At 63.1% G+C, this 56532-nt stretch carries 55 protein-coding genes, 1 tRNA gene and 1 pseudogene (1 of these 57 cut by a window edge); 28 read left to right on the top strand and 29 right to left on the bottom strand.

What is annotated here, in order from left to right:
• Positions 1-227: 227 nt before the first annotated feature.
• The 7 genes from EHH60_RS00895 to EHH60_RS00865 all read left to right on the top strand — a co-directional run bounded on the left by EHH60_RS00895 (position 228) and on the right by EHH60_RS00865 (position 7987).
• Positions 228-2156 (top strand): hypothetical protein, encoded by a 1929-nt coding sequence (locus EHH60_RS00895; protein WP_124157655.1) that lies wholly within the window; start codon positions 228-230, stop codon positions 2154-2156.
• A gap of 243 nt (positions 2157-2399) precedes the next feature.
• Positions 2400-3617: a class I SAM-dependent methyltransferase gene (locus tag EHH60_RS00890; RefSeq protein WP_124157654.1), complete on the top strand. Its 1218-nt coding sequence runs from the start codon at positions 2400-2402 to the stop codon at positions 3615-3617.
• The gene (locus EHH60_RS00885; protein WP_124157653.1) at positions 3610-4815 is read left to right on the top strand and encodes a class I SAM-dependent methyltransferase; all 1206 of its coding nucleotides are present in this window, start codon (positions 3610-3612) and stop codon (positions 4813-4815) included. The genes EHH60_RS00890 and EHH60_RS00885 overlap by 8 nt, the downstream gene beginning before the upstream one ends.
• A gap of 3 nt (positions 4816-4818) precedes the next feature.
• Complete coding sequence (locus EHH60_RS00880; RefSeq protein ID WP_124157652.1) at positions 4819-5847, top strand: Gfo/Idh/MocA family oxidoreductase; 1029 nt, start codon at positions 4819-4821, stop codon at positions 5845-5847.
• Between the two features lie 215 nt (positions 5848-6062).
• The gene (locus tag EHH60_RS00875; protein WP_124157651.1) at positions 6063-6569 is read left to right on the top strand and encodes a hypothetical protein; all 507 of its coding nucleotides are present in this window, start codon (positions 6063-6065) and stop codon (positions 6567-6569) included.
• An 8-nt stretch (positions 6570-6577) separates the two neighbouring features.
• Complete coding sequence (locus EHH60_RS00870; RefSeq protein ID WP_124157650.1) at positions 6578-7084, top strand: hypothetical protein; 507 nt, start codon at positions 6578-6580, stop codon at positions 7082-7084.
• A 141-nt stretch (positions 7085-7225) separates the two neighbouring features.
• The gene (locus EHH60_RS00865; RefSeq protein ID WP_124157649.1) at positions 7226-7987 is read left to right on the top strand and encodes a glycosyltransferase family 2 protein; all 762 of its coding nucleotides are present in this window, start codon (positions 7226-7228) and stop codon (positions 7985-7987) included.
• A 118-nt stretch (positions 7988-8105) separates the two neighbouring features.
• On the opposite strand, the gene EHH60_RS00860 is transcribed toward EHH60_RS00865, so the two are convergent.
• Positions 8106-8181 (bottom strand) — tRNA-Trp (locus EHH60_RS00860).
• Positions 8182-8329: 148 nt separating this feature from the next.
• On the opposite strand from EHH60_RS00860, the gene EHH60_RS00855 reads away from it, so the two are divergent.
• On the top strand, positions 8330-9565 hold the full coding sequence (locus EHH60_RS00855; RefSeq protein WP_124157648.1) for a serine hydrolase domain-containing protein: 1236 nt from the start codon (positions 8330-8332) through the stop codon (positions 9563-9565).
• 178 nt (positions 9566-9743) lie between these two features.
• On the opposite strand, the gene EHH60_RS00850 is transcribed toward EHH60_RS00855, so the two are convergent.
• Positions 9744-10511, bottom strand: coding sequence for an SDR family NAD(P)-dependent oxidoreductase (locus tag EHH60_RS00850; RefSeq protein WP_124157647.1), 768 nt, complete (start codon positions 10509-10511; stop codon positions 9744-9746).
• Between the two features lie 121 nt (positions 10512-10632).
• A complete protein-coding gene (locus tag EHH60_RS00845) occupies positions 10633-11331 on the bottom strand; it encodes a histidine phosphatase family protein (protein ID WP_199751246.1) in 699 nt (232 codons plus the stop codon).
• A gap of 133 nt (positions 11332-11464) precedes the next feature.
• On the opposite strand from EHH60_RS00845, the gene EHH60_RS00840 reads away from it, so the two are divergent.
• Positions 11465-12250: an SDR family NAD(P)-dependent oxidoreductase gene (locus EHH60_RS00840; protein WP_124157646.1), complete on the top strand. Its 786-nt coding sequence runs from the start codon at positions 11465-11467 to the stop codon at positions 12248-12250.
• A gap of 1024 nt (positions 12251-13274) precedes the next feature.
• The gene (gene argE, locus EHH60_RS00830) at positions 13275-14447 is read left to right on the top strand and encodes an acetylornithine deacetylase (protein WP_124157645.1); all 1173 of its coding nucleotides are present in this window, start codon (positions 13275-13277) and stop codon (positions 14445-14447) included.
• 163 nt (positions 14448-14610) lie between these two features.
• Here argE and EHH60_RS00825 read toward each other — a convergent pair whose 3' ends face one another.
• Both EHH60_RS00825 and EHH60_RS00820 read right to left on the bottom strand, forming a co-directional pair.
• Positions 14611-15669: a phosphotransferase family protein gene (locus EHH60_RS00825; protein WP_124157644.1), complete on the bottom strand. Its 1059-nt coding sequence runs from the start codon at positions 15667-15669 to the stop codon at positions 14611-14613.
• A gap of 130 nt (positions 15670-15799) precedes the next feature.
• The gene (locus EHH60_RS00820; RefSeq protein ID WP_124157643.1) at positions 15800-17035 is read right to left on the bottom strand and encodes an acyl-CoA dehydrogenase family protein; all 1236 of its coding nucleotides are present in this window, start codon (positions 17033-17035) and stop codon (positions 15800-15802) included.
• 313 nt (positions 17036-17348) lie between these two features.
• Between EHH60_RS00820 and EHH60_RS00815 the strand changes: the two genes are divergently transcribed.
• A complete protein-coding gene (locus tag EHH60_RS00815; RefSeq protein ID WP_124157642.1) occupies positions 17349-18020 on the top strand; it encodes a TetR/AcrR family transcriptional regulator in 672 nt (223 codons plus the stop codon).
• Positions 18021-18102: 82 nt separating this feature from the next.
• Here the strand turns inward: EHH60_RS00815 and EHH60_RS00810 are convergent, their stop codons facing one another.
• The 11 genes and pseudogenes from EHH60_RS00810 to EHH60_RS00765 all read right to left on the bottom strand — a co-directional run bounded on the left by EHH60_RS00810 (position 18103) and on the right by EHH60_RS00765 (position 27867).
• Complete coding sequence (locus EHH60_RS00810; RefSeq protein WP_124157641.1) at positions 18103-18318, bottom strand: hypothetical protein; 216 nt, start codon at positions 18316-18318, stop codon at positions 18103-18105.
• Positions 18319-18496: 178 nt separating this feature from the next.
• Positions 18497-19726, bottom strand: a complete 1230-nt coding sequence (locus tag EHH60_RS00805) for a CaiB/BaiF CoA transferase family protein (RefSeq protein WP_124157640.1) — start codon at positions 19724-19726, stop codon at positions 18497-18499.
• Positions 19727-19918: 192 nt separating this feature from the next.
• The gene (locus EHH60_RS00800; protein WP_124157639.1) at positions 19919-21124 is read right to left on the bottom strand and encodes an MFS transporter; all 1206 of its coding nucleotides are present in this window, start codon (positions 21122-21124) and stop codon (positions 19919-19921) included.
• A 122-nt stretch (positions 21125-21246) separates the two neighbouring features.
• Positions 21247-21417: a hypothetical protein gene (locus tag EHH60_RS37365; RefSeq protein ID WP_199751245.1), complete on the bottom strand. Its 171-nt coding sequence runs from the start codon at positions 21415-21417 to the stop codon at positions 21247-21249.
• 42 nt (positions 21418-21459) lie between these two features.
• A complete protein-coding gene (locus EHH60_RS00795; RefSeq protein ID WP_061030115.1) occupies positions 21460-21663 on the bottom strand; it encodes a hypothetical protein in 204 nt (67 codons plus the stop codon).
• A gap of 26 nt (positions 21664-21689) precedes the next feature.
• The gene (locus EHH60_RS00790) at positions 21690-23024 is read right to left on the bottom strand and encodes a PQQ-dependent sugar dehydrogenase (protein WP_124157638.1); all 1335 of its coding nucleotides are present in this window, start codon (positions 23022-23024) and stop codon (positions 21690-21692) included.
• On the bottom strand, positions 23021-23473 hold the full coding sequence (locus tag EHH60_RS00785) for a DUF2231 domain-containing protein (protein ID WP_124157637.1): 453 nt from the start codon (positions 23471-23473) through the stop codon (positions 23021-23023). Before EHH60_RS00785 ends, EHH60_RS00790 begins: the two co-directional genes overlap by 4 nt.
• Positions 23474-23727: 254 nt before the next feature.
• Positions 23728-23913 (bottom strand): hypothetical protein, encoded by a 186-nt coding sequence (locus tag EHH60_RS00780; protein ID WP_245454363.1) that lies wholly within the window; start codon positions 23911-23913, stop codon positions 23728-23730.
• A 116-nt stretch (positions 23914-24029) separates the two neighbouring features.
• On the bottom strand, positions 24030-25742 hold the full coding sequence (gene polX / locus EHH60_RS00775) for a DNA polymerase/3'-5' exonuclease PolX (protein ID WP_124157636.1): 1713 nt from the start codon (positions 25740-25742) through the stop codon (positions 24030-24032).
• Between the two features lie 81 nt (positions 25743-25823).
• A pseudogene (locus EHH60_RS00770) lies at positions 25824-27113 on the bottom strand (nicotinate phosphoribosyltransferase).
• 88 nt (positions 27114-27201) lie between these two features.
• Positions 27202-27867, bottom strand: coding sequence for a phosphoribosyltransferase (locus EHH60_RS00765; protein ID WP_124157635.1), 666 nt, complete (start codon positions 27865-27867; stop codon positions 27202-27204).
• Positions 27868-28124: 257 nt separating this feature from the next.
• Between EHH60_RS00765 and EHH60_RS00760 the strand changes: the two genes are divergently transcribed.
• Positions 28125-29036 carry a hypothetical protein gene (locus EHH60_RS00760; RefSeq protein ID WP_124157634.1) on the top strand — a complete coding sequence of 304 codons (912 nt, stop codon included), beginning with the start codon at positions 28125-28127 and terminating at the stop codon, positions 29034-29036.
• A gap of 16 nt (positions 29037-29052) precedes the next feature.
• Here EHH60_RS00760 and EHH60_RS00755 read toward each other — a convergent pair whose 3' ends face one another.
• Both EHH60_RS00755 and EHH60_RS00750 read right to left on the bottom strand, forming a co-directional pair.
• Positions 29053-30081, bottom strand: coding sequence for a ribose-phosphate diphosphokinase (locus EHH60_RS00755; protein WP_245454387.1), 1029 nt, complete (start codon positions 30079-30081; stop codon positions 29053-29055).
• A 29-nt stretch (positions 30082-30110) separates the two neighbouring features.
• Positions 30111-30677 carry an HPF/RaiA family ribosome-associated protein gene (locus EHH60_RS00750; RefSeq protein WP_124157633.1) on the bottom strand — a complete coding sequence of 189 codons (567 nt, stop codon included), beginning with the start codon at positions 30675-30677 and terminating at the stop codon, positions 30111-30113.
• A gap of 174 nt (positions 30678-30851) precedes the next feature.
• On the opposite strand from EHH60_RS00750, the gene EHH60_RS00745 reads away from it, so the two are divergent.
• The 4 genes from EHH60_RS00745 (at position 30852) to EHH60_RS00730 (ending at position 33229) form a co-directional block, all read left to right on the top strand.
• Positions 30852-31280, top strand: a complete 429-nt coding sequence (locus tag EHH60_RS00745; protein ID WP_124157632.1) for a DUF2267 domain-containing protein — start codon at positions 30852-30854, stop codon at positions 31278-31280.
• Between the two features lie 18 nt (positions 31281-31298).
• Positions 31299-31964 carry a dienelactone hydrolase family protein gene (locus tag EHH60_RS00740; RefSeq protein WP_124157631.1) on the top strand — a complete coding sequence of 222 codons (666 nt, stop codon included), beginning with the start codon at positions 31299-31301 and terminating at the stop codon, positions 31962-31964.
• Positions 31965-32102: 138 nt separating this feature from the next.
• Positions 32103-32531: a universal stress protein gene (locus tag EHH60_RS00735; protein ID WP_124157630.1), complete on the top strand. Its 429-nt coding sequence runs from the start codon at positions 32103-32105 to the stop codon at positions 32529-32531.
• 161 nt (positions 32532-32692) lie between these two features.
• Positions 32693-33229: a flavin reductase family protein gene (locus EHH60_RS00730; protein ID WP_124157629.1), complete on the top strand. Its 537-nt coding sequence runs from the start codon at positions 32693-32695 to the stop codon at positions 33227-33229.
• Positions 33230-33277: 48 nt separating this feature from the next.
• Here the strand turns inward: EHH60_RS00730 and EHH60_RS00725 are convergent, their stop codons facing one another.
• The 10 genes from EHH60_RS00725 to EHH60_RS00680 all read right to left on the bottom strand — a co-directional run bounded on the left by EHH60_RS00725 (position 33278) and on the right by EHH60_RS00680 (position 45492).
• Positions 33278-33469 carry a hypothetical protein gene (locus EHH60_RS00725; protein ID WP_124157628.1) on the bottom strand — a complete coding sequence of 64 codons (192 nt, stop codon included), beginning with the start codon at positions 33467-33469 and terminating at the stop codon, positions 33278-33280.
• A gap of 769 nt (positions 33470-34238) precedes the next feature.
• Positions 34239-34874, bottom strand: a complete 636-nt coding sequence (locus EHH60_RS00720; RefSeq protein ID WP_124157627.1) for a response regulator — start codon at positions 34872-34874, stop codon at positions 34239-34241.
• Positions 34875-35036: 162 nt separating this feature from the next.
• Entirely contained in the window at positions 35037-35666 is a 630-nt protein-coding gene (locus EHH60_RS00715) for a response regulator (RefSeq protein ID WP_124157626.1), read from the bottom strand.
• Positions 35667-35726: 60 nt separating this feature from the next.
• On the bottom strand, positions 35727-36932 hold the full coding sequence (locus EHH60_RS00710) for a sensor histidine kinase (protein ID WP_245454362.1): 1206 nt from the start codon (positions 36930-36932) through the stop codon (positions 35727-35729).
• A gap of 334 nt (positions 36933-37266) precedes the next feature.
• Positions 37267-37494 carry a hypothetical protein gene (locus EHH60_RS00705; RefSeq protein WP_124157625.1) on the bottom strand — a complete coding sequence of 76 codons (228 nt, stop codon included), beginning with the start codon at positions 37492-37494 and terminating at the stop codon, positions 37267-37269.
• A 35-nt stretch (positions 37495-37529) separates the two neighbouring features.
• Positions 37530-38327, bottom strand: a complete 798-nt coding sequence (locus EHH60_RS00700) for an outer membrane beta-barrel protein (RefSeq protein WP_245454361.1) — start codon at positions 38325-38327, stop codon at positions 37530-37532.
• 145 nt (positions 38328-38472) lie between these two features.
• Positions 38473-39735, bottom strand: coding sequence for an arginine deiminase (gene arcA / locus EHH60_RS00695; protein ID WP_124157623.1), 1263 nt, complete (start codon positions 39733-39735; stop codon positions 38473-38475).
• Positions 39736-39760: 25 nt separating this feature from the next.
• A complete protein-coding gene (locus EHH60_RS00690) occupies positions 39761-41194 on the bottom strand; it encodes a basic amino acid/polyamine antiporter (RefSeq protein ID WP_124157622.1) in 1434 nt (477 codons plus the stop codon).
• A 144-nt stretch (positions 41195-41338) separates the two neighbouring features.
• Positions 41339-44407 carry an efflux RND transporter permease subunit gene (locus EHH60_RS00685; RefSeq protein ID WP_124157621.1) on the bottom strand — a complete coding sequence of 1023 codons (3069 nt, stop codon included), beginning with the start codon at positions 44405-44407 and terminating at the stop codon, positions 41339-41341.
• Positions 44404-45492 (bottom strand): efflux RND transporter periplasmic adaptor subunit, encoded by a 1089-nt coding sequence (locus EHH60_RS00680; RefSeq protein ID WP_245454360.1) that lies wholly within the window; start codon positions 45490-45492, stop codon positions 44404-44406. The genes EHH60_RS00685 and EHH60_RS00680 overlap by 4 nt, the downstream gene beginning before the upstream one ends.
• Positions 45493-45783: 291 nt before the next feature.
• Between EHH60_RS00680 and EHH60_RS38750 the strand changes: the two genes are divergently transcribed.
• Complete coding sequence (locus tag EHH60_RS38750; RefSeq protein WP_124157619.1) at positions 45784-45984, top strand: DUF3551 domain-containing protein; 201 nt, start codon at positions 45784-45786, stop codon at positions 45982-45984.
• Between the two features lie 204 nt (positions 45985-46188).
• Complete coding sequence (locus EHH60_RS00670) at positions 46189-46692, top strand: DUF1269 domain-containing protein (protein WP_124157618.1); 504 nt, start codon at positions 46189-46191, stop codon at positions 46690-46692.
• Between the two features lie 13 nt (positions 46693-46705).
• On the opposite strand, the gene EHH60_RS00665 is transcribed toward EHH60_RS00670, so the two are convergent.
• On the bottom strand, positions 46706-47416 hold the full coding sequence (locus EHH60_RS00665; RefSeq protein ID WP_124157617.1) for a Bax inhibitor-1/YccA family protein: 711 nt from the start codon (positions 47414-47416) through the stop codon (positions 46706-46708).
• A 221-nt stretch (positions 47417-47637) separates the two neighbouring features.
• On the opposite strand from EHH60_RS00665, the gene EHH60_RS00660 reads away from it, so the two are divergent.
• From EHH60_RS00660 to EHH60_RS00615, 10 genes are all read left to right on the top strand, one after another.
• Positions 47638-47868: a DUF6894 family protein gene (locus EHH60_RS00660; RefSeq protein WP_124157616.1), complete on the top strand. Its 231-nt coding sequence runs from the start codon at positions 47638-47640 to the stop codon at positions 47866-47868.
• Positions 47869-47996: 128 nt separating this feature from the next.
• The gene (locus EHH60_RS00655; protein WP_124157615.1) at positions 47997-49436 is read left to right on the top strand and encodes a basic amino acid/polyamine antiporter; all 1440 of its coding nucleotides are present in this window, start codon (positions 47997-47999) and stop codon (positions 49434-49436) included.
• Between the two features lie 30 nt (positions 49437-49466).
• On the top strand, positions 49467-49706 hold the full coding sequence (locus EHH60_RS00650) for a hypothetical protein (protein ID WP_124157614.1): 240 nt from the start codon (positions 49467-49469) through the stop codon (positions 49704-49706).
• A gap of 29 nt (positions 49707-49735) precedes the next feature.
• Positions 49736-50875 (top strand): AI-2E family transporter, encoded by a 1140-nt coding sequence (locus EHH60_RS00645; protein ID WP_199751243.1) that lies wholly within the window; start codon positions 49736-49738, stop codon positions 50873-50875.
• A complete protein-coding gene (locus tag EHH60_RS00640; RefSeq protein ID WP_124157612.1) occupies positions 50872-51471 on the top strand; it encodes a hypothetical protein in 600 nt (199 codons plus the stop codon). The genes EHH60_RS00645 and EHH60_RS00640 overlap by 4 nt, the downstream gene beginning before the upstream one ends.
• A complete protein-coding gene (locus EHH60_RS00635) occupies positions 51472-51957 on the top strand; it encodes a DUF992 domain-containing protein (protein ID WP_124157611.1) in 486 nt (161 codons plus the stop codon).
• A gap of 147 nt (positions 51958-52104) precedes the next feature.
• Entirely contained in the window at positions 52105-52662 is a 558-nt protein-coding gene (locus EHH60_RS00630) for an HdeD family acid-resistance protein (protein WP_199751242.1), read from the top strand.
• Positions 52663-53000: 338 nt separating this feature from the next.
• On the top strand, positions 53001-53240 hold the full coding sequence (locus tag EHH60_RS00625; RefSeq protein WP_245454359.1) for a hypothetical protein: 240 nt from the start codon (positions 53001-53003) through the stop codon (positions 53238-53240).
• A 64-nt stretch (positions 53241-53304) separates the two neighbouring features.
• Positions 53305-54534: an efflux RND transporter periplasmic adaptor subunit gene (locus EHH60_RS00620; protein ID WP_124157608.1), complete on the top strand. Its 1230-nt coding sequence runs from the start codon at positions 53305-53307 to the stop codon at positions 54532-54534.
• Positions 54531-56532, top strand: partial view of an efflux RND transporter permease subunit gene (locus EHH60_RS00615; RefSeq protein WP_124157607.1) — the 5' portion only. Its footprint extends 1151 nt past the window's final position; only the first 2002 of its 3153 coding nucleotides appear in the window; its start codon is at positions 54531-54533; the stop codon falls past the right edge of the window. Before EHH60_RS00620 ends, EHH60_RS00615 begins: the two co-directional genes overlap by 4 nt.

Below are 56532 nucleotides of genomic sequence, written 5' to 3'. Positions count from 1 at the left end.
CATGGCGGAAACAACCACGGGCTTCGCGGGATTGTTCAAGGAACGCTGCGGTGGTAGAAGCGCGGCGCAAGGGGAAGTTGCGGCAATTGGGGACTGGACGTGATTTCAGTGAGAGTTAGATTTTCCGCTGTGTTCGACGCAGCCTTCTCCCCGACTTCCATCGTAGCAAGCCTCGAGACCTCCTAGTGCAATACACAAGGGAATACTCGATCGCTGCCAGAGCCGTCGTGGCCGCCCTGCTGGGATGCGCCGTCGCCTACGTGCTGCTGCTGCTGTTGAAAAGTCACCTTCCGTCGTTTCAATCGAATTTCGTCGAAGGCTTCGATATGGCCTTGGCAGATAGGAATTGCGACTTCTGCAAGAAGGCGTTCTACGGCTCGTTCTTCCTGTCCGGGCCGATTGCGGCCGCAGCTGCATTGTATGCGACGCATCGATCATCGGGCTCGCTCACACTGAGCGCCATCACGGCGAGCCTCGTCTACCTCGCACTCCACACCGCCAACGATGCGGGCAGGACCGGGATCGCGATCGCCTTGCTGGCGGCCGCAGCCATCACCGTCAGCCTCAATCGAGGCGCCAACAATTACTTTCCTCCCGCGAAACCATCGACCGACACCCCGTTCAGCGTGGGGGCGGCCGATCTGCTCGTGATCGTATTCCTTACCCTGCTGCTGATCCCCTCCGATCTTGAAGCCGTAACGGCGGCCGTGAGGGACGAAGCGCATAAGGTAAGTTACTTCATCGGCCCGGCGCTCTATGGCTATGCCCCCGGTCTCGTTCCGGGACTGGACTTCCATTCGCATTATGGCCCCGCGCTCGGCTGGTTCTTTCATCTCATCATGGGAGATGGCTGGAAATCGGCGGCGATGCGAGCGGTCGGATTGAACATAGCGATCACGCTCGCGACGTACGTGCAGGCCTACTTTCTTCTGAGCTACTTGATCCGGTCGAAACTTGCCGCGATCGCCATCATCACCGCTCTCGCGGTACTGGCCTTCTCCACAACCGGCCAGTTCTACTCGCCGTCTGCCTACCCGACGCGATTTCCTCTCTTAATCGTCTTTGCACTCGCGATCAGTCTGCATTGCACCGCTCCCGGGCGCCTCATGTGGCTGATCGTATCGGCCATCATGTGCGCCATCTCGCTGCTCTGGCAGACCGAGATCGGACTGTTCTTCCTTGTGACGGGTACCTTCGTTGCCGCGATCGCCGGAGGCTTTCCGAACTATCGGAATGCGCTCGTGTTCGCAGTCACGTCGATCGGTGCCGCAATCCTGATGTGCCTGGTGCTGTTCGGCTCGAGAGCCTTCTCCCTGGAGTTTCTGATCGAATGCTTCCGCCCGCTCGTACTCTACGGGACGGGGTGGGGAAGCACGCCCATCAAATGGGACTTGGGCTGGGGCATCATCTACAATCTGCCACTCCAGATCGTCGGATGCATCACCGTCGGCTGGGCCGCGATCCGGCTGTCACGGCCCTCCGATTCCTGGCATGACCGGTTCGTGACCGGACTTCTGCTGACGCTGTCGATGATCGGCATGGCCCTGATGATCAAATGGGTCAATCGAACGCTGGACGCCGTCTGGCACCAGAACGCGTTGCCGCTGGTGATCGTCTCGGCCTGGTGGATCCGTCAGTTTTCAGCCGGGTGGCAACCGTCGTTCCGGAAAGCCGCCGGCGCCATAGCGGCCGCGGCGACCATTCTTGCGCTGCTGTTCGTGCAGGACAAGAATAATCCACACCTCTACGGGCTGAGATCGTATGCGACTTATCCCAGCCTTCTCAGGTGGCCGTTCGTCTCGAATCCACCAGTCACGTGGCAGGAGGACCTTGACCTGATCACCGAGGCTGATGCGAAGTTCATCCGGGATAAAACCAGGCCAGACGAGAGGGTCCTGGTGATAGCCCTCAGGGATTGGGCCTATCTGGCGCAGGCCCACCGGGCGCCAATGGCCTATTTCATGCCGTTCTTGGTTTCCTTTGACGCGCGGTTCCTGGATCGCTCGATGAACCCGGCGGACCGGCTGTTTTATGATAGCATGGTTGAGCGCAGGCCGGAGTACCACCATGTCCAAGAGGTCATGAGACGGGTCAAGCGAGATTTCGTGGCCGTGGAGACCAGGGGTAATTTGACACTCTATGAGCGGCGGCATTGACCTCGGCCGTGCTCGCGGCCGTTGAGAGCGCACTTAGCTGGCCGTATCCACCTCCGACTGATGGGCGGCGGCACGTCTTGCAAGACCTATCGACGGCTGCTACCTGCTTTGGCCGAGAATGCATCGGCCGGAGGAATGCTCCGCGCAACCGGATATGATGTATCCGGGACCGGCTCGTTGCCGGCCGCGCCGGTTTTCATTGAAGGTCGCCTCGTCAGACCTGCCCAAATGCGAGAATAATCAGTGACCGATCATTGCCGCCTCTGCCATTCGACCAACCTGCGACCGGTGATCGACCTCGGCCTGATGCCGATTGCACATCGGCTTCGGCACAGTCGGAACGAGCAGGAGGAGCGGTATCCGTTCGAGGTGCTGGCGTGCGGCGAGTGCGGCCTGCCTCAGATCGTCAGGCCGATCGATCCCGACATTCTGTATCGACAGTTCAACTACAATTTCAGCAGCTGGAAGCCGGAGCCGCACCAGGTCGACGAACTCGATACCATCGCGAAATTCTCGACGCCCCAGTCCGTGTTCGAGATCGGATGCAACGATGGCCTGTTCATGGACAAGCTGCGCGAGCGCGGCGCGAAGGTCTTGGTGGGCGTGGAGCCGAACCCCGTGTCGGGCAAGATCGCCAGCGAGCGCGGCATCAAGGTCTATTCCGACATGATCAGCCCGGAGCTGTGTCACGACGCCGTTGCCCAGGCTGGCAAGTTCGATCTCGTGGTCTCGCGTCAGGTGCTGGAGCACATCGTCGATTTCGAGAACTTCTTCGACTGCGTGAAGATCGCGCTGCGCGACGATGGGCTGCTATTCATCGACGTGCCTGATTTCGCGCCGGGGTCGACGGCAGGCGATCTTTCCGTCCTCTGGGAGGAGCACGTCAGCTATTTCACCGAACCGACCCTGCTCGCTCTACTGGCGCGCCACGGCTTCGAGGCGGTTTCCGTGAAGAAGTACAATTTCAGCGGCGGCAGCCTCGCGGTCGCAGCCCGTCGAGCCGCGGGCCGCGTGACGCCGCCGCCTGCGCCGTCCGGCGTCGGCGAGAAATTCGGTCAGCGCGCACGGGAATATGGCGCGCGCCTTCGTCCGATTCTCGCCAAGGCCCGGGCCAACGGTGCCGAGATCGCCATCTATGGCGCCGGCTGCCGCGCCTGCACCTTCACCAATGCCCACGAGCTGGCCGATCTCGTCGACCTCTCGGTCGACGACCAGAAAGAGCGCCAGGGCTTGTTCCTGCCCGGCACCGGCATTCCGATCCGCTCGCCGGAGGATCTCGCCGGCAAGTCGGATCCGCTCGTCTGTCTTCTCGCCGTGAACCAGGAGAACGAAGTCAAGGTCAGTAGCCGGCTGCGCGAGAACGTGAAGCGGCCGCTGCACATCGTTTCGATCTTCGCACCCTCCGACATCTGGAGCGAGCTCGATCGTCTCGAGGCGGCGCTAAGGTCGCGGCATGGCTGAGGAAAAGCTCTTCAACTACTACGAACGTCAGGACGTTCTGCCGACGTTCGGAAATTTCAAGTCGTCCGCCGAGCTCGAAGCCTACGCCAGACAGCGGCGCGAACTGTTCTCGGACAAGCTGGTGCTACCGCCGCGGCTGTTCCGCAATGCCGAGGTGCTCGAATTCGGTCCTGATTCCGGCGAGAACGCCCTGGTGTTTGCTGGCTGGGGCGCAAATATGACGCTGGCCGAGCCGAACCGGCATGCACACCCGAAGATCCAGGCCTATTTCGCGCATTTTGGCCTGGCCGAACGTCTCCGCGAGCTCGCACTGGCCGATGTCGAGGGATTCCGCAGTGATCGCGGGTTCGACATCATCGATGCCGAAGGATTCATCTATACGGTGCAGCCGACCGAAAATTGGCTTGGCATCTTCCACCGGCTGCTCAACCCCGACGGTTACGCCGTCGTGTCCTATTACGAGCGCCATGGCGGCTTCTTCGAGCTCGCGCTCAAGGCGATCCACGCCGCCGGCAAGGATCTGACAGACCGTCCCGCGCTGGAGACGGCGAAGCTGCTGTTCGAGCCCAAGTGGAACAGCATTCCGCACACCCGCAGCTTCGAATCCTGGCTGATGGACGTTCTCGAGAATCCCTTCGTCCGGTACCGGTATTTTCTCGATGCGGCAGCCCTCTGCACGGCGGCGCATGAGCAAGGCTTCGACGTCCATTCGGCATGGCCGGCCTATCGCGACAGCCTGGACATCTATTGGCACAAGAAAGTCTTGCCCGGCGACGAGAAGCTGCGGCGCACGGCGCGCCATCTCGACCGCAGTCGCCTGAGCTTCCTTGGCGGACGAAAGCTCTACCTGGTCGGCAAGGCGGATACGGTGGAGGCGATCGCGGCGTCGATCGAGGCGCTGGTTCTCGACGTCGACGCGCTGATCGACGACCCCTTCGGCGCGAGCCTGCCGCGCGTGGTCGCGAACCTTGCTTCGCTGCGCGAGACGATCCGGACGACGGACATTCTCGCCGACGATGTTGCCGACATCGAAGCCATCACGGCAACGCTCGACAGTTTTCATCGCATCTTTGGCGCGATCGGGCGACGGGATGCATCTGCGATCACTGCCCTCACCCAGACAGATCCAGCGTTCATCAACACCTGGGGACAGCCGGCGCATTTCCTCGTTATTCGAAAGCGCTCCAAGGGATCGTAGCCAGTGAAGCCAGGCATTGGCATCATCGGGACGGGCATGGTCGGCCAGATGTGCCACCTCGCCAATTTCGCTGCCAATCCCGCCTGCCGCGTCGTCGCAATCGCCGATCTCCGGCCGGATCTCGCTGCCGCCGCGGCGCAGAAGTTCGGCATCTCGCGGGTCTACGGCACGCACCGGGAGCTGCTTGCGGACAGCGAGGTGTCCGCCGTGGTCGTCGTGACGAAGCGGCGCGCGACCGGGCCGATCGTCCTGGACGCGTTGAACAGCGGCCGCCACGTGCTGTCGGAAAAACCGATGGCCTACACGACGGCTCAGGCCGAGTCGCTGGCCGAAGCGGCGCGGCGACAGGACCTTGTCTATAGCATCGGCTATATGAAACGACACGATGCCGGCGTGGCACGTGCGCTGGCCGAGTTGGCGCGTATTCGCGCGGACCGGTCGCTCGGGCGCATCGTCGCCGCGCGAGGCTGGTGCTTCGGCGGCGACACGGGCCGGGCGCAGGATAATTTCGTGATGACCGGCGAAGCACGACCGGACGGGCTCGAACTCTGGGAGGATGGTCCCGACTGGATGCCGCGCGCGATGCGCCCCGGCTACGACAATTTTCTGAACGTCTTCAGCCATATCATCAATCTGGCGCGCTACCTGCTCGGACCATCGCCGACGCTCGCTGAAAGCTCGATCGAGACCTCCGGAGCCGCGCGCCTGACCCTCGACTTCGACGGCATCGCTTGCACGCTGGATCTCGTGAACGGGTCCGAAGGTGCCTGGCGCGAGGGACTCACGATCGATTTCGAGCGCGGTGCGGTGACCTTGAAATTGCCCCCGCCCTTCGCCGAACAAGCGGCGGAGGTCATTGTCGAGCACGACGGTCAAAGCACGTGGCTGACGGGAGAAGCGAGCTGGGCATTTCGGCGCCAAGCCGACGCCTTCGTCACTGATATCGTCGAGCGAAGAATACCCTTGGCCTCCGGCACGGATTCAGTGACCGACATCTCACTTGCAGAGACGGTCTGGAAGCGCACGGGCTAGTGGCAAAGCATGATCGCGCTTTAGCCGCGGCACCCTTGCTCGCGCTGTCGAGCGGATGGCCGCCGTCATTCAAAGGGAAATCAGGGTCAAGACTCTCGGACGGAGGAGAGGCATCGCGGCATGCGGAGCGCTGGGCTCTCTTGACCGGAAAAATACGACCTCCTATAGACTTTTGCTCTGGCTGGGCCTGAGAGGCGTCCGGGGCGATTGACGCAATGAACATGCTACCGGGCCCGGCGCAGGCAGCCGCGATTGGTCTCAGCATCGTCTTTCCACTGCTGTTGCTGAGTTACGCGCGCATCGCCGCCACCGGCGGATCAGGCCGCCGCTTCCGGCTGGCCTGCGTCAGCGTCGTCGTGCTATTCGCGATCGCCTGTATCGCGCTTCCAGGTCGACGCCACCTCGACGACGTGCTTGGCGGTCTGCTCCTGTTGGCGACGGCAATGATGTTCTGCTACATCCTGTTCAGCCTGCTGGCCTGGGGTTTTACGCTGACGCTGCTCACGGCACTGGTCAAGTCCGGACGTCCCCTCACCTTGGACCAATGGGCTGCGGCCTACATGCAGGGCGGCGATCTCGACACCTTCACGCACAACCGCCTGAAACTCCTGATCAGCTCGGGGCTGGTGGTGACGGCAGACGGCCGACTGGCCCCGACGGCCAAGGGGGTAGCGGTCGCACATCTCGTCAAGCTTGTTCGTCTGTCGACGGGCCTTGGGTGAGCGGCACAATGTCCTTCGCTGTCGGACTCGTCGCCGCCGTCGTCTTCGCCCTGCTGGCGCCTGCCTTGCAGCTCGCGGCCCGCGCTCGCGCATGGTCGCTCGGACCCGTGATCCTGCTCGCGATCGCCGCGGTCGTCGCTCATGGTCTCGGCGTGATGCTCGGAATTTTAGCCCTCCCGCAATTTCAGTATTGGGACGCGGCGTCGATATTCGGATTTTGCGTCATAGCTTACGTTTTCGCCTTTGGCGCAGTCTATAAATCGGTTTCTCTGGACATCCTGCGCGGCCTCGTCGACCGGCCCGACCGGAGGGCCCCGGTTTTGGAGATCGCTGAAAGGCAGGTTCCAGATCTGTTCCGGGGACGAATTGGGAACTTGGTCGATGGCGGCTTGGTCGAACCGGTCGATTCGCACTTCAGGGCGACCGCGGAGGGCCGGAACATGGCAGGCCGCATCGGACGGCTGCGTCGCGCCTTCGGCATAGGCGATACCGGTCTCTACGATTTTTCCGACTAGTTGCGCGAAACACACAGATCCCGGGTTTCGTGTCCGGCTGTGTGGACGATGTCCGGCAGCCACATTGTTCGCCCGGCTCAGATGACCTAGAGTTGCCCCGGGGTTCTACCAGTCAAGGGTAGCCGGCAACGGCGGCATAAGATGACACCTTCCAGGGCGGCAAAAAAGCTTACGATCGTCATCCCTGCACTGAACGAGCAGGACAAGATCGCCGACACCATCGACGGCGTGCTGCCGCTCGCCCGCGAGTTGCTTGATGATTTCGAGATCTTCCTGATCGACGACGGCAGCACCGACGCCACCGGCGCAATCATGGACGGGTTCGCGGCCGGCGAGCCGCGCATCATCGTGCATCACAACGCCGAACGGCGGGGTGTCGGTGCCGGCTTCGAATTCGCACTGTCGCGCGCGAAGTTCGATGCCATCACGCTCATCCCCGGCGATCACGCCTTTCAAAACGAAGGGATCGCCCGGATGTTCAAGGCGGCGGGCGCCGCCGACATCGTCATCACCTACCGTGACAACCAGTCGGATCGCTCCATCAACCGCTCCCTCCAGTCGCATTCGCTGCGGTTCATCCTGAACTGCCTGTTCGGCTTCTGGCTGTCCGACTACCACAGCATGATCGTCTACCCCGTGAAATGGCTGCGCCAAATCGCGGTCAAGGCCGACGGCTATGGCTATCAGATCTGTGCGCTGATCTCGCTGCTCCAGCTCGGCCTCACCTACGTCCAGGTCCCCGTGAGCCTGAATGCGGAGCTGAAGGGATCGTCCCGCGCACTGCGCCTGCGCACCTATTTCGAGCTCGGTGGAACCATCGTCTCGCTGCTGCGCCGTGTTCCCATCCGGAACGTCGATTTCAGTCAGCTCCCGCTCGACGGGGAACGGACCCCCGCACGTTAAGCGACGCCTCGCTGACCTCGGCGCGGGACTGCGAACATTTGGGCCGGATTTTGGCTGTTCGTACGTGGGACGCCGTGTCCCTATCCCGCCAGCATCTAATCTAAGTGACTGATTTTACTGGCAGGAGTGGCAGGGCTCGAACCTGCGACCCCCGGTTTTGGAGACCGGTGCTCTACCAATTGAGCTACACTCCTACGAACCCACGTCACCGCGGATCAGGGGCGCTTTCAAGCACAGGGGACGGCCGGTTTGCAAGGGTGAACCGCGCCGGCTTCGCTTGTTTGTGCCGGGGCTTCTGGGCCACAGTCCGTTGACGATAACGAAAAGCAACCGGGAGTGCCCATGACCGCCGCAGCGACCGCCACAGCCGCCCCTCAGGCCACAACCGCGCCCCAGACCCCGCCCTTGCCGGAAGCCCGCCCCGAGACGCTCGGGCTGTCGCGGCCCCGTCTCCAGGCCATGTCGGACGCGTTCAAGCGCGAGATCGACAAGGGAACCGTTCCCGGCATCACCGTGCTGGTAGCGAGGCGAGGCCAAATCGGCTGGTTCGAGGCGCTCGGCCAGCAGAGCCCGCTTGGTGCCACACCGATGGCGCGCGATTCGATCTTCCGCATCTTCTCGATGACCAAGCCGATCGTCTCGGTCGCCATCATGGCGCTGGTCGAGGACGGCCACCTGCTTCTCGGTGACGCGGTCGCCAAGTTCATTCCCGAGTTCGCCGAGCAAAAGGTCGGCGTCGTCAGTGGCGGGCAACTGGAGTTGGTGCTCCCGACGCGGCCGATGACCGTGCAGGACCTGCTCCGCCACACCTCGGGCCTCACCTACGAGCACCAGGGCGACGGCCCCGTGCACAAGCTCTACCAGGAGTCCCGCGTCCGCAGCCGCAAGATCAGCAACGCCGAGCACGCAGCATTGGTGGCGAGCTTTCCGCTGGTCTGCCAGCCCGGCGCGGAGTTCAACTACAGCCGCTCCACCGACATCCTCGGCCGCATCATCGAGGTCGTCAGCGGCAAGTCGCTCGGCGCGTTCCTAACCGAGCGCGTGCTCGTGCCGCTCCAGATGGCCGAGACCGGCTTCTCGACTAGCGAGGCCAATGCCGGCCGGCTCGCCGAGCCGTTCGCGGCCGATCCCTGGACCGGCGACAAGGTCGCGCTGTTCAACATGCTCGAGCAGCCGGTGATGGAGTCCGGCGGCGGCGGCCTGGTCTCGACCACGATGGACTATGCCCGCTTCTGCCTGATGCTGCGCAACGGCGGCACGCTCGACGGCAACAGGATCATCGGCCGCAAGACGCTGGAGCTGATGGCATCCGATCACCTCGCCCCAAGCGTCGCCATCAACGGCACGCTGCTGTCGCCCGGCCACGGCTTCGGCCTCGGCTTCGCCGTGCGCAAGGAGGCCGGCATCGCGCCCTTCCCCGGCAGCGTCGGCCAGTATTTCTGGAGCGGCATTGCCGGCACGTTCTTCTGGATCGATCCGAAGGAGGATCTGTTCGCGGTGTTCATGAGCCAGGGCCCCGGCCAGCGCGACTACACGCGGACACTGGTGCGGGATCTGGTGTACGCGGCGATGGACTGAGGTCTCTTGCCCCGGACGCGCTGCAACGCCCCAAGCGCGTTTACGCGCGTCTTCGACGCGCTATGGCGTTGCTGCGCAGAGCCGGGGCCCATGCATTCGCGATCTCGTTCTCGGCTTTCTGAGCCCCGGCTCTGCGGAGCAGCGTTACGCGCTGCACCGCGTCCGGGACACGAGATCATCAACTGATCGTCGCGCCGCCGTCGATCACCATGGTCTGGCCGGTCATGAAGTCGCCGGCCTTCGATCCCAGGAACACCGCCGCGCCCGCGATCTCGTCGGGGATGCCGATGCGCAGGAGCGGCGAGCGCGAGGTCGAGGCTTTCAGATTCTCCGGATTGTCCCACAGCGCTTTCGCGAAATCGGTCTTGATCAGGCCGGGCGCGATGCAGTTCACGCGAATGTTGTGCGGGCCGTATTCACAGGCGAGGTTGCGCGCGAGCTGCATGTCGGCGGCTTTCGAAATGGCGTAAGCACCGAGGATGGTCGAGCCCTTGAGGCCGCCGATCGAGGAGACGATGATGATGGAGCCATCCTTGCGCTCGATCATCTGCGGCACCACCATCGAGATCAGCCAATTGTTGGCGACGATGTTGTTGTCGAGGATCTTCCTGAACTGATCGTCGGAGATGCCTGCGAGCGGGCCGTAATACGGATTCGAAGCCGCATTGCAGACCAGCACGTCGATCTTGCCGAAGGCACGGTTGCTCTCGTCGACGAGGTTTTGCAGATTCTCCTTCGACGAGATGTTGGCGGCGATCGCGACCGCGGTGCCCTTGCCGAACCTGCCGTTGATGCCCTTCGCCACCTGCTCGCAGACGTCGGCCTTGCGCGAGGAGATCACCACCTTGGCGCCGTGCTCGGCCATGCGCTCGGCGATCGCGAGCCCGATGCCGCGCGTCGATCCCGTGATGACGGCGACTTTCCCCTTCATGTCGAATAAGGTCATGTGTCTCTCCCAAATTCTAATTTTCACTTTGGATGTCATTCCGGGGCGGTTCGCAGGACCGAACCCGGAATCTCGAGATTCCGGGTCTGGTCCTTCAGACCATCCCGGAATGACAAACTCTTCAGGCCAGCTTCTTGACTTCCGGTCCCGCCGGCTGATGCATCGCCGCGTGCGCGGGATCGGCGATCCACGGCTGCTGATTCACCATCGGCAGCCGCCACACCGTGCGATCGGGGCTCGCAAAATAGTCCAGCCGCGTCACCGAGCAATTGTCGATGTCGAACGACAACCCGCGCTCCGGCTGGCCATCGAGCGCGAGGCCCAGCGCCGCCTTGATGGTGCCGCCATGCGCGACTGCGACGATGTCCTGTCCGGCCGCCTCGACATTAATCCGCTCGATGGTGCGGCGCGTACGGTTGTAGAGGTCCATGAAGCTTTCGCCGCCAGGCGCAGGCTCGTTGATGTCCGCGAACCAGCTCGATCCGACGGGGCGGCTGGCGATGAACTGGGCGCGGTTCATGCCCTGCCAGCGGCCGAGGTTCTGCTCCGCGAGATCCGCTTCCCATGTCATCGATGCAGGCCTCGGGAAGCCGGCCGCCCAGATCGCCTCCGCGGTCTGGTGCGTGCGCATCAGGTTGCTCGAATACCATACGGCCGTACGTGGCAGCACCTTGGCAACAGCATTGAACACATAGGTGTCGCTGGTGTCGCAGGCGATGTCGGACTGTCCGTAGATGTTGCCCCCGTCATTGCGCACCGGCGCGTGACGGACCCACCACCACCGCGTGACGACCACATTGGGCTTGCCTGCAGCTGCCATCGAAACCCTTCCATCCCGTTTGATGTCGCTGTACGTCAGTAACGAACGTGTCTCAAGACACTTTACCGTTTGAAATCTTGTTTGAAATTCCATCGCGCGGCAAGCGTCGCGCGCGAGCAAAAGGGAGCTACGCATGGGCCGCCTGCAAGGCAAATCCGTCATCATCACCGGCGCCGGCAGCGGCATCGGGCGCGCCGCTGCGCTGCTGTTCACCCGGGAAGGCGCCAGGCTGATCGCGGTCGACCGCACGGAGGCCGTGAAGGAGACCGTCGAGGAGGTGAAGCAGGCCGGCGGCATCGCGGAAGCCATGATCGCCGATGCCGGCTCCGAGAAGGACGTCATCGCCGTCATCGACAGGGCCGTGAAGACGCACGGCCGGCTCGACGTGATCTGGGCCAATGCCGGCATATCCGGCGGGCTCATTCCGATCGCCGAGCAGACGGTGGAGCACTGGCAGGAGATCTTGCGCGTCAACCTGATCGGGCCGTTCCTCGCGGTGAAATACGCGATGCCGCATATGGTGAAACAGCAGTCCGGCGCGATCGTGCTGACCGCTTCGGTTGCGGGCCTGAAAGCGGGCGCCAGCGGCCATCCCTATGCCGCCAGCAAGGCCGGCGTGATCAGCCTGGTGCAGACCACGGCCTATTCGCTCACCGGCACCGGCGTGCGCATCAACGCAGTCTGCCCCGGCCTGATCGAAACGGGCATGACTAAGCCGATCTTCGACCGCGCCAAGGAGCGCGGCACCCAGGACAAGATCGGCCAGCTCAATCCGCTCAAGCGGCCCGGCCAGCCGCATGAGCTTGCCGCGATGGGGCTGTTCCTGGCCAGCGACGAGGCGTCCTATGTGAACGGCCAGGCGTTCCCGGTCGACGGCGGCTTGACGGCGTCGATGCCGTATACGGGCAAGCCGGTTTAACAATGGTCTCGTGTCCCGGACACAGCGCGCAAGCGCTGCGGCGCAGAGCCGGGACCCAGGGCGCCGCACGGTTCGCTGTGATATGGGCCCCGGCTCTGCAGCGCACCGCCGAACCGGACGATGCTTCGCATCGCCGGCGAGGCGCTGCGCTGCGTCCGGGGCACGAGAGCGGAATTTGGCGCGCAACTGCCGCCACCGTCATTGCGAGCGCAGCGAAGCAATCGAGACTGCCGCTGCGGAGACGGTCTGGATTGCTTCGTCGCAAGAACTCCTCGCAATGACGGAGTATCCGGTACGCAGCTTGCGTTCAATTCGCATCCTCATCGCAGGCACACCTTCGCATTCTCGCGGCGCATTTCGCCCGAGCTTTGCCTTGATGTCTCACCCTCTGAAATGAAAGAGGGCGCAGGGAAGACCGGGAGCCGGCTGGCACCCGAGGTCCACTGTGCGAAATCTGCGTGGTGAGAAGCTGCACAGCGGCATACAGGTGTAGCCAGGACATCCCGGCCTTCCCTGCGCAGTGGTTTGACGGCTTATGTCGCGCTCTCCCCGGGGAGCGATGCACTATTGCCCCCGTCGCGTTGCGGATGACTGATGCGCGAACCCGGTCGGGCTGCCACATCACCGCAACACTTGGCGCACAGACCCCGGGCGCCAGGACCACACGATTTTGCCGTACGCCGATCACACCGGTCGTGTGCGCGCTGGGTCTCGCTCACGGTTGCCCGCCCTGCGATGCCTCTCGCGCCGATATAACCTGCGTCCACCGCCGTCCGGCCCGCGTTCGTGACGATCGCGATACGCCCCTCTTCCTTGGGCCGGAGTGGGCGCTACATACGCCGTTTCCGAAATTCGGTAAAGCGGAATGTTTTTGGCGGCACGGATTGACCGACGGTTAGGTGTTTTGCCCGACTACCGGTACAAGGTCTCGTAGCCCCGATGTTGATTTGCCCGACCGGCCACGGCGTTGGTATGGTTCGTGCAGGCACCTCAGCCTCCATCTTCCTCCGACAAAAACGTGACAATGCCAAGCTCGAGACCCGATCGCATCCGAAAACTCCTCGCCGACCTCGTCGCCTTCGACACCGTCAGCGACCGCACCAATCTCCCCCTGATTGCCCATATCGAAAGCTATCTCGCCGCGTTCGGCATCAAGGGCGAGCGCATCGTCGATGAGACCGGCGAGAAGGCTTCGCTCTGGGTCACGATCGGACCGGAGGACCGGCCGGGCTTCGCGCTGTCGGGCCATACCGACGTGGTGCCTGTCGTGGGCCAGGACTGGAGCCATGATCCGTTCAAGCTGGTGGAGCGCGACGGCAAGCTCTACGGCCGCGGCACCACCGACATGAAGGGCTATGTCGCGGTGTGCCTTGCCATGGTGCCGGAGATGATGGAGGCGAAACTCAAGACGCCGATCCATCTGGCGATCTCCTATGATGAAGAGATCGGCTGCGTCGGCGTGCGGCCGATGCTGCGCGAGGTCGCGAAGAAGAAGGTCAAGCCGCTCGGCGCCTTCATCGGCGAGCCCACGCAGATGCAGGTGATCATCGGCCACAAGGGCAAGCATGGCGTGCGCGCGACGTTCCATGGTCTTGCCCGTCACTCCTCGATCGCGCCTGAGGGTGTCAACGCGATCGAATATGCGGCCGAGTTGATCGTCGAGATCCGCCGCCGCGCCGTGGCGCTCGCGGCCGCGCGATCAACGGACAGGCTCTACGACGTCCCGCACTCGACGCTGCTGACCAGCATCGTGCATGGCGGCGCCGCGCTGAACATCGTCCCCGACACCTGCACGGTGGATTTCGAATGCCGCGGCATCGGTATCACCGAATCCAGAGAGGTGACGGATGCGATCGTCGCCTGGGCCAAGGCCGAGATCGAGCCGGCGATGAAGGCGAGGCATCCTGAATGCGGCATCGATTTCGAGGAGATCCTCGACTACCCCGCCCTCGACACGCCTGCAGATGCCGCGATCGTGACGCTCGCCAAAAGCCTGGCGGGGCGCAACGACCATGCCAAGGTCGCGTTCGGCACCGAGGCCAGCCTGTTCTCCAGCATGACCGACATCCCGTCGGTGGTGATCGGCCCGGGCTCGATCGCGCAGGCGCATACGCCGGATGAGTTCGTGGAGATGGCGGAGCTGGAGAAATGCGCGGGGTTCGTGGAGAGGCTGATCGCGCATTGTAAGAACGCGTAGGCAATATCGGTGACGTGACTGGGGTCCCGGCTCTGCGGAGCAGCACCATAGCGCGTCGAAGACGGCGTGAACGCGCTTATGGTGCTGCACCGCGTGCGGGACACGAGAGTTGTGCACGCCAATGAGAAAAGGCGCGGCCAGATCGGCCGCGCCTTTGTCATTCCTACACCGCGCCCGCCTTCTGCGCGTATTCCCACGACGCCTTCGACAGGGGCACGGTGCGCTTGGCGGATTCGAGCGCCTTGGCGTTGGCGGCGGTACCGTCGCGGACGCGGCCGGCGATGCCCTGGGTGATGCCGGCGAGACGGAACAGGTTGTAGGCGAAGTACCAATTGAGATCAGGCACCGTCATCTTGGTGACGTTGCCATAGATCTGCGCGGCCTCTTCAAGGCTGGGGATGTTGAGCGCCTTGAGGTCGGCGCCCTCCAGGCCCGGCATGATCCATTGCATCAAGAGATAGGTGAAGTCGGCCATGGGATCGCCGAGCGTCGACAACTCCCAGTCCAGCACGGCCTGCACGCGCGGTTCCGTTGCGTGGAAAATCATGTTGTCGAGGCGGTAGTCACCATGGACGATCGAGACGCGCGCCTGCTCCGGCACCGTCCGCGGCAGCCATTCGGCGACCTTCTCGAACTCCGGAATGTGCTGGGTCTCGGAGGCCCGATACTGCTTGGTCCAGCGGTCGATCTGGCGCGCAAAGTAATTGCCGGGCTTGCCGAAGTCACCGAGGCCGATGGCGTTGGGATCGAACATGTGGAGCTTCGCCAGCGTCTCGATCTTGCTGGTGAAGATCTTGCGCCGCGCTTCCGGCTCCTGGCTCGGCAGCGTTGGATCCCAGAACACCCGGCCCTCCTCCATCGACATGATGTAGAAGGCGGCGCCGATCACGCCATCGTCCTGGCACAGCGCATAGGCGCGCGCGACCGGAAAGCCCTGCTTTCCAAGCGCGGCGATGACGCGGTACTCGCGGTCGACCGCATGCGCCGATGGCAGCAATTTGCCGAAGGGCTTCCTGCGCATCACGTAGGAACGGTTCGGCGTGTTGAGCCGATAAGTCGGGTTGGACTGGCCGCCCTTGAACTGGAGCACGACCAGCGGTCCCTCGAAGCCTTCGACGTTCTCGCGCATCCAGGCCTCCAGCCGCAGTTCGTCGAAGCGATGACGCTCCTCGACCGGCTTGGTGCCCGAAAACTCCTCGTCTTTCCTGACGCCGTCAGCCACGGTGACGCTCCCTCTTCGCTCCGAACATGATCCTAATCGGTAACCGCTGACGCACTTGCGTCAAGCGGTTACCGCAATTGGATCATGTCCCGTCGTTCTTCAAGTCGGGAGCGCCGCAGGGCTCCCCCGCTTAGTGATTGGGAGAGTTGGCATACTTCCGAACTTCGAGCCTGGCAATGGCGCGATTGTGGACCTCGTCCGGACCGTCGGCGAGACGGAGCGTGCGGATGTGGGCGTAGTCCTTGGCAAGGCCGGCCTCGTCCGACACACCGCCGCCGCCGAACGCCTGGATCGCCTCGTCGATGATCTTCAGCGCCATGTTGGGTGCTGCGACCTTGATCATGGCGATCTCGGCCTGCGCGGTCTTGTTGCCGACCTTGTCCATCATGTCGGCCGCCTTGAGGCAGAGCAGACGCGTCATCTCGATGTTGGTGCGGGCTTCGCCGATGCGCTGCTCCCACACGGAGTGCTCGACGATCTTCTTGCCGAAGGCGGTGCGCGAGGTGAGCCGCTTCACCATCTTCTCCAGCGCCTCCTCGGCCTTGCCGATGGTGCGCATGCAGTGATGGATGCGGCCCGGACCGAGGCGGCCCTGCGCGATCTCGAAGCCGCGGCCTTCGCCGAGCAGGATATTCTCCTTCGGCACGCGCACGTTCTCGAGCAGCACCTGGGCGTGGCCGTGCGGGGCGTCGTCGAAGCCGAACACCGGCAGCATCTTCTCGACCTTGATACCGGGAGTGTCGAGCGGAACCAGGATCTGCGACTGCTGCTGGTGCTTGGCCGCCTTGAAGTCGGTCTTGCCCATTAGGATCGCGATCTTGCAGCGGGGATCACCGACGCCGGACGACCACCATTTGCGGCCGTTGATGACGTAGTGATCGCCGTCCCGCTCGATGCGGGTCTCGATGTTGGTGGCGTCGGACGAGGCGACCGCAGGTTCCGTCATCAGGAAGGCCGAGCGGATCTCGCCGTCCATCAGCGGACGCAGCCATTTGCGCTTCTGCTCCTTGGTGCCGTAGCGCATGAACACTTCCATGTTGCCGGTATCAGGCGCCGAGCAGTTGAACACCTCCGAGGCCCAGGTGATGCGACCCATCTCTTCGGACAGGAGCGCGTATTCGAGATTGGTCAATCCCGCACCACGGAATTCATCATCTTCATGCTCGTTCGGCGGCATGAACATGTTCCAGAGGCCCTCGGCCTTCGCCTTCTTCTTGAGGTCTTCCAGCACCGGGATGACCTTCCAGCGGTCGCCGCTCTTGTCCTGCTGGTCGTAAATCGGCACCGCCGGGCGCACGTGCTTGGCCATGAAGGACCGCACGCGTTCGAGCCATTCCTTCTGCTTGGTCGACAGATCAAAATCCATGGGACGCTCCTCGTTTCTCTCTCGCTGGTCCTTTTGCGCCGGACTGTCCTCCCGCCGCGCGCGGCCCGCAAGCGCGAATGCGCAAACTTGCGTGGTGCACAGGAACCCATCGCACTTGCGAATGAGTCTTGATTGCGGATTGACTTTTCCCGGCCTTCAAACAATAGTTTCATACAACTGTTTGAATTGCAACTCCCTCGCTCACGACGTCATTCCGTGACAGCCCGCAGGGCTGAACCCGGAATTTCGAAATGTGGCGCGAGATTCCGGGTGCAACGCTGACGCGTCGCCCCGGAATGACGGGATAAGAGCCATGGCCAGCGATCATACGAGGTCTGCCATTCTCGCCGCCGCCGAACGGCTCTATGCCGATCGCGGCTTCGGCGACGTGACGCTGCGCGACATCGTCGCGGAGGCCAATGTCAACCTGGCGGCGGTGAACTATCATTTCGGCTCGAAGGACGAGCTGATCGCGGAACTGTTCGTCACACGCTCGATCGCCACCAACCGCGAGCGCCTGCGCGAATTGAAGGCGGCGGAAGAGCAAGGCGGCGGCCGCGCGCCGATCGAGGTGATCTTGCGCGCCCTGGTCGGCCCGACCTTGCGCGGCTGCCTTGGCCCGCAGAACCAGCGCTCCACCGCAGCGCGCTTCATGATCCGCGCTTCGATCGAATCCGTGCCGCCGATCCGCCGCATCAAGAACCGCGAGATCGACCATTTGCGGAAATTCGCCGGCGCAATGCGCCGCGCCCTGCCCGAGCGCAGCGACGTCGATATCTACTGGGGCCTCAACTTCGCGCTCGCGATGGCGCACCACACCATCCGCGAGAGCGAGCGGCTGACCAAGCTGTCGGAAGGCAAATGCGATCTCGACGACGTCGAGGACGTGGTTGCGCGCGTGGTCAGCGTCGCGACGATGGCGCTGACCGCGGGGCGGACGGAGAGCAAGGCGCCGGTGCGAGCACTGGCACGCGATGCACGCTGATCGATGAGCCCGATCAAAGCAGGGGCGAGGCACTCCCGCGCGGGAAAAGACACCTGAATTTGCGCGGCTGCCGCCGGCGGGCTTAGACCCGCTGCGGCATCTCCTCGGCCTCTTCCTTGGCGAGCAGCAGCAGCATCTCGATACCCATCTCGCCTTCCTGCGGCGATCGGATGAACTTTATTTCGTCGGCGCTCTGCCGCAACGCGGCAATGATGGCGATGGCCTGATTGGCGGTGGCCGCCTCGGTCGCCAGAATGGCCTTCTGGTCCTTGGCCTGGAACCCGATCGTGTAGGACATTCGCTTCCCTCCCGAACTCAAGTGGAGAGATCGAATCAGAGTCTCGCGCGAAGGGGAAGCCTGTGCGACTACGGGCCGGGATTATCTGGGGATTGCGGGCAAGCTTCAGGCAAGCCCCGGTAGCGCGCGTGCGTCCTCGGCCGTCGCACGGTCGCGCCGAGGCTCACGTTCCCTCCGGCTAGATGATCCCCTGCTGCTTCAGCTGCTCGATCTTGCCCGCATCATAGCCGAGCTTGCCACTGAGCACCTCCTCGGTGTGCTCCCCTAGCAGCGGCGGAGCGCGGTAGGTCTCGATCGGCGTCTCCGAGAGGGTCAACGCGTTGCGGACCAGCGAAAGATCGGGCTTGAAGGGGTGATCGACCTTCACCCGCATGCCGCGCGACTGGACGTGCGGGTCGGAAAACACCTGCTCGAAATTGTTGATCGGACCTGACGGCACACCCGCCTCCTCGAGCTTCTCCAGCCAGTAGGCCACCGGCTGTTTCAGGAACAGGCCGGCGAAGATCGCCATGATCTCCTTGCCGTGCACGACGCGGTCGTTGTTCTTGACGAAGCGCGGATCGTTCGCGAGCTCGGGCTCGCCCAGCACGGCGCAGGTGCGCTGAAACTGGCCGTCATTGCCGACCACCAGCATCAACTCGCCGTCGGCGCAGCGGAACACCCCGGCCGGCATGCCGCCATTGCCCCAGGTGCCGCGGCGCGGCGGCGTCTTGCCGTTGACGAGATAGATCTGCAGCCAGTGCGACAGGGATGCGATGACGGTGTCGAACAGGCACACGTCGATGTGCTGTCCCTGTCCGCCATTGGCGTCGCGATGGTAGAGCGCCGAGAGAATCCCGATCGACGCGTTCATGCCGGTCATGTAGTCGACGATCGACGGGCCGACCTTCATCGGGCCCTCGCCCGGCTCGCCGTCGATATGGCCGGTGACGCTCATCAATCCGCCCATCGCCTGCAGGATGGCATCATAGCCGGCACGCGGCGCATACGGCCCGGTCTGGCCGAAGCCCGTCACCGAGCAATAGATGATGCCGGGATTGATCGCCTTGATGGTCTCGTAGTCGAGGCCGTAGCGCTTGAGATCGCCGACCTTGTAGTTCTCCATGAAGACGTCGGCGTCCTTGGCGAGCTCCCGGACGATCGCCTGCCCTTCCGGCTTGGCGATGTTGACGGTGACGGACTTCTTGTTGCGGTTGGCGCAGAGGTAGAACGAGTTGTTGTTGTTGGCCTTGCCCTCGGGGTCGTTCAGGTAGGGCGGTCCGAAGGCGCGCGCGTCGTCGCCGGTGCCCGGCCGCTCGATCTTGATCACCTCCGCGCCGAGATCGCCCAGCATCTGGGCCGACAGGGGCCCGGCCAGCACGCGGGTGAGGTCAAGGATCTTGATGCCTGAGAGCGGCAAGGCCGACATGTCGGTTTCCTCCGGGGAACTGAATCTTAGAGCTGATTTTGGCGCGGCGGCGAGATCGAAGGCCGCGCTCCCTGCGGATACACTATTTTCGTGCCATGAGCACTGCACTGACGGCATACGGCCATCTCCTGCGGGGCAGCGGCGCCAATTCCCGCTCGCAACTTTCCGCGCCGCGAATATCGCCTCGACGTCTCAGGTTGCGGCCGCCGCGACCACCCGCGGTCGGCGGCGGCCGAGCAGGACCAGGATCAGCACCGTGGCGCAGGAAAAGACGAAGGTGAGACCGAGCGCACCGCGGCTGCCGAACTGAGTCAGCAGGCCGACGAGGAGCGGCGGCGAGACCGCTGATGCCAGATTGAGCGGCAGCGCGATCATCGACATGGCCTTGGCGAACTCGGCCTTGTCGTAGAACACGAGCGGGATGGTTGCCCGCGCCACCGCCATCGCGCCGCTGCCGGCGCCATAGAGCAGGATGAAGACCGCGACCGCCCAGGTGGCGCCCTCGCCCATCATCAGGAGCAGCATGGAGATCGGCAATGCGGTGCCCGCCACAAGCCCGGTGGTGATCCCGTCCCATCGGCCGCCGCCGAGGAAATCCAGCCCGCGGGCGCTGACCTGGATCACGCCCAGCATCGAACCGAACGCCAGCGCCTGAGCCGGCGCCAGCCCCTCCGCCCGCAACAGCTCGATCAGGACGGCGCTGATGCCGAAATTGACGAAGGCGTTCAGCGTGATCGCGGCTACGACGAGGCCGAACGTGCTCCTTGGAATCGCAGGCGACCGCGACCGCCTTGTCGGCTCGGCGCCCTCGTCCTCCGCGACGGACCGGCGCGGCGCAAAAAACGCATAGGGCGGGAGACTGACGACGAGCATCATCGCCGCGTAGACGAGGCATGTCCCCCGCCAGCCGAGGTGACCGCTCAGGAACGAGGTGGTCGGCCAGAAGATGCTGCTCGACAGGCCCGTCACCAGCATGAGCGCGCCGATCGCGCTCTTGGCCCGCCGACCTGCGACCTCGTTCAGCATGATATAGGCGCCCGTCGACAGCGTGGCGCTGCCGGCCATGCCGAGCACGATCCACGCTGCAAAATAGAGCATCGGCTCGCGCGCGAGCGAGAGCAGCACGAAGCCCGGCGCAGTGACGATCGTGCCGACCATCATGACCGTCCGCGCACCATGCCGCGCAAACGATTTGGCGAGCAACGGGCCGCACAGCCCCATCGAGACGTAGAGAACGGATGTCCCGGCGAACACCGCCGGCAGGCTCATGCCGAGATCGGCCGCGAGATCGCGTCCGACGATGGCGGGAAGGCCTATCGTACCCCATCCGACCAATTGCGTGATCGCGAGCACGAGCAGGACGCCGATCAGCCTGCCGTCAGATTTCAAGAACCGCATTCCAAACGTCGCCTGCCGCCAGGCGCAGATCGCGCCGGCTCACCTTCCTTACCTGCAGATTGATGTCACGGGAATGTCGGTTCCGAATGGCACCGCGGCGCCAGCCGCAGAGCAAACCCGCATCACGCCGTGCGACCGGGATCGATGTGCTTCGGCGTCTTCTTGGCGCGCTGCGGTGTCATTTTGGCCGGGTCAGGCGCGCCGGGCACGCCGCGCGGACCGAGCTGCTCGCGCTGGATGTCGTCCTCGGACTGGGACGGCTCGACGCCGTTCTGCTCACGGGGCTTGGTCACCTCGGCCTCCTTCTCTCGCACGCTTTTCTGCCGCCAGACGCTCTACACACCGAGCGCGTTGTCGCCGGCTTCGCGGCCAGGCACGCTGACATGGACTTCATGTCCCTCGCGAAGGGCCAGGGATGCCGCGGCCACCGCGGACTCGAAGGCGGCTTCCTTGGTGGCGTATCTGCTCTTGACGTCGCCGTCATGTAGCACGCCCCATTCGTCCTGCACCGGTACGATGGCATATTGAGCAAGGCCCATTGTCGAACTCCTCCCGTTCTCGATGTCTAATGTTGCGTCAGTTGCGGATGCGCCGCGCTCACCCGCCAGACCGTGTTGCCGCTGTCGTCTGCGATCAAAAGCGCGCCGGTCTTGTCGATGGCGACACCGACCGGACGGCCACGCGCCTGGTTGTCGCTGTTGAGAAAGCCCGTGACGATGTCTTGCGGCGGGCCGCTCGGCTTGCCGTCCGTGAACGGCACGAACACGACCTTGTAGCCGTTGAGCACGTGCCTGTTCCAACTGCCATGCTCGCCGACAAACGCGCCGCGGCGATAGGCCGCCGGCAGACCGGTGCCGGTGTTGAAGGCGAGCCCGAGCGGCGCGACATGCGAGCTCAGGGCATAGTCCGGCACGATCGCCTTGGCCACGAGATCCGGCCGCTCCGGCTTGACGCGGGGATCGACGTGCTGGCCGAAATAGCTGTAAGGCCAGCCGTAGAATCCGCCGTCCTTCACCGAGGTCATGTAGTCAGGGACGAGATCGGGGCCGAGTTCGTCGCGCTCGTTCACAACCGTCCACAGCGCGCCGGACTGCGGCTCGAAGCTGAGCCCGTTGGGATTGCGCAGGCCGCTTGCGAATACACGCCAGCGGCCGCTGGAGCGATCGATCTCGAGGATGGCGGCGCGGTTGTGCTCGGCCTCCATTCCGTTCTCGGTGATGTTGCTGTTGGAGCCGACGCCGGCATAGAGCTTCGAGCCGTCGGGGCTCGCCACCAGGCTCTTGGTCCAGTGATGGTTGATCGGTCCGCCCGGCAGCGGCGTCAGCACCGTGCCCGGCGCGGTGATCTTCGTATCCCCTTCCGTGTAGGGATATCTGACGATGGCGTCGGTGTTGGCAACATAGAGATCGTTGCCGACCAGCGCGACGCCGAATGGCGAATTGAGATGGTCGAGAAAGACGCTTTGCGTGTCCGGCACGCCGTCGCCATTGCTGTCGCGCAGCAGCGTGATGCGATTGCTCGGGCCAGTATCGCCGCCGGAGGTCGCCCAGGACTCGACGAAGCCCATCACAATCTCTTTGGGCCGCTTGATCGGCGCGCCCTTCGGCGCCTTGGATTCCACCACCAGCACATCGCCATTGGGCAACACGTAGAGCGAGCGCGGGTGCTGCAAGCCCGTGGCAAAGGCCTTGGCCTGCAAGCCTTGCGCCACCGTCGGCGTCTCGTCCTTCTTCCAGCCGACGATGCGGGCGATATGGATCGGCGGCAGCAAGTATTGCTGGATGTCGGGGAGCGTCGGGTTGGCGCCGGTTTGCGCCCTGGGATCGCCGCTGCCGTCATTGCAGCCGGCCAGAAAGAGAAGCGCCGAGCACAACAGCGCATGGGAAAACAAGAGCTTCATCGCGCAACTCCCACGCCGTGGCGATAGACCATGGCCCAGCCGAGCCACCCCGTAATCGCCAGGATCAGCACGGTGATCGCGGACAGAACGAGCCCGCTCGGCCATACCGAGGTCCAGGCATCGCGGGTGTGGATCATCGTGTTGAAGATCGCCAGGATCAGCGCCACCGTATTGCCGATCAGGTGCGGCCAGGCCGGCGCCTGCGCCCGCACCAGCCGGTTACCGAGGAAATCGATCAGGCCCGCGATGGCCGCCAGCACGCCGAAGATGACGCCGACGAGCAGAAGCCAGGCCGAAAAATCCGCCCACATGATCTCGGCGCTGACGACATAGGCGATGTCGGTCAGCAGCGCCCCGACAAAACACGCGATCGGGATCGGCACCAGCATCGGATGAATGGGATGACCCGCGATCTGCGCAGTGCTGCGCACGCGCACGTCTTCTTGCACGATTGGCCTCGTGTGACCTTTGGCCCCTGCCCGTGCGGCCAACTCAGGCTAGCGATGAAGGTTCCTACCGTTGTGCAGCAAGCCTTGCGCAGACCTCACACGCCGCCCCTGCGCGCTTTCGCCATCGTGAAGCGAGGCCATAGCTCACCCGCGCGCCCATATCTGCCGGGCTATCGGCCGGACCAAATCCTTCACAGTCCACGAGAGGTTTTGTCGCGAGTTTCAGGCCCCAGGGCATGAAACTCGACGCAGCCTCATCCGCTGATCGGCTTGACGTCGATAACATCTCCGTCATCGACGTGGTCCCGAATCGCTTCGAGCTCTGCCGCATTGATCTCAAGCAGCCACTTTCTCCACTCCCGCGGATGTCCCTCCGGGGCGGCGAGTTCGCCGCCCGCCGTGTACCGGTACTTCGCCAGCGCGCCCATGGCCCGTTCCATTGCGCTCCCGTCCCTCAAGGTTACAACGCACCGCATCAGAAACCTCACGTGTTTCAATTATTGATAAGGATTCCACGGCGGCCCGGCGTCACATTGACGGGGATCAAAGAGTCAAATCAGCGCCTCAACCGTCTTCGCAGACTGGACAAAGGCAGCGTATTGATCACGTCGGATGGCCCTAGCCAGCCGCGGCGTGCCTGATCGACACCAAATCGCATGTTGTCGAAACCAGCCACCGCATGCGCGTCGGTCGAGATGGCGAGCTTGACGCCCGCCGATTTGGCCGCATGGGCGTGAATGTCCATGAGGTCCAGCCTGTCGGGATCGGCGTTCAGCTCGAGACAACAACCGCGAGCGGCGGCGGCCGCGACCATCGCCTCGACATCCACCTCGTAGGGTTCGCGCTCGCCGATGAGCCGCCCAGTCGGGTGGGCAATGATGGACACGTGCCCGTTGTCCATCGCACGGATGATGCGCTCGGTCTGCAGTTTGCGAGACATATCGAACTTGTAGTGCACGGCCGCGACGACGATATCGAGCCGCGACAGGATCTTGTCCGGCAGATCGAGGTGCCCATCGGCAAGGATGTCGACCTCCGCTCCCTTGAGGACGACAAAGCCGCCCAGTTTCTCATTTAGTCGATCGATTTCATCGATCTGCCGGCCCAGCCTTGCGGCATCCAGACCATGCGCCACCGTGACATGTTGGCTGTGGTCCGTGATGGCGATGTAGTCGTAGCCTCTGGCTTTCGCCGCGGCCGCCATGTCTGCAACCGGCGCCGTACCATCGCTCCAGTTGGAATGGACATGCAGGTCGCCCCTGATATCGCCTAGCGCAATCAGCCTGGGAAGCTTACCGGCTCTTGCGAGCGCGATCTCGCCGCGGTCCTCGCGCATTTCCGGCGGAATCGCTGCAAGGCCGAGCTTGCGGTAGATCTCCTCCTCGCTCGCGCCTGCAATGCGCCGCTCGCCGTCGAACAGGCCGTATTCGTTGAGCTTCCAGCCACGATCGTTGGCAAGGCCGCGCAGGGCAATGTTATGCGCCTTCGACCCCGTGAAATACATCAGCGCCGCCCCGTAACTCGCCTTTGGGACGACCCGCAGATCGACTTGAAGGCGAGAGCGAAGGACTACTGTCGTTCTGGTCGGGCCGTGCGCGAGGACCTTGGCGACATTCTCGTACCTGGTGAGCTTGTCGCCGATCGCCGCGCCGCCGTGCGCGGCCACGACAATGTCGAGATCACCCACGGTATCGCGCCTACGGCGATAGCTTCCGGCAACCGCGATCTGATCCGGCTTGGTACTGCGCAGATAATTCAACAGCGCCTCCGCTTCAGCCTCGGCCTCTGAGAGCTTAAAGCGCCTTTCCGCCTGCGGCTTGGCCAGCGCAGCCGCGAGCTTCTCCTCGCTCTTGGCTCCGAAGCCTTTCAGCTCCCGCAATCGTCCCGACCTGATCGCCCGGCGCAAATCCTCGAGCGAACGGACACCCAGCTTGTCGTACAGCAGCTTCACTCGCTTGGGACCGAGCCCGGGAAGCGCGGCAATCTCACCGAGATCACCCGGCAGCTCGCGCTTGAGCCGGTCGAGCACATCGAATTTGTGCGTCGCGACGATGGTTTCGATCTTGCCCGCGAGATCCTTGCCGATCCCCGGTAGCTCGGAAAGATCCTCGCCTGCTTTCAGCAAACTCGTGATGCTCTTCGGCAGGCGCTCGATCAGACGGGCCGCATTTCGATAGGCGCGGGAACGGAAAGGATTGTCGCCCTTGATCTCCAGGAGCTCGGCGGTTTGGTCGAACATCTCGGCGATTTCAGCGTTCTGAACCGGCACAGGCGCTCTCCATGCCGTAATACGCTAGGCGCACACCGGGCGTTCGCTTTGATCCAGATCAGAAGGACTTGCGGCAGAGGCCTACCTCATTCTCAGGTCGACAGCGGCTGCCATTTGTTGGAGCCGGGGCGCCACCTGGACGGGATACGACGAGCGGCTTTGAAGGCCTTCGAAACCTCTCGGCAATCGTTCCAACTGCGTCCGGGCGTAGGCGCGGATGTCCTGGAGCGGCGGCTGACGCGCGATCGGACGACCCTGTTGCAGCACAGGGACGATCAGGGCCTCTCCTTCTTGAACGTCGTCTTCTGTCGACAGAACGTCCGACGCCATATAGCCGTCGGCATCGTAGCGGCGCCACACCTGCTTGCGGCCGGGCCAGGTCGCCTTGCCGGTCGAACGCTTCCGCCGCGGCTCGCCGGCATATTCCTGCAGCTTATAGGCGCAATCGAGCGCCGGTACGTCGGACGACGTCGCCAGGCTGGTGCCGATCCCGATGCCGTCGATGGGAGCGGCCTCGTGGACAAAGGACAACAACGTTTCTTCCTCGATGCCGCCGCTGACGAAGATGGTGACGTCGTTGAGGCCACCCTCATCAAGGATCTGCCTCACACTTCTCGAGAGCGCCACCAGATCGCCGCTGTCGATCCGCACCCCGCGGATCGTAATTCCGAGCGCCCGCAGTCGCGGAGCCAAGGTCACGACCTTCCTGGCCGCCACCTCGGTGTCGTATGTGTCGATCAACAGCACGAGGTCCTTCGGACGCGCGCGCGCAAACGCTTCGAAGGCGGCCATCTCGTCGTCGAACGACTGGATGAATGAATGCGCCATCGTGCCATAGGCAGGAATCCCGAAGCATTTTTCCGCGAGAACTGTGGCGGTGCCGGCAAAGCCCCCGATATAGCTGGCCCGCGCAGCCAGAAGACCGGCTTCGGCGCCATGGGCCCGGCGCAGCCCGAAGTCAACCAGCAGCTTGTCCGGTGCGAGCAGCGCCATGCGGGCGGCCTTGGACGCGATCAGCGACTGGAAATGCAACACGTTGATCAGCCGGGTTTCGAGAAGCTGAGCTTCGGGGAGCGGCGCCGTGACGCGGAGGATCGGTTCGTTGGCGAAGAACACCGTGCCTTCCGGCATAGCATGAACGTCGCCGCTGAACTGGAAATCGGAGAGATAGTCGATCAGGCGCGCGCTGAACCTGCCGCTGCGGATGAGCTAGCTCAATTCGTCATCGGAAAAGCGCAGACCTTGGAGGAATTCCAGCGCCTGCTCGAGCCCTGCCGCCATCAGGAAATTGCGCTGCGGCGGAAGCTTGCGGACGAAGAACTCGAAGACCGCGGTCCCGGTCTGGCCCGCCTCCAGGTAGGCCTGCACCATATTCAACTGGTACAGATCGGTCAGGAGTGCGCTTGGTGACGTGTCCATGCCAATCCCGGAAATTCTCGTCTCCCGGCAGCCTGAAAGCTCACGAGGTTGGTGCCGTCGTCTTCTTAGCCGGGAACCGCTTCAGGATTGCGACGACTTCGTCATCGCTGACCTGGCTGAAATCACGGTAGTAGTAGCCGATCGCGCCAAAGTCGCGCGGCGTATCCAGGCAAACGATCGTGTCGACCTCTCCGTGCAGTCGCTGCAGCGTCTCGAGAGGCGCCACCGGTACTGCGAGGATCAGTTCCTTTGGCCCCCGATTTCGCAGCGCCCGGAACGCTGCGAGGGTCGTCGCGCCTGTCGCAATGCCGTCGTCGACGATGATCGCGACCTGTCCTTTGACGTCGGACCGGGCGCGATTGCCCAGATAACGTTCGCGTCGCCTGTCGATCTCGACAAGCTCCTCCTTGCAGATGGCGTCGAACGTCTCCTCGCTCACGCCGGTCAAATCGACGACGTCCTGGTTGTGAACGATGACAGGCTCCTCCCCGTCCACGACCGCGCCCATCGCAAGTTCCGGCTGCATGGGCGCGCCAATCTTGCGCACCAAAACCAGATCGAGGGGCGCTTCCAACCGTTCCGCCACCTCCGCCGCCACGGGAACGCCGCCGCGCGGCAGTGCCAGGACCACGGGATGGCGGTTCTTGTACTTCACCAAGGCTTCGGCCAACTGGCGGCCGGCATCGTTTCTGTCTCGAAACAGCATATCGGCAGATCCGCTTGAATTCGGCTCAGACTATTGCGCAAGCGGCAGGGATCGTTGATCAGCGTCAAACCGTATCGCTGTTCGTTTGGCAATAAGTTGTCATGCTGGAGCGTCAGGACGAAGTTTCGATCGAGGATGCCGCGAACGACAGCATCTCTGCCTTGATCCGCAAGGTCGCTTTCCTGAGCCGACCCGAGAGCTACAGCCCCGTTCCCGACCGCCTTCAGGTGCGCGAGACCCACATGTCCTGGGTCTTCATGGACGGCGCGCGGGTCTACAAGCTCAAGAAGCCGGTGCGCTTTCCCTATCTCGATTTCTCCACGTCGGCTCGCCGAAGGACCGCGTGCCTGGCGGAAGCGAGCCTCAACCGCCGGCTTGCGCCTGACGTCTATCTCGGCGTCGTGCCCCTGACCGAAAGTGCCTCGGGCTACGCGATCGGCGGCCACGGTCCAGCCGCTGACTGGCTTGTCGTGATGCGCCGGCTGAACGAGGATGAAACGCTCGAAGCCATGCTTCGCAGCGTCAAAGCTCGCAACGCCGACGCCGAGCAGCTGGCGACCGTTCTCGCGCGCTTCTATTCGCATGCCGCGCGGGTCCTGATCGAGCCGGAAACTTACCTCGCCTCGCTGCACGAAGCCGCCATCCTTGATTGGCGAGTTCTCCTGAACAGAAGCTTCGGCCTGCCGCATGGCACGATCCTGCGTGTCGCGTCCGCTCAACGGCGATTTCTCGAACAGGATTCTCAAACACTTATCGAACGGGTCTCGCGAAGGCTCGTCGTCGATGGTCACGGCGACCTGAGGCCGGAGCACATCTGGCTGACGCCTCCTTATCCCATCATCGACTGTCTCGAGTTCAATTCCCGTTTGCGAGCCGGCGATGCATTGGACGAGATCGCGTTTCTGCATCTGGAATGCGAGCGGCTCGGCGGCCGATGGTTCGGTGACGCGATCCGCCGACGGTTGGCACGCACGCTGCAAGACGATCCCGCGAGCGGCGTATTCCTGTTTTATCGAATTGGTCGCGCGATGCTGAGGGCACGCTTGTCCATCGCGCATTTGCTCGATGAGCACCCGCGCACACCCGATAAATGGCCCCGCCTCGCGCGTGCCTATCTCGCCCTCGCCGAAGCCGACGCAAGGCGGCTCGAACGGCTGCTCGTCCCATGATCGAAGCAAGGCTCCGTCAGGCCTGGTACATCAACAGATCGGCCAGAGATTCGTTCTGATGTAGCCGTCTGATGGCTTCGGCGAGCAGCGGAGCCGCCGAGATCACCTCGAGCTTGGCACGCACAGGCCCGGGAGGAAGCCTGAACGGCGGAACGGTGTCCGTGGCGATGATGTGATCGATCGAGACGTCCGCAAGTGTCGTCTCGGCCCCCGGCATGAACAAGCCGTGGGCAACACACGCAACGACGGTTGTCGCGCCATGCGCCCGCGCCGCCTTTGCCGCACGGACCAGGGTTCCCCCACTGCTGATCAGGTCATCGACCACGACACAGAATGCATCCGTCACATCACCGGCAAACAGGTCGCCGGACACCCGGCCCGAGCTGCGATGCTTCTCGACGAAGGCCTTTCCTATTGGCCTCCGCAACGCCTTCTCAAGAGCCTCGCGCAACAGATCGGCTCGCTTTCCACCACCCAGATCCGGGGACACGACGCTGATTGGCCTGTCGCCTGCGATCGACCTGATCTTTTCGATCAGCAGCGGCGCCGTCGTGAGTGCAACGGAAGGACAGCGAAAGGCGTTCTCGAAGGCAGCTTCGTTGTGGACGTCCAGCGTCACGATCCTGCTCGTACCGACGGCCTCGAACAGGGACGCCAGATAGCGGATGGTCACGGGATCATTATCCTTGGTTCGGCGATCCTTTCGCGCATAGCAAAGATATGGCGTGACCGCAGTCACGCTCGTGGCGCCCGCGTCCTTCAGCGCGCCGGCCAAGAACAGCAGACGACAAAGCTTGTCATTCGGGCTTTCGACGGGGCCACCATGAAGACTGTGAACGACATAGACGTCGCAACCGGCCACCACATCGAGCGGACGGATTTTGTGCTCGCCGTCGCCAAAGCTGCGCTCTTCATGAGCAGCCAGCGTGCAGCCCAACGATGTCGCGATGCGCTCGCCCAACTCGGTGCTGCCGTCCAGGGCGAACAGGCGCAGCCGATCGCTACGGGTCAATGCGGTCCGAGGCATCCAGCTACTATCCATCATGGGCACTCCACAATGCGATGATGGAGCACCTAGGTCCGCAAGCCGTGCTTGTTCAGAACCCTGACTGTGCTGGCCTGCGGCCCCTTGTCTCCGAGCTCCTCAACAAAGCTGACTTGCGAGCCAACCGCGATGTTCGCGCGCCCCTCCACAACGCTGTTGCAATTGAAATAAATCTCTTGGCCGTCGGTCCCTTCCAAAAAGCCGAACTCGCCGCTGGGATCGATACGCACGACGGTTCCAACCGGCTCTCCGTCGTGGAGCTTAGTCTGGCCTTGCATCACACGCACCTGGTCCTGCAGCTGCCGCCGCGCGCGCTTGAATGCATCGTCCACCGCAAAGGTGAGATCGGCGTACCGCTCGTCCTCCTTGGGTGTCCGTCCGACATTGACCTCGCGCCCTTCGGGAAGAGACAGCCGGATGCTCACCTGGTACTGACCGCCTGTCTTGTGACGGTTACCGGGGCCTCTCACGATAATGCGGCCCGCTGTCGCTCGACCGTAGCGCTTTTCCAGCTCGGCGATGTGCCCGTCGATCGCAGCTTGCAGCTTCGGGGACGGCATCACGTGTTCGAATTCGATTTGAGCCGGGGTTTGCATGGTTACGCTCCTCCTGTCAGGCGATTAGTCTGAGCACACGATGCGTCCAGAGCTTTGCGCGAGATCAACCCGATGCGACTGGCAATCCAGGTGGGGAACCTTGCGGCACATCAAAGCAGGCCGGCCCGAGCCTACAGATAATCGCCGACCTGTCTCTGATCCGGGAGCAACATCATGAGCACATCCACGGGTGTGACTGCGTTGGACCATTCGGTCCAGGAAACAAATGTCTGGCTCAAGGCCATCGACGAGCAGCTGGCCCTGGAAAACCGTCATCAAGCCTACAATGCGTTGCGAGCCGTCCTGCATGCGTTGCGCGATCGCCTGCCGCCGGAAGTCGCTGTCAAGCTCGGGGCTCAGCTGCCGATCATGGTGCGCGGCATCTACTACGAGGGCTGGCATATAGCGGCAACGCCGACCAAGGAACGGCACATCGAGGAGTTTGCGGCACATGTCGCCAGGGAGCTTCCGCCGCAGTTCCCCATCACTGCGCTCGGGGCAGCCCGCGGCGTTTACGAAGTGCTGTGGGAGAAGTTGGATCCCGGCGAATTCGAGAAGTTGATGGCCCATCTTCCGGCGCCGCTCAAAAATCTGCAGGGCTGACCGGACCATGGACGATTCATGAAACGCGACCGATCGCTCGACGTTCTCATTCCGCCGCTGGAGCTGGCAGGAACGCTGACGCTGCCGGAAAAGGCTCGTGGCCTGGTCGCGTTTGCGCACGGCAGTGGCTCGAGCCGGTTCAGCACCCGGAATATTGCGGTCGCGCAGGGACTGAACGCACGCGGCTTCGCGACATTGCTATTTGATCTTCTCACGCCGCAAGAGGAGCAGGACCGCTCGAACGTCTTCAATGTTGCAATGCTTGGACAACGGCTGGTCGGGACTGTCGACTGGCTTCAAGGCCTTGAACCTGCGGTTGCCAGCCTCCCTGTCGGATTGTTCGGCGCCAGTACCGGCGCCGCGGCCGCCCTCATCGCGGCCGCTCAGTTGCCTCACCGAATTGCCGCGGTGGTCTCTCGTGGCGGACGTCCGGATCTTGCCGGCGAAGCCCTGCCCCATGTTCGCGCGCCGACCCTGTTGATCGTCGGCGGCGCCGATCTCGGCGTGATCGAGCTCAACAAGGAGGCGCTCTCCTGGCTTGGCGGACCGTCGGCACTGGAAATCATTCCCAATGCAACGCACCTGTTTCCCGAGCCGGGCGCCATGAACGCCGTCATCGAACATGCCGGCCGATGGTTCGGGCGGCATCTGCAGGCGCCAACGTCAGTCCGCGCCGCAAGCTAGGGGAGAGACCATGCAGCTCCTGTCCAGTGCTTTTGCCGACCGATCGGCTATTCCGCGGCGCCCGGTACGGCCTGAGCAGGATCAGTTCGGTGCCGATCAACCGCCGCAGAATGCTCAAAATGCCCAGGGGACTTTCTCATGACCAACATCATGGTGGCAACCGACGGATCGAGCGGCGCATGCCGCGCGATCGACGTGGCAGCAGAGCTTGCCAGAGCGTTGGCATGCGATCTCCTGATCGTCACGGTTGCCGATCGACTTCTGGGGGAAGAGGTTCGCCAACTTCCGCACACCGGAGCCACCGCCGGTGACCTGTTGGAAGCGTTGACGGGGCAGACCCTCAAGGCCGCGCAAGCCCGTGCGCGCGAAGCAGGACCCATCCGCATTGAAGTTCGAACATGTTGGGGTGACGTCACGCAATCCCTGATCGATCTCGCGGCCCAGACGTCGACCAAGATGATCGTCGTGGGACGGCGCGGACGCGGCCAGCTGGCAGGCTTGCTGCTCGGCAGCGTCTCCCAGAAGCTCGTCAGCCTCGCTCCTTGCGCTGTCGTCGTCGTTCCCTAACGCACGATCCGGAAACGTGCGAAGCGGTTCTCCGAAAGGATCATGCTCAAACAATAACCTAAAGCACGATGACGTTTCATCCGAATCTTATCGCGCTTTTAGAGCCGAACGGCCGCAAACCGCGTCAATGCTCTCAGGCCGATCGGAAGGTGGCAGCCGGGATGGTTTTTCGACAACGCGCACTTTCGAAGGTCTACCAGCTGATCGAGCCCGGCCCCGTCGTTCTGCTGACGACGGCCAGCCGCGGGCGCCCCAATGTCATGACCATGTCGTGGCACATGATGGTGGAGTTCGAGCCGCCGCTCATCGCGTGCATCGTCAGCGAAGCCAATTTCAGCTTCGCCGCGCTCCGCTCGACTGGGCAAGCCGTGATCGCAATTCCGCCACGCAGCCTTGCCGATACGGTCGCCGGGATCGGCAATTGCTCGGGCCGCAACAGCGACAAATTCGAGCGCTTCGGGCTAACGCCTCTGCCGGCGACCCTGGTCGACGCCCCTCTGGTCAAGGAATGCTTCTGCAATCTCGAATGTCGCGTGACGGACACCAGCATGGTCGCGCGCTACAATCTGTTCGTTCTCGAGGTCCTCCGCGCATGGATCGATCCCGCCCGGAAGAATCCCAAGACGCTTCACCACCGCGGATACGGCGCCTTCGCCGTGGACGGCGCCACGATCAAGACGCAGTCCAAGATGAGGTAGTCGCGCAACGCGCGAGTCCGGAGCAACTCAGGCCGCGGGAGCGATGCTTCAGCGGTACCAGCAATGACCGCGCCGGCAGACGCGATGATGAGGATAGATCCAGCGCGGGCCCCAGCAGGAACGATACCAGTGATAGCCGGTCTCGCCCAACCGGTAGCAGCCGGCCACCGCGCTCGTGGGAGCTAACGCGCCGGTCGCTACGATCACAGCGGCGGCGGCGAACATGACAAGTTTCCTCATCTTGTTCTCCTCGAAGAGCCCAGAAGCGATGTATTTGTCTCGATTAACCGACGTTGCGCGTTGAGTTAAGTCAACCCATGAGAAAGCCTCGCCGCCGCTCGTTCATGGCCCCTCCGGACATTGGACATTATCCGCGGCAGGCGAGTTCAGCGCCAAGGGGCCCATCCGATCATCGCGTAGCGTCGCCAGGCGAAGGGGCAGATTGGAACGGGTGAAGGGAATCGAACCCTCGTACTCAGCCGGGAAGTCTTCGATTTCCTTTGCAGTCTCAATGCAGCTTCTGACAATTCACGGCTTTTTCGCTCGTTGAGATCGTTAGAGAATTCTTCGTTGTCAGAATACCGTCGTGCCGGCTGCAGACCCGCAACACGGCATACGCCTTGGTACGATCCACGACTTCACCTTAGCTCTGAACTTTCGGAAGTGGGCTGGGGATCTCAGCGAAGGGGACCAGTCCGCGCGCTTGCTGCAAGGCGCCCGTCATCTCCACCCAGCAAGAGCCAGCGTTAGCCAGCGTGGGGCAGCCCAGTGCATCAAGGGCCAATTTGAGCAAGATTCGGCCAACCGGTTCAAACAAGGGCGAGCTCCAGATACCCCCGGCCACCACCATCTCGCAGCCCATTAAAGACGAATTCGGATTCAAAATCAGAGACCCGCTCCATTGCTCCTCGGTTTTCCTGTCGGGGCGCCGTTCGGTGGAGGCATTCTTTACGGACCGCTGGAATCGTCGACGGTGCTTTCTTACTATGATCCCCGGTGCAGACCCCAATCAGGGAGAGACCAATCTTTTGCGGACAGCATAGCGAACCAGCTCGGCGGTGGACGACATCCTGAGCTTGCGCATGGCCGAGGCGCGGTGTGTTTCGACCGTCTTGACGCTCAGCTTCAGGATCGCGCTGATTGACCTGTTGGTGTGGCCTTCTGCAATCAGTTGAACCACGCTCTCCTCGCGCGACGTCAGCAGCATATCGGCCCGGTTCTGCTTGTTCGCCTGGTAGTCGCGGAGCAGCTTCTCCAGGAGAACGCTCGTGAAGTAGGGCCTGCCATCGAGCAGAGCTTCGACCGCGGAAAGGAGATGATTACGAGCGTCCGACTTGAACAGGAAGCCTCGGATTCCGGCCAGAATGGCTTCTGTCAGGAGCTCCTCGCTTTCATGCATCGTGAGGATGAGCACCTCGGTTCGAACGTGAAGCGCCCTGAGGCGGCGGCTGACCTCCAGACCGTTGATGATCGGCATCGAATAATCGACAATCACGATGTCGGGCCTGGTTTCCAGCGCGAGCGTGACCGCCTGCTCACCATTCGTCGCCTCGCCGCTCACGATCCAGTTGGACCGCGTTTCAACGATCGCACGAAGTCCGGAACGCACGATTTCATGATCGTCCGCAATCAAGATGCGTTTCACGGGTCGTTCCCGTTTGCCTAACCTCGCCCAAGCCAGATGGGATTGGGCGGTCATCGGCCGATGTCGAACGATCATACGGCGTCCACAAGAACGGGTTATCCAGCAAAACCCTGAGAGATGCAGGCGAAGGTACTGACAGCCATGGACGGCCACGGCTTGCGATCAGGCCTCGATCAGTCCGGTCCGCACCGCGTATCGCACGAGGCCCGCCGTCGAGTTTACCTCCAGCTTGCGCATCGCCGCTGCACGATGTGCCTCCGTAGTTTTAACGCTGAGGTCGAGGATCGCGCTAATCCCCTTGTTGCTGTAGCCCTCTGCAACCAGCTTGACGACGAGCTGCTCGCGCGCCGTCAGCCCATGGTGGTGACGCTCGCCGTGAGAGCCCGGCCCACCATCGAATTCGGCAATGCTGTTTGTACAGAACGGCCTGTGCATCAGCAGCGACTCGACAGCCGCGAGCAGCAGCTTGTTCGCATCAGACTTCACCAGGAAAGCGCGGGCGCCGGCCTCGAACGCCTGCTGCGCGATCAGACCCGAATTGTGGACGGAGAAGATCAGGATCTCCGTTTGCAGCCGATGGTCCCTGATCCGCCGCGCCACCTCCACGCCGGTCATCTTCGGCATCGAGAAATCCAGGATGGCGACGTGGGGCTGGCTCTGGATCGCCGCGGCGACTGCCTTGCCTCCGTCAGTAGCCTCGGCCACCACTTCCCAGTCCGCCCGCTGTTCGAGGACCGCCCGCAAACCCGATCGCACCGCTTCGTGATCGTCGGCTATGAGGATACGTTTCATGCAGCACACTCCTCGTTCTTGACGGCGGTTCGGGTCGCGCCCTCGACCCGCCGCCGCTGGCTAGTGTTCTTTCGCTGATCGTGTGCCTGTACTGGCCCTCGTATTGATCGTGGTCCTTCGTCGATTGCGTCTATTCACTGCAAGCACGTACGGGAAGACCGCGGATAGAACGGTGCCGGAATGCGGCGCCATCCGGTTGGACTCGATGGCGAGCGTACCTCCGATCTTGTGCAGCCTGGCGCGCATCGCGGGAATTCCGACGCCGCTCGACAGCGTCTTGACGCCGGGCCTGCCGGGGTTAGGAAAACCGCGTCCATTGTCGCTGATCGTCAACTGGAAACGGCTGTCCACAACATCGATGACGATCGCCACCTCCGTCGCTTTCGCATGACGGAAGACGTTCGTCAGTGCCTCCTGAATGACGCGCATCAGCGAGCGCTTTACCTCATCAGGCAGCCGCTCGACCTCCGGCACGATATTCACCCTTACATGCAACGAGGTACGCGCTGCGAACCCTTCCGCGTAGCCTTCGATTGTGTCCTTCAACCCGTCACCCGTCAGATCCCGCGGATGCAGCAGATAGGCGAAGGCCCGGAGTTCCCGGAGTGCTTCATCGATCGACGCGTCGATTTCGTCGCAGAGCCGTTCGGCGGTTTGCGTGTCGCCAAGCTGGCCGCGGATCCGCATCAGACCGAGGCTCGCGGCAATCAGATGTTGACAGGTCGAATCGTGAAGATCGGAGGCGATCCGCTGCTGAATGCTCTCCTGAACCGACAGCAGGCCAGCTTCGACATCCAGCCCGTTCCTCCATGTGGTGGCGTCCTCGAAGCAAATGTCGCGCGACTCGCAATGGCAGCCGATCAACCGGACGACTCCGCGCGTCGCAGGATCCATGACCGGCATGACCGTCGTTTCCATCGTGCGGAGCGAACCACCGAACGACAGCCGCTGGCGGATCCTGATCTCAGCCTCCTCCGCGAGGCTCGCCCCCAGCGCCTCGCAGACGGATCTCGCGTCGTCCGCGCTCAGGCAATCGAATACGTCCATGTCGAGTACGTCTCCCGACGACACGCCGAGCCGAGACTCGAATGCCGGATTGATGCTCTCGTAGACGAAGTGTCCGCAAAAGGAGGGGCGCGCGACGAAGAGGAGATCTCCAGAAGAGTTCCAGTAAAGCTCCTCGGTCGATGGCTGCAAACCTACGCGCAGCCAGCGCTTGGGACTGGTTTGCCTCGACTCTCTGGTGGGGGAGCCATGTAGCTTCACTGTACTACTCACTCTATACCGGCGACTCAATAGCGGGGTCTCTCCCCACCCCGCCGGCGAGAAATCCTCCACCGAATTCGGAATAGCGCACCTGCGGGGTCAATCAACTATACACCCAGCGAACCGCTCGTTCAACATTAGGTAGTATTCGTGGGAGATTGAAATCCTGGCCTTCATAAGGGCCGCCGAATCTCAAATCCGATGCAATAGAGAGTAAAAATGTCGATGCGCGGCGAGGTGAGCCCGAACGACATCGTCGCGCCGCCATCCGTGGTCGCCGAGTGTCCTCCACCGTCCTCCTCGCATACAGCGATGGACGGGCTCGCCGGCCAGGCTAACGGCTATTGCTCGTGTCCGACTTCTTCTTTCTGGTCGCCTTCGCGGGCGGTGCTGCCGGGGCCGGCACAATTGCGAGCGGGTGAGATGGTTGCTCCAGACGGCGCGTCGCGGCATCATCCCGAAGTGCATCGGTATCAAGTCGATGGCTACGATCGACCGCATCACGAGGATCGGCCTGCACGACCGTCGTCGTCATGCTTGAGACGATGAGGCAGGTCAGCATTAGAGGGCGTCTTGCCGGCATTTCTCGAGCACCTCTCAAAAGGCGAAGTCCAGCCGCGGACCGATGCGAACATCCCTGTATCGTCGCAGAGGGACGTTCGACGTTCGAGCTTCGTACAGCACTGTAGTCGTAAGCGATACGTTGGTGGCGAGATTATACTTCAGACCCACGTCGATCGAATAGAGCTGATCCTGACGACCGGCATTGAGTCCGTCGGTGAACCAAGCTGCCTCGAACAATGGTGTGCTCACGACCGACCATTCGGGATCCAGCTTGATCTCAATCCCGAGCACCGCATCAAAGCGCCACCGGCGCGCTTCGGCCAGATCCGAGAAACGATAGGTCAGGAGCAGCAATGGCGAGAGGGTCACATTGCCGATGGGGAAATCACGGGCCACCGAGCCCATGACGTCGTTGGAGGTGAACGCCAGATCGCGGAAGACGCCGTCGAAATCGTAGCGATTCTCATAAATTGCTGAAAAGCGCCAGTCGCCCCAATTCTGCGTCAGGCGTGCGCCCATGCGAGCCACAGCGAAGTTGCCGTCCTTCTCCCGTGAAAAGGCGTCGTACTGCGCGCGCGCGTAAAGCCGGTACGAGAGATCGTGACTGAGGTTGCCGTCCAGCCTGACGCTCACGTCGGGCTCGTAATAGCCGTCCGCCCGGCGGTTGTCGCGTGAAAACAGCGCATTGTCGGTGAAGGTCGGCGAGATGGAACCGACGACGCTCCAGGACGGAGCGGAGAGGTACGGCACGGCCGTGCTGGCTTTGAGTTCCGTGAGGTCAAGATCGGCCGCGTTCGCGGCATGTGCACTCAGCAGGCCGAAGATCGGCAAGAGAATCCCGCACCTTCGCATCGCGCCCTCCCGACGGCTAGATGCATCGCGACTCAGCTTTAGGTTGAGATCGAATTATGGCGTGTTAATGTTCTCCGCACAGATCAGTGGTTGATCTTCTCGGCCGGACAATTCTGCGGTGCCGCTAGTAGTCGGCGGCATCTCTGATGATCGGGCAGGTCATGCAGTGACCGCCCCCACGACCTCGTCCGAGCTCCGCACCGACGATGGTGATCACCTCGATCCCCTCCTTGCGCAGCAAGGTATTGGTGTAGGTGTTGCGATCGTAGGCGAACACGACACCGGGGGATGCGCAAACGAGATTGGCGCCGCTGTCCCATTGGGTTCGCTCGCGCAGATAGGCGTTGCCCCCCGTCTCGACCACGCGGAGCTTCTTCAGCCCGAGCGCCTCCGCCACGACATCCACGAAGGGCTTCTCGTCCTTGCGCAACTCGATTCCGGCGGAATTGTCTGCCGGCCGGTAGGAGAACGCCGTGATGTTGTTGACGATGTCGGGATAAAGCAGCACGCAATCCCGATCAGCGAAGGTGAAGACCGTATCCAGATGCATCGCCGCGCGGAGCTTGGGCATGGCCGCCACAATGACGCGCTCGGCAGCCTTTTTCCTGAAAAGAGCGGCAGCAAGCTGGCTGATCGCCTGTCTCGATGTCCGCTCGCTCAGTCCGATCAGGACATTGCCCTTCCCGATCGGCATCACGTCACCGCCTTCCAGTGTGGAAAGGCCGTGATCCTGAGTCGGATCTCCCCACCAGACATTGACCTTGCCGGCGAAATCCGGATGGAACTTGTAAATGGCGGCGGCGAGGATCGGCTCCTCGTGACGCGCTGGCCAGAACAGAGAGTTCAGCGTCACTCCGCCATAGATCCAGCAGGTGGTATCCCGCGTGTACAGCGTGTTCGGCAGCGGCGGCAGCAGATACTCGGTCATGCCGGCCGCCTCCCGGATCAACCGGAGCATTTCACCGCCATGTGCGTCGGGGAAATCGTGGGTCGACAATCCGCCGATCAGGGTTTCCGCCAGCTCGCGGGGGGCGAGGCTTTCCAGATATCCGCGGAGCTCGTCAATCAGGCCGAGACCGACCTGGTTTGGGACCACCTGATTGTCGAGGATCCATCGCCTCGCCTCCGGGATGGCGACGGTGTCCGTGAGAAGATTGTGCATCTCGACGACCTCGATGCCGCGGTCGCGCATCTTCTGCACGAAGTCGAAATGGTCGCGCTTGGCATTGTCGACCCACAGAACGTCGTCGAACAGCAACGTGTCGCAGTTGGTAGGGGTGAGGCGCTGGTGCGCGCGGCCCGGCGAGCAGACCATTACCTTGCGCAACTGACCGACTTCCGAATGAACGCCAAAAGGAAGCGCTCCGTTTGATGTCTGTTGTGCCATGAGCGCACCTCCGCAATCGATCCGCCTAAATCGTGATGTAGCCGGTGGCGAGGCCGTGAATGCCGACGGCCGCGCCAATCGCAGCTACGATGAAGATGCCCCACTCCACCGGTGCAAAAATCCTCGCCTTCTGTTGGACCCGCGCCCAGACATACAGTGCCGTACCGGGCACGTAGAGTAGCGCGGACAGCAGCAGGTATTTCATTCCGGCCGCGTAGATCAGGAAGAGCGTGTAGATGACGGCGATGCCGGTGAAGATCAGATCGCGCCTGTGCTCGCCCGCGCTCTTCTCATACGTCTCGCCGCGCTTCACCAGCAGCAATCCGTAGGCGGCGACCAGGAAGAACGGAATGAGGTTCATGACGCTCGTGAGATTGAGCATCAGCGAGAAGGCATCACGGGACCAGTAGGTGCTGATGACGAAGAGCTGCACCACGATATTGGTCAGCCAGAGCGCGGCAGCCGGCACGTTGTTGGCGTTTTCGGTACCGAACACGCGCGGCATATCCCGGGTCCGACCGGCCGCGGAGAGCACCTCTGCGCAGATTAGCGACCAGGCGAGATAAGCGCCGAGCACCGAGACCAGGAGCCCGACGCTGACGAAGACGGCGCCCCAATGCCCCACCACCGCCTCCAGCACCGTCGCCATTGACGGTTGCCGCATGCCGGCAATCTCCGCGCGCGGCAGCACGGCGTAGGGCAGCAGGGTGACGAGCACCATGAGGCTCGTGACGACCAGGAAGCCCAGGATCGTCGCCGCGCCGACATCGGACCGCTCCTTGGCGTAGCGAGAATAGACGCTGGCGCCTTCGATCCCGAGGAATACGAACACCGTGACCAGCATGGTCGCACGGATCTGCTCGAAGAGCCCCTTGTCCGGCATGCCCTCGCCACCCCAGAAGTTGGCACGGAACAGGTCGGCCTTGAAGGCGAAGATCAGGATGGCGATGAAGATCAGGATCGGCACGATCTTGGCGATGGTGACGATCGTATTGATCGCGGCGGCCTGTTGCACGCCGCGCAGGATCATGAAGTGGAATAGCCAGATCCCGATCGAGGCAACGACGATCGCAATGACCGTGTTGCCGTCGCCGAACACGGGAAAGAACGCGCCCAAGGTCGATTTGATCAGGACCCAGTAGGACACGTTGCCGATGCAACTGCCTATCCAGTAACCGAGCGCCGACAGGAATCCGGGATAGTCGCCGAAGCCTTCTTTTGCATAGGCGTACACGCCGGCATCGAGATCTGGCTTTCGCTCGGCAAGAGACTGGAACACGCGCGCCATAGTGTACATGCCGCCGCCTGCGATGCACCAGGCGAGGATGGCGCCAAAGGGACCTGTTGCAGTGCCGAAGGTACTGGGCAGCGAGAAGATGCCGGAGCCGACCATGGAGCCGACGACCATTCCCGTCAGTGCGAACAGTGAGAGCTTCTGGGCCGATGTCGTCGCAGTCATTGGATGGCCTCGAAGAGCAAGCGAAGACCGGCGCCGTCATCGATGTCTCGAACGATGCGTTGCCGACCTCCCCATTTCGAGATCGAACCATGCGCCGTGGCCTCGGCCCGGCCCATCAGGTGATTACCTAGTCGACGCCCGGGATTACCCTCGCGCCGAGCTGGAAGCATCGGAAGCTGGCGCCATTTCTTTGCCGCCGAACCAGGTGACATACAAGGTCGGCAGCAGCACCAGAGTTAGAACGGTTGCGACGAGCAGGCCGCCCATGATTGCAAAGGCCATCGGCCCCCAGAAGACGGTCGGCGCTATCGGGATCATGCCGAGTACGGTTGAGACGGCCGTCAGCATGATGGGACGAAAGCGAGAACTGCTGGCATCCACTGCCGCCTGCCAGGGCCCCTTCCCTTGCGCGCGCTCCGCCTCGATTTGCCCGACCAGGATCACCGCATTCTTGCTAGTCATGCCAAGCAGCGCCAACACGCCGAGGATGGCGACGAAACCCAGCGGCCGTCCGGACACGAGCAGCGCCGCGACGACGCCGATCAGGCCGAGCGGCGCGACGCTGACGACCATCAATAGCCGCGGAAAGCTCTGCAGCTGCACCATCAGCACCGTGAACATGACGAACAGCATCATCGGCACGACGGCCATCACGGAAGCCCGCGACTTCCGGCTCTCCTCCACTGTGCCGCCGACCACGACGTCGTACGAGCGCGGCAGGGTGGCTCTCAGCTTGGCGATAGCAGGAGCCAGCCGATTGACCACCGTCTCCGACGGTAACTCCTCGGCAAGGGCGGCCCGCACCGTCAGGGTAGGCACGCGATCGCGCCGCCAGACCAGCGGAAACTCCTGACCGTATTCGAAATTGGCGAACTGGCTCAGCGGAACGGTGCGTCCCCCCGGTATCGGCACTTGCAGCGTCCGCAAGCTCGCCAATGAGACGCGTTGCTCGTCCGTTGCGCGGGCCACCACGTCCACGAGGTAAATATCGTCCCGCACCTGGGTCACGGGCGCGCCTGATATCACAGTGTTCAGAACGATTGAGATCGCCTGCGAGCTCAGGCCGAGACGGCGCGCCTCATCCTGGTTGACGCGAACGCGGATCTGGCGATCCGGCTCCATCCAGTCGAAGTTGAGGCTCTTGGCCCTGGGATCGGAGCCGACGATCCGCGCGACTTCGACGGCGATGTCGCGCACCCGCTCGACATCGGGACCGCTGACACGATATTGCAGCGGCCATCCGACGGGCGGACCGAGCCCGAGCGGCGAGACCGAGGAGATGGCGTTCGGGAATTGATCCGCAAGGAACCGTTCCAGCTTGGCATGCAGGCGCTCGCGGGCCGCAATGTCTCTGGCCACAACAACCGCCTGGGTGAAGAACTCGTTCGGCAGCTCGACACTGAGCGGCAGATAGAAGCGGATCGCACCGCGCCCGACATTGGTGCTCCAATGACCGACGTCGGGGTCGCCGATCAGTACCTCATCGAGGCGTTTCGCCGCCGCCTCGCTGGCAAAGATCGATGCATTCTGCGGCAGGCTGATGTCCACCAGAAGTTCCGGCCGATCGGACAACGGAAAGAACTGTTGTGGAACGAGGGGAAGCGCGAGCACGGAAGCGAGAAAGAGCGCAGCCGTCGCGCCTATGGTCAGCCATTTGGCGCGGATCGCCAGGACCAGGAAATGCCGATACAAGCGAAAGACTCGGCCGGGCTCATCGGCTGTCGCCTTGGGCGGCTCGAGGATGGCGACGCCCAGCAGCGGCGTGAAGATGACGGCGACGAACCACGATGCCAGGAGAGCGATCGCAACCACGACGAACAGCGAGAACGTGTATTCGCCGGCAGCACTGGCCGCAAAACCGACCGGAATGAACCCGGCGATCGTTACGAGGGTTCCCGTGAGCATGGCAAAGGCATGCGTGCGAAAGGCGTAAGTCGCGGCCGCAATCTTGCCGTCGTCCAGCGCCAGGCGATTGAGCGTGGCATCAGTCGTGGTCATGGCGTCGTCGACCAGCAGCGCGAGCGCGATGATGAGAGCGCCGAGGGAAATTCGCTGCATATCGATGCGAAGAAACTCCATGGTCGGAAACACGATCGCAAGCGTGAGCGGAATAGCCAGTGCGATGATGAGACCCGGCCGAACGCCGAGACTGATGAAGCTCACGACGAGAATGATCGCGATCGCCTGCACCAGCGACGTCATGAATTCTCCGATCGCCTCGTCCACCACGGCGGCCTGATCCGCGACGAGGCTGGGTTCGATTCCGATCGGCAGATCGGCCGTGATCCCTGCCATCGCGGCCTTGATGTTCCTGCCGAGAGCGAGAATGTCGCCGCCCTCCCGCATCGCGATCGCGAGCGCGATCGCCGGACGACCATCGACACGGAACAGTGGTTGTGGCGGATCGGCGTAACCCCGCCGCACCGTCGCAAGATCGCTCAGACGCAGCGTGCGGCCGCCGGCCGTGAAGTTGATGTCGACAATGTCCTGCTCGGACTGAAATCGTCCGGACACCCGAAGCGAAATTCTCTCGGTCCCCGTCTGGATCGTACCGGCCGGGATCACGATATTCTGCGCCCCCAGGGCGGCGATCAGGGCCGCGCGATCGACGCCGAGACTTGCCAGCTGCTGTTTCGAGAACTCGACGAAGATCACTTCGTCCTGATTGCCCAGCAGCTCGATCTTAGCGACATCGGGCACGCCCAGAAGGCGCGAGCGGATTGCCTCGACGCGGTCACGCAGCTCGCGCGGGGTAAATCCGTCGCTGGTGAATCCATAGATGATGCCGAAGGTATCGCCGAAATCGTCATTGAACGCCGGTCCGATGATTCCCGCCGGCAGGGTGTGGCGGATGTCCCCGATCGTTTTCCGAACCTGATACCAAGTATCGGAAACGTCCCTCGCGTTGGCGCTCCCCTTCAAGTTCACGAAGATGGTCGTGAGGCCGGGCCGAGTGAAGCTGCGCAGGAAATCCAGATGCGGAGTCTCCTGCAGCCGGCGCTCGAGCCGCTCGGTGACCTGCTTCATCGTCTCATCGGCTGTTGCTCCCGGCCAGGCCGCTTGAACGACCATAGTCCTGATGGTGAATGCAGGATCTTCGTTCCGGCCCAGCCGCAGATAAGACAGCGCACCGGCGATCACCGCGGCAATCATCAGATAGATGACGAGCGGGCGACGCCCGAGTGCCCATTCCGAGAGGTTGAACCCGGTCAAGGCTCCGACCCGAGTACGCGCACCCGCTGACCCGGGTGAAGTGCCTGCACGCCTGCGGTCACCACGATCTCGCCGGTGTCCAGGCCTTGCGCGATGATCACCTGCGCCTGATCAAAGCGCAGCACGTCGACATTGCGGATGGACACTGTCTTCGTCGACGGGTCCAGGATCCAGACCGCCGCCTGCCGATTCATCCTGGTCAGCGCGGTCGCCGGAATGTCGATCATTGGCCCGCCGCTGATCTCGACGTGCCCTGTTACAGTCGCCCCCAGTCGCATTGCGGCGGGCGGATCGTTGAGTCCAACCTTGACCTCGAAGGTTCGCGTCACCGGGTTGGCCTGCGCTGCAATCTGCCGAATGCGCCCTTTTGCTGTCACCGCCGGGTCATCGGCCAGACTAACACTCACCTGCAGATTGGCCGGGGCCGCGCGCGCGAATTGGGCCGGCACGTCGAAGACCGCATCCCGACCATCTTGCCGCGCGATCCGCGCAATCGTCTGTCCGGCCTGTACGACCTCTCCGGCGGCAGGCCCCGTTTCGGTGATCTTGCCGGGCGCGTCGGCCCGCAACTCGGTGAAGCTGACCTGGTCGTGGGCAGAGCTCAACTGAGCTTCTGCCATTTCGACATTCGACTGGGCCGTATGTTGCGCCTGAGTTGCAGCCTCGAAATTGGCGCGCGTCGTCCATCCCTGTGCCAACAGCGTCTGCTGGCGTTCGAAATGATTGCGGGCCTGAGTGAGCTGGCCTTGGGCTGCGGCAAGGGCAGCCTGCGCCTGCCGCAACGCGCTCAGTTGGTCCTGAGATTCGAGCTGCGCCAGCAGCTGGCCGCCTTCGACGCGCTCACCGAGCCGGATGTCACTCGAATGCAGCCGGCCGGAAATTCGAAATGCCAGGCTCACTTCGTCTTCAGCTTCGATGCGGCCGGAAAACGTGAGAGGCTTCAGTTGCTCCCGCTTCTCGACCGTCACGGTGCGAACGGGACGCGGAGCCGGCACGGCGTCCGTCGCCTCGTCCCTGTCACAAGCGCTCAGCAGCCACGCAGCAAGCGCTCCAACAAGCGTCGTATTCAGAGATCGCAGCTGCATGAGTCGCCCCATCCGCGCCACTGAGGATTTTGCGGAGAATTCATCCCACTTGTATCAGCAAATCTACTTAGCGTCCTCGGGTATAATCGCGATCGAGCAATCCGCGTCGCGGCCCGGAAGATTCCCGCAGCGAAGGTCAGGCGATCACCTGATACCCGACATGCGCAGACAGTGCATAAACCCGGAGCTGCCACCGTTGCGGCGCGTGCGGCGCATTCGCCAAAGCAGCGGCGGGTTTGACGAGCCCGCGATCAGGGCTGCGGGCGATTGGTAACGAGAGGAGACACCGAGATGAGAAAGCTGGTTTTGCTGTCCACCGCCGTCTTCATAGCGCTCAGTGCCATGGGTTCGTGGACGCCAGGACAGGCGCAGGATCTGTCGTGGTGCAGAAAGTTCAAGGGAACGTTGACCTGCATGTACGATACGCGGGCCCAGTGCCGCGCGTCGGTCAGCGGGCGGCATGGGACCTGCGTCCCGAATCCGCGCCGCTAGGGACCAATTGATGGCCGAGGTATCAGCGATGGGGCGGCGCGAGCGATGTCGCTGTGCGCCACCCCTTCGGGAGCAATCATCAGCGTCCAAACTCCCATCGGGACATTCCCTACCGAGGCCTAGGGTTTTCTCCGATCGCCCGAGGCGACGCCGGCGCGGTAGCTTCCCCGGGTCCCCTTGCTATGCTCCAACCGGGAGGTCTTCATGTCCGATCTGGTCGCCATCGTCTATCCGTCGGAGGCGAAAGCCGAAGAAGTCCGTCAGCGATTGCTCAAGCTGCAGAAGGAATATTTGATCACGATCAACGACGCCGTGATCGCCGTCAAGACGGACCAAGGCAGCATCAAGCTCAATCAACTCGTCAACACGACGGCCATGGGCGCGGTGACGGGGAGTTTCTGGGGCCTCCTGATCGGTGTTCTCTTTCTCAACCCGATCCTCGGAGTTGCCGTAGGCGCTGCGTCCGGTGCGCTCGGCGGCGCTCTTTCAGACGTCGGCATCGACGATGCTTTCATGAAGAGCCTCTCCGCCAACCTCCAGCCGGGCAACGCCGCCCTGTTCGTCTTGATCAAGCACATGACCGCTGACAAGGTGATCAAGGAGATCAAGGACGCAGGCGGCGTCGTGCTCAAGACCTCCCTCGACGAGACCAAGGAGAAGGCTTTGCGCGACGCCCTCGCTAGCACGGTGGAGCAGCCGGCGCCCTGAGCCGCCGCCTCCCTCAACGTCGCCCGCCTGCAAGACGCAGCAGCATCAGGAAAAGGTTTAGGAAATTGAGGTAGAGTGACAGCGCGGCAATGACGGACTTTCGCCCCGCAGCGGTGTGGTCATCCGTGCCGTCATACATGGCCTTGATTCGCTGCGTGTCATAGGCCGTCAATCCGGCGAACACGCCGACCCCCACGATCGAGATCAGCCAGTCGAGCGCGGTCGACCACAGGAACAGGTTGACGATGCTTGCGACAATGATTCCGATCAGTCCCATGAGCAGGAAGGTCCCTAATCCCGAAAGGTCGCGCCGGGTCGTGTAGCCGAAGAGACTGAGCGCCCCGAACATTGCCGCTGCAACAACGAAGACACGGGTGATCGACGAGCTGGTGTAGATGTGCAGCAGGATCGAGAGCGAAATGCCGACCAGGGCGGCGTAGACGAAGAATAGCAGTCGCGCGGTCGGCACCGACAAGGTATCGATACGCGAGCCGAGAAAGAACACCAACCCAAGCGGCGCCAGGATGAAGACCCACATGAGCGGGCTCTGCAGCAGCGCGGGACCGGTGACCTGGTAGGTCAGGCCGGCGGCGACGGCCGTCAAGGCGACACCCGCGGCCATATAGCCATAGATCCGTAACATGTACTGGCGTAGTCCGGTATCCACGGTGATACGGCCGACAGCGACGTCCGTCGCGGCCAGGTTCTCATCGAGATTCGACATCGCATCCTCCTCTTGGCTTCCCAGCACACGACAACGCTAGGGTCTGCCGCGACTGAGCAACATCGGACAATCACCCGAGGACGTCCGGTGAAAACACTCTCTCCCGAAGGGGCCCGGCCCTCATTGCCGATCCGTAAGGCTGGAACTTCCTTCGACCTTTGGCTGAGACACCTTGCGCTTTTGTCACTGGAGACGGGAGGCGCGATGACCTAACCGGAAGCATGCGCTTCTTCTTTCATATTACCGACCGATACGGTGTCTCGCCCGACGGGATCGGATTCGAATTCGGCGAGGAGGACGCGGCCGTCCTGCACGCCAGGTGCCTTGCCGCCGAACTTGCAAAGTCCGGCGAGCTCTTCCGTGGCAGTGTCGTGCTGGTCGCCCGGGAAACGGAGCCGGCGTCCTGCCACGCGAGTGAGGACGACACCGCCGCTTACCGTCGCGAAACCTGACTCGGCGGCCGCCGATTTCCTGCCCCTCTCCCTACAGACAATCCCTGATGTGCCTACGCGGAAGCCGGCCTTAAGGTCTGGGCAAGGAGGCCGCGAGTGCAGCCGCCTCGTATCGGAAGGCATCCATCATGGTTGCTTCGACAAGCGAGGCCGATCGGAAGCTTTCGCGCAATGCGCTGATCGCCCTGGTGATCGGGTCGATGGTCGGCTCCGGCATCTTCGCATTGCCGGCTCAGTTCGGGCGCACCACGGGCGCTTTGGGAGCGATCATTGCCTGGATGATTGCTGGCACCGGCATGTTGACTCTGGCCTTCGTGTTCCAATCCCTATCCCGGCGCAAGCCGGAGCTCGATGCAGGCATCTACGCCTATGCCAAAGCCGGCTTCGGTGACTACATCGGCTTTGCGTCCGCCGCCGGCTACTGGATCGGCTGTTGTCTTGCCGACGTTGCCTGCCTCATCCTGATCAAGGCCACGCTCGGCCAATTCTTCCCCGTGTTCGGCGACGGCACGACGCCGGTAGCCATCGCTTCGGCCTCCGTGCTGCTGTGGAGCGTCCATATTCTAGTGCTGCGCGGCATCAAGGGGGCTGCCGCGCTCAACACCGTCACAACTTTCGCGAAGATCATCCCCATCGTGCTGTTCATCGTGGTGGCTGCGGTCGCCCTGAACCGCGGGCTTTTCTCCGACAATTTCTGGGGAACGACGGAGCCCGACGCCGGGCAGGTGTTGAGCCAGGTCCGCAGCACGATGCTGCTCACGGTGTTCGTCTTCGTCGGCATCGAGGGCGCGAGCGTGTATTCGCGCTACGCACGAAGGCGCGACGACATCGGCATCGCGACGGTGACCGGCTTTCTGACCGTTCTCTGCCTTCTCGTGCTCGTGACACTCCTGTCCTACGGCATCCTGCCGCGGAGCGGTCTCGCGGACCTACCGACACCATCGATGGCAGGCGTGATGGAGGCCATGGTCGGCCCCTGGGGCGGTGTGTTCATCAGCATTGCATTGCTGATCTCGATCCTCGGCAATTACCTGTCATGGTCCCTCCTTGCGGCCGAGATCCTGCACTCAGCGGCCATTCAGCGCACGATGCCGGCCTTTCTGGCGCGCGAGAACGTTCACAAGGTCCCTGTCGGCGCGCTTTGGCTCACCAACTGCGTGATACAGGCGTTTCTTCTTGTGAGCTGGTTCGCCGAATATGCCTTCACGCTCGCCCTCAAGATGACGAGCGCAATGACACTGGTCCCGTATTTCCTCGTGGCGGCGTACGGCCTGAAGCTCGCATGGAGTGGTGAGGCCTATGCTTCCGGCGAGCGCGCCCGCACCAGCGAGGGGATCTTCGCTTTCGTAGCGACGCTCTACGCGGCGGGCATGATCTACGCCGGCGGGGCGAAATTTCTCCTGCTGTCCGCGATCCTCTACGCGCCGGGAACGCTGCTGTTCCTGATCGCCAGGCGCGAACGCAAGGAGCGGCTGTTCAAGCCGGTTGAGTCCGTCCTGTTCGGCGCAGTCGCCATCGCCGCAGGAATCGGAATCTACGGCCTGGCCGTCGGAGCCATCTCGATCTGACCGATTGTCGCTGACCACATGGAGGCGAGGATGAAGATCTGGACCAGCTATCGTACCTTGTTCCTCGGCGCGTTTGTGGCGGCCGCCGTAGCATCGAACATTTCCCTAGCGCAGCCGAAGGACGATACCGTGGCTCCGCCGAAGCAGACCGGCACGGCCGCCACGGGCGATGCGAGGCCCAATACCAACACGAATCCGTTCAAGCATCGCTATTGGCGTCATCGCGGCGGCAAGCATCCGCACTATGGCAGCCGCCGCATCCGCACCTGAGGCAGGGTCACATGACGGCGGACCGATCAATGAGCGATGCCCGGATCGGGCCTGAGCGGGTCCGCGGCAGCTTTCGGAGCGAGAGCCCGGCAGACCAATCGGAACACGCAGGGCGACGGAGCCCGCTTGCAATCGGCCTCACCTTTCTCGCCGCAGCCGTGGCCCTGTTCCTGGTCTGGCAAACGGTCTCCAGCCTCTTGATCGTGTTCGCGGGAGTGCTCTTCGCGGCCTTCCTCGATGCCGCGGCCCGGGCTCTGGCACCTGTGCTGCCGCTCAACCGCATCTGGCGCCTGACATTCGTTCTTCTGCTGCTGTCGGCGCTATCCGGCTTCGGACTGGTGTGGGGAACCGGCAAACTGCCGGAGCAGACGCGTCTGCTGCTGAAGGTCATGGATGCCCAGGTCGACATCCTCCAGGAGCATCTGTTGTCCTATGGCGTGGACCTGCTCGGCCCGGAATGGGGGCGCGACTTCGCACAATGGCTGTTCGCCGATCAGGGCCGATTCCTCAGCCATGCACAGTTCCTGCTCGGCGGCGCCTCGAGCCTTCTGACCGCCGTGCTCGTGATCCTGTTCCTCGGCATTCTCTTCGCCTTCAATCCCGTCAGCTACCGCGAGAGCCTGGTCGTGCTCGTCAGGCAATCCTACCGCGCCCGCACGCGTGATGTGATGGACGAGATGGGTAGCGTGATGCGATTGTGGTTCGTCGGCCAGTTGATCCGCATCATCTTGATGACGCTCTGCGTCTGGCTTGCGCTCTATCTCATCGGCCTTCCAGGCCCATTCGTTCTCGGACTTCAGGCGGGACTATCGAACTTCATTCCCTATCTTGGGCCGATCGTCGCAGCATTACCGATCGCGCTCGTTGCGACGCCGCTCGGGGCGTCGCTGCTGATCTGGGCGGTCGTTGTCTACACCATCATCCAGTCGATCGAGGGGTACGTCATCGGACCTCTGATTCAGCGCCATGCGGTCGAAACCCCGCCGGCCTGGACTTTGGTTGCGATCGTCCTGCTCGGGGCCTTGTTCGGCGTCATGGGGATTGCGCTCGCGATGCCGCTCGTCGCAGTCGCGCGGGTGGCGGTCGTCAGGTTCTATATCGAGGACTATCTCGGCGATCGGATGGCAGCGGCAATGACCGATCAGCTAGTCGGGGGCGAGCAGCCATGAGCGAGATCGATACACAGCAGCACAACGACCATGTACCTCGACAAGCGCGTTCCGGAATGGCGCGCCTTCTCTGGCAGCAGCTTCCCTATGTCGTCGCGCTCCTGCTCGCCATCGCAGGTGTTGCCTACACCAACGTCTCGCACCAGCCGCTGGTCGGGTATTGGGAATTCCTGGCGCTGGCGATCGGCGCGGTCTGCGTCGTCACCAAATGGCCGGAGACCGAGGGCCGGGAGGGCCAGATTCGCCTGATCTGGACCCAGGCGCTGCACTGGATCGCAGTCCTGATCACGATGAACATCATGCTGGTCTCAGGAGTTCAGCAACTGCTCCCGACGCCGGCAAGCGGTCTCGTCCTGCTGACCCTGCTTGCGCTCGGCACGTTCCTCGCGGGGATCAGCCTGTTGTCGTTGCAGATCGCCTTTCTCGGCCTTGCAATGGGCGCAGCCGTCCCGGCGATCTCGTGGCTGAAGCAATCCATCTTCTTCTTCCTGCTCGGCGCCGTGCTGCTGATCGGGCTGGCCATCTCATTCTGGCTGCGCCAGGACGGCAAGCCATCGCGCGCCCCACCTGAATCAAAACACCAGGCAGAGGCTTGAATGCGACAGTCGCAATATCTCGCAGCCATCAGCGTCGTCGCTGTCCTGTTGGCCATCCCATCATTCGCAAGCGCAGAGAGATTTAGGGTCGGCAGACTGTTGTGCTTCTCGGAGCCGCGCGTCGGACTGGTGCTTGGCTCGACACAGGCTCTGCGCTGCGTATTCGATGGGCTACGGCCGCCGCGCCAATACACTTACGAGGGACGAATCAGGCGTGTCGGCCTCGACCTCGGCGTGACCAGCGCCGGCACGCTATCCTGGGCCGTGTTCGCCAGGACGTCGCGCCTTGGTGCCGGCACATTGCGCGGCAGCTATGTCGGCGCGAGCGGCAATTTCGCCTTTGGCCCCGGCCTCGGCGCCAACGTCCTGATCGGCGGCTCGCGCAGGAGCATCATGCTGCAGCCGATCTCGATCGAACGCTCTATCGGGCTCAATCTCGCGGCCGGCGTGAGCCATCTGACACTGGGGCCGCGCGGCCCGCGATGAGGTGCCTCCCGGCAGGAAAGCTAGCAACAAGTTGGAATGAGAATATTCCCGCCCCACAGCTACGGGTTTCGTCCGATGTTGGACTTGCTGGTTCAACGCTACGATCGAAGGCGTGTCGATCGGGGCGTGACCAGCCAGGAGGTTCGCATGACAGTTTACGACAGCCGCGACGATTTCAACGCGCTGGGAGCTCCGCCGCTGTGGGCTTGTGCCCTCCTCGGCATCGTGCTGATCGCCGCCGGGTTCGCCGCCCTCGGCGATCTCGCCTTCGCCACCGTCATCAGTGTCAAGTTCATCGGGATCACCGCACTCGCTGCCGGCGCTTTCGAGATCGCGCATGCGTTCTGGACGAAGGGCTGGGGCAGTTTCGCGTGGAGGATCGTCCTCGGTGCGCTCTACCTTGCCTTCGGCTTAATCCTGCTCACCCAGCCCGCCTCAGGCGCGCTGATCCTCACTTATCTCCTGGGCGCGATGCTGCTCGCATCCGGCGCCGTTCGATGCGTGCTGAGTTTCGCCTATTGGCGGCAGAACGGCTGGATGATGCTGATCTCCGGCGTATTCGCCATGATCGCAGGCGTGCTCATCCTGTTCAGCTTCCCTAACATCAGCGTCTGGGCTCTCGGCTTCCTGCTCGGTGTGGACCTGATCTCACATGGCCTCGCCTGGCTGCTCTACGCCCTGCAATCGCTGCGATCGACCGCGTGACATAGGAGGACAACACATGGATGCTGCTGCCAGCCGCCGTGCCCTTCTGGGCTTTGCAACCAATGCCATCGCCGCCGCCGCGGTCGGTGCCGCCGGGGTCCGCTTGATCGGTGTAGCTGAGGCGATGCCGGTCGATCCAGATCCCCGACGCGCCATCAAGTCATCGGACCTGATGCAGGCGCAGTGGGGACCACCCCCGCATCCCGGCTGGGGCCGTCCGGTGCGCCGACGCCGGCACCGGCGTTGGGTCTGCTGGTGGCATCGCGGCCGACGCCGCTGCGGATGGCGTTGGGTGTAGGCCGTCTTGCCGAGGCCTTGCGAAGCTCATGGAGGTAAGGATGCGCGACAGGAACCAATGGGCGCCTGCCGTCTTGCTGGCCGGTCTGATGGCCGCGGCGAGCTGGTTTTGCGTGTCGATCTGGCGATCGACGCCGATGCCACTCTATGGAAACGTCATCCTGACCGGAGCCGTGGTTCTGATCCTCATCCTAGGCTGCGGCCTCATCGCACTGATGTTCTATAGCCATCGCAAAGGCTACGACGAGCCGGCCCGCAGCAACAGGACGCAGCGGGAGTAACGCAGTCCGCCGGCCCCCGAATGAAGTGACTTCGGCGGTTCGGAGCTCTGGAGCACGGACGACCATGAACCTTGCTGACGTCGCGATCAGATTGCTGGCGGCAGGATTGGTGACCGTCTCGATTGGTGGAGCCGTCCGGACGCAGCCGGCGCCTTCCACGCCTGCTGTCGGTGTCGTGGAGGCAACGCGCCGGCCGATGACCCAGACCAGCGAGTTCGTCGGCCGGATCGAGGCGATCAACCGGGTCAACGTGACCGCCCGTGTCACAGCCTTTCTGGAGCAACGGCTGTTCAGCGAGGGAGCCGAAATCAGGAAGGGCGATCCGCTGTATCGGCTGGAGCGCGGCCCATTCGAGGCCGATCTGGCGGCCAGGCAGGCTCAAGTTGCGCAGCTTGAAGCAATGCTGGAAAACGCCAGGCTCACGACGGAGCGCGCGCGCACCCTTCTCGGCGGTCCGGCCGGGCAGCAATCGACCTATGACACCGCGCTCGCCAACCAGCGTAGCCTGCAGGCCCAGGTTCAGGCCGCGCAGGCGCAGGTCCAGGCCTCGCAGATCAATCTCGACTACACCGTCATCAACGCGCCGATCGACGGCAAGGTCGGTCGCACGGCGGTGACCGAAGGCAACATCGTCGGGCCCTCCTCCGGCGTGCTGACTACGATCGTCAGCCAGGACCCGATGCACGTCACGTTCCCGGTGCCGCTGCGACAAGGCCTCGAATTGCGCGAGCGGTACAGCCCGCAAGGCGGGCTCGAGGCGGTGACAATCAGGCTGCGGCTACCCGATGGCCGTATGTACGGCCAGTCCGGCAAGCTGAACTTCGTCGACAATAGCATCGCCCAGAATACCGACACGATCACGGTTCGCGGCGAACTCGCCAACCCGGTTTTGCGCGCCGCGTCTTCCGCAGGCGTGACCGCGCACGAATTGACCGATGGCGAGTTCGTCACCGTACTGCTCGAGAGCATCCACCCGATCGAAGTCCTGGCAATCCCTCGCGCGGCGGTGTTGTCCGACCAGCGCGGCGACTACGTTCTCGTGGTCGGTCGGGACAACAAGGCCGAGCAGCGGCGCATTCAGCTCGGACAATCGACGGCGACAATTGCCGCCGTCATCGGCGGGCTCGCAGCCGGCGACAAGGTGATCGCCGAAGGGCTGCAACGAATCCGCGCGGGCCAAACGGTCGCGCCCGATACGGCGAGCGCGCTCCTCTTGTCGAGCATGAACGGCGCGGCGCCGCCGAGCGGCCACGGCACTCCGGCCCGGCCTCCCGCGGCGGGCGGCACCCCATGATATCGGGTGTCTTCGTCGACCGCCCGCGTCTTGCGATGGTGATCGCAATCGTGATCACCATCGCCGGCGCCTTGGCGCTCACGCAGATCCCGGTGGCACAATTTCCGGATATCGTGCCTCCGCAGGTCACAGTGGCCGCGACCTTTCCGGGGGCATCCGCCGAAGTCGTGGAAAGCAGCGTCGCCCAGCCGCTCGAGGCGCAGGTGATCGGCGTCGACCGCGCGCTCTACAAGAAATCGACAAGTGGTAACGACGGCAGCTACGCGCTCACCATTTCATTCGCGCACGGCACGAATGCCGACATCAATACGGTCAACGTCAACAACCGTGTGCAGAGCGCCCTGTCCCAGTTGCCGACGGAAGTGCAGCAGCAAGGCGTGAGGGTCCAGAAGCGATCCTCGTCGATCCTGCAGTTCCTCGTGCTCTACAGCGCCGACGGTCAGCAAGATCCCCTCTTCATTACCAATTACGCCATCATTAACGTCCTGGACGCAATCGCCAGCACGCCGGGCGTCGGCCAGGCCAACCTGTTCGCGAAGATGAACTACTCCATGCGTATCTGGTTCGATTCGCAGCGGCTCACCAGCCTCGGGCTGACCCCGTCGGACGTGATCGCCGCGATCCGTATGCAGAGCGTCCAGGCCGCGCTCGGCCGGATCGGCGCGAGGCCGATCAGCGACGACCAGCAGTTCCAATTGAACGTGCAGACCCTCGGCCGTCTCGCCAGCGCCGATCAATTCGCCGCTATCGTGCTGCGTGCCAATCCCGATGGATCCTCGCTGCTGGTGAAGGATGTCGCGCGCGTCGAGATGGGGGCGCAAAACCTCGACAGTGAGGCGCGGATCGATGGGCGCGCCGCCGTTCCGATCGCGGTCTATCTTGCACCAGGGGCCAACGCGGTGACGACGGCGCGGGCGGTGGCGGACACGATGCAGCGACTGTCGACGCGATTTCCGCCGGGGCTGAGCTACCTCGTGCAATACGATTCCACGAGCTTCGTTCGGGAGACGATCGGCGAGGTCCTGCGGACGTTGGGCGAAGCCTTCGTCCTCGTGATACTGGTCGTCTATCTCTTCCTCGGTAGCCTCCGCGCGACGGTGATCCCGGCCGTCGCCGTCCCGGTGAGCCTGATCGGTACATTCGCCGTTCTGCTCGGGTTCGGCTATTCGGCCAACACGGTATCGCTGCTCGCAATGGTTCTTGCCATCGGCATCGTCGTCGACGATGCCATCGTCGTGGTGGAGAATGTCGAGCGCGTCATGGCGGAGGAACCTGGCCTTGGTCCGGCCGGGGCCACCAAGAAGGCCATGACCCAGATCACCGCGCCGATCATCGCGATCACGCTGGTGCTGCTCTCCGTCTTCGTGCCGATCGCGTTCATTCCCGGCATTTCGGGAACGTTGTTCCGCCAGTTCGCCGTGACGATCAGCGCCGCAATGTTGATTTCGGCGCTGAACGCCCTGACGCTATCCCCTGCACTGTGCGCGCTGCTGATGCGCCATGACAGACCGCCCCGCGGCATCATCGGCCGTGTACTCGGCGGCATCGACTGGTTGCGCGAACGCTACGGCAACAGCGTCCGCTACCTCGTGCGCCGGGCCGCCCTCTCGTTGCTGCTGGTTGCCGTCTTCGCCGCCGGCATCTTCGGTGTCTCGCTGCTAACCCCGACCGGTTTCCTGCCAGAGGAGGACCAGGGCGCCTTGTTCACCTCGGTGCAGCTCCCGGACGGCGCGGCGGTCGCGCGCACCAGCCAGGTTACCCGCCAGGTCGAGGACGCCTTGAAGCAAATGCCGGCCGTGGATCACGTGCTCGCGGTGATCGGCTTCTCCCTGCTCGACGGTGTTTCCGAACCGAACAGTGCACTGGTGGTGGCACGGCTTAAGCCGTTTTCCGACCGGACGGCGGCCGCGGACTCGGCGCAGGCGCAGATCGCCAGGACGTTCGCAGCCGGTGCACAGGTGCGACAGGCCAATGTGTTGCCGTTCAACCTGCCGCCGA

It is taken from the genome of Bradyrhizobium sp. RP6 (genome assembly GCF_003837805.1).
Classification (GTDB): Bacteria; Pseudomonadota; Alphaproteobacteria; order Rhizobiales; family Xanthobacteraceae; genus Bradyrhizobium.
The sequence above is the reverse complement of the archived record's forward strand: the minus strand, read 5'-3'. Positions and strand labels throughout refer to the sequence as shown.

What these genes read in the sequence shown, in the direction of transcription:
- EHH60_RS00885 (WP_124157653.1), top strand. Translation starts at nt 3,610, where the DNA reads ATGGCTGAGGAAAAGCTCTTCAACTACTACGAACGTCAGGACGTTCTG.
- EHH60_RS00875 (WP_124157651.1), top strand. Translation starts at nt 6,063, where the DNA reads ATGAACATGCTACCGGGCCCGGCGCAGGCAGCCGCGATTGGTCTCAGC.
- EHH60_RS00870 (WP_124157650.1), top strand. Translation starts at nt 6,578, where the DNA reads ATGTCCTTCGCTGTCGGACTCGTCGCCGCCGTCGTCTTCGCCCTGCTG.
- EHH60_RS00865 (WP_124157649.1), top strand. Translation starts at nt 7,226, where the DNA reads ATGACACCTTCCAGGGCGGCAAAAAAGCTTACGATCGTCATCCCTGCA.
- EHH60_RS00855 (WP_124157648.1), top strand. Translation starts at nt 8,330, where the DNA reads ATGACCGCCGCAGCGACCGCCACAGCCGCCCCTCAGGCCACAACCGCG.
- EHH60_RS00850 (WP_124157647.1), bottom strand. Translation starts at nt 10,511, where the DNA reads ATGACCTTATTCGACATGAAGGGGAAAGTCGCCGTCATCACGGGATCG.
- EHH60_RS00845 (WP_199751246.1), bottom strand. Translation starts at nt 11,331, where the DNA reads ATGGCAGCTGCAGGCAAGCCCAATGTGGTCGTCACGCGGTGGTGGTGG.
- EHH60_RS00840 (WP_124157646.1), top strand. Translation starts at nt 11,465, where the DNA reads ATGGGCCGCCTGCAAGGCAAATCCGTCATCATCACCGGCGCCGGCAGC.
- argE (WP_124157645.1), top strand. Translation starts at nt 13,275, where the DNA reads ATGCCAAGCTCGAGACCCGATCGCATCCGAAAACTCCTCGCCGACCTC.
- EHH60_RS00820 (WP_124157643.1), bottom strand. Translation starts at nt 17,035, where the DNA reads ATGGATTTTGATCTGTCGACCAAGCAGAAGGAATGGCTCGAACGCGTG.
- EHH60_RS00815 (WP_124157642.1), top strand. Translation starts at nt 17,349, where the DNA reads ATGGCCAGCGATCATACGAGGTCTGCCATTCTCGCCGCCGCCGAACGG.
- EHH60_RS00810 (WP_124157641.1), bottom strand. Translation starts at nt 18,318, where the DNA reads ATGTCCTACACGATCGGGTTCCAGGCCAAGGACCAGAAGGCCATTCTG.
- EHH60_RS00805 (WP_124157640.1), bottom strand. Translation starts at nt 19,726, where the DNA reads ATGTCGGCCTTGCCGCTCTCAGGCATCAAGATCCTTGACCTCACCCGC.
- EHH60_RS00800 (WP_124157639.1), bottom strand. Translation starts at nt 21,124, where the DNA reads ATGCGGTTCTTGAAATCTGACGGCAGGCTGATCGGCGTCCTGCTCGTG.
- EHH60_RS00795 (WP_061030115.1), bottom strand. Translation starts at nt 21,663, where the DNA reads ATGGGCCTTGCTCAATATGCCATCGTACCGGTGCAGGACGAATGGGGC.
- EHH60_RS00790 (WP_124157638.1), bottom strand. Translation starts at nt 23,024, where the DNA reads ATGAAGCTCTTGTTTTCCCATGCGCTGTTGTGCTCGGCGCTTCTCTTT.
- EHH60_RS00780 (WP_245454363.1), bottom strand. Translation starts at nt 23,913, where the DNA reads ATGGAACGGGCCATGGGCGCGCTGGCGAAGTACCGGTACACGGCGGGC.
- EHH60_RS00765 (WP_124157635.1), bottom strand. Translation starts at nt 27,867, where the DNA reads ATGCTGTTTCGAGACAGAAACGATGCCGGCCGCCAGTTGGCCGAAGCC.
- EHH60_RS00760 (WP_124157634.1), top strand. Translation starts at nt 28,125, where the DNA reads ATGGACGGCGCGCGGGTCTACAAGCTCAAGAAGCCGGTGCGCTTTCCC.
- EHH60_RS00755 (WP_245454387.1), bottom strand. Translation starts at nt 30,081, where the DNA reads ATGATGGATAGTAGCTGGATGCCTCGGACCGCATTGACCCGTAGCGAT.
- EHH60_RS00750 (WP_124157633.1), bottom strand. Translation starts at nt 30,677, where the DNA reads ATGCAAACCCCGGCTCAAATCGAATTCGAACACGTGATGCCGTCCCCG.
- EHH60_RS00745 (WP_124157632.1), top strand. Translation starts at nt 30,852, where the DNA reads ATGAGCACATCCACGGGTGTGACTGCGTTGGACCATTCGGTCCAGGAA.
- EHH60_RS00740 (WP_124157631.1), top strand. Translation starts at nt 31,299, where the DNA reads ATGAAACGCGACCGATCGCTCGACGTTCTCATTCCGCCGCTGGAGCTG.
- EHH60_RS00735 (WP_124157630.1), top strand. Translation starts at nt 32,103, where the DNA reads ATGACCAACATCATGGTGGCAACCGACGGATCGAGCGGCGCATGCCGC.
- EHH60_RS00730 (WP_124157629.1), top strand. Translation starts at nt 32,693, where the DNA reads ATGGTTTTTCGACAACGCGCACTTTCGAAGGTCTACCAGCTGATCGAG.
- EHH60_RS00725 (WP_124157628.1), bottom strand. Translation starts at nt 33,469, where the DNA reads ATGAGGAAACTTGTCATGTTCGCCGCCGCCGCTGTGATCGTAGCGACC.
- EHH60_RS00715 (WP_124157626.1), bottom strand. Translation starts at nt 35,666, where the DNA reads ATGAAACGTATCCTCATAGCCGACGATCACGAAGCGGTGCGATCGGGT.
- EHH60_RS00705 (WP_124157625.1), bottom strand. Translation starts at nt 37,494, where the DNA reads ATGCTGACCTGCCTCATCGTCTCAAGCATGACGACGACGGTCGTGCAG.
- arcA (WP_124157623.1), bottom strand. Translation starts at nt 39,735, where the DNA reads ATGGCACAACAGACATCAAACGGAGCGCTTCCTTTTGGCGTTCATTCG.
- EHH60_RS00690 (WP_124157622.1), bottom strand. Translation starts at nt 41,194, where the DNA reads ATGACTGCGACGACATCGGCCCAGAAGCTCTCACTGTTCGCACTGACG.
- EHH60_RS00680 (WP_245454360.1), bottom strand. Translation starts at nt 45,492, where the DNA reads ATGCAGCTGCGATCTCTGAATACGACGCTTGTTGGAGCGCTTGCTGCG.
- EHH60_RS38750 (WP_124157619.1), top strand. Translation starts at nt 45,784, where the DNA reads ATGAGAAAGCTGGTTTTGCTGTCCACCGCCGTCTTCATAGCGCTCAGT.
- EHH60_RS00670 (WP_124157618.1), top strand. Translation starts at nt 46,189, where the DNA reads ATGTCCGATCTGGTCGCCATCGTCTATCCGTCGGAGGCGAAAGCCGAA.
- EHH60_RS00665 (WP_124157617.1), bottom strand. Translation starts at nt 47,416, where the DNA reads ATGTCGAATCTCGATGAGAACCTGGCCGCGACGGACGTCGCTGTCGGC.
- EHH60_RS00660 (WP_124157616.1), top strand. Translation starts at nt 47,638, where the DNA reads ATGCGCTTCTTCTTTCATATTACCGACCGATACGGTGTCTCGCCCGAC.
- EHH60_RS00655 (WP_124157615.1), top strand. Translation starts at nt 47,997, where the DNA reads ATGGTTGCTTCGACAAGCGAGGCCGATCGGAAGCTTTCGCGCAATGCG.
- EHH60_RS00650 (WP_124157614.1), top strand. Translation starts at nt 49,467, where the DNA reads ATGAAGATCTGGACCAGCTATCGTACCTTGTTCCTCGGCGCGTTTGTG.
- EHH60_RS00645 (WP_199751243.1), top strand. Translation starts at nt 49,736, where the DNA reads ATGAGCGATGCCCGGATCGGGCCTGAGCGGGTCCGCGGCAGCTTTCGG.
- EHH60_RS00640 (WP_124157612.1), top strand. Translation starts at nt 50,872, where the DNA reads ATGAGCGAGATCGATACACAGCAGCACAACGACCATGTACCTCGACAA.
- EHH60_RS00635 (WP_124157611.1), top strand. Translation starts at nt 51,472, where the DNA reads ATGCGACAGTCGCAATATCTCGCAGCCATCAGCGTCGTCGCTGTCCTG.
- EHH60_RS00630 (WP_199751242.1), top strand. Translation starts at nt 52,105, where the DNA reads ATGACAGTTTACGACAGCCGCGACGATTTCAACGCGCTGGGAGCTCCG.
- EHH60_RS00625 (WP_245454359.1), top strand. Translation starts at nt 53,001, where the DNA reads ATGCGCGACAGGAACCAATGGGCGCCTGCCGTCTTGCTGGCCGGTCTG.
- EHH60_RS00620 (WP_124157608.1), top strand. Translation starts at nt 53,305, where the DNA reads ATGAACCTTGCTGACGTCGCGATCAGATTGCTGGCGGCAGGATTGGTG.